This is a genomic window from Paraburkholderia fungorum, assembly GCF_900099835.1.
Lineage (GTDB): Bacteria > Pseudomonadota > Gammaproteobacteria > Burkholderiales > Burkholderiaceae > Paraburkholderia > Paraburkholderia fungorum_A.
On sequence record NZ_FNKP01000001.1, the window covers coordinates 2,709,132 to 2,766,802 of the forward strand.

46 protein-coding genes and 5 pseudogenes (2 of these 51 cut by a window edge) are annotated in these 57,671 nt (G+C 62.3%); 34 read left to right on the forward strand and 17 right to left on the reverse strand.

Annotated elements, in window-relative coordinates; all coding sequences use genetic code 11:
- Both BLS41_RS11885 and BLS41_RS11890 read right to left on the reverse strand, forming a co-directional pair.
- Positions 1 to 1,763 carry the 5' portion of an MFS transporter gene (locus tag BLS41_RS11885; RefSeq protein WP_074764695.1) on the reverse strand. It extends 175 nt beyond the left edge of the window, so the window shows 1,763 of its 1,938 coding nt (coding positions 1-1,763); the start codon lies at positions 1,761 to 1,763; its stop codon lies off the left edge, out of view.
- Positions 1,764 to 2,015: 252 nt separating this feature from the next.
- The gene (locus BLS41_RS11890) at positions 2,016 to 2,477 is read right to left on the reverse strand and encodes a CBS domain-containing protein (protein WP_074764697.1); all 462 of its coding nucleotides are present in this window, start codon (positions 2,475 to 2,477) and stop codon (positions 2,016 to 2,018) included.
- A 239-nt stretch (positions 2,478 to 2,716) separates the two neighbouring features.
- On the opposite strand from BLS41_RS11890, the gene BLS41_RS11895 reads away from it, so the two are divergent.
- From BLS41_RS11895 to BLS41_RS11905, 3 genes are all read left to right on the forward strand, one after another.
- Entirely contained in the window at positions 2,717 to 4,051 is a 1,335-nt protein-coding gene (locus BLS41_RS11895; protein ID WP_074766481.1) for an O-acetylhomoserine aminocarboxypropyltransferase, read from the forward strand.
- Positions 4,048 to 4,881 (forward strand): alpha/beta fold hydrolase, encoded by an 834-nt coding sequence (locus BLS41_RS11900; protein ID WP_074764699.1) that lies wholly within the window; start codon positions 4,048 to 4,050, stop codon positions 4,879 to 4,881. Before BLS41_RS11895 ends, BLS41_RS11900 begins: the two co-directional genes overlap by 4 nt.
- A 200-nt stretch (positions 4,882 to 5,081) precedes the next feature.
- Complete coding sequence (locus tag BLS41_RS11905; RefSeq protein WP_074764701.1) at positions 5,082 to 5,402, forward strand: Mpo1-like protein; 321 nt, start codon at positions 5,082 to 5,084, stop codon at positions 5,400 to 5,402.
- Between the two features lie 96 nt (positions 5,403 to 5,498).
- Here the strand turns inward: BLS41_RS11905 and BLS41_RS11910 are convergent, their stop codons facing one another.
- Positions 5,499 to 6,812, reverse strand: coding sequence for a YihY family inner membrane protein (locus BLS41_RS11910; protein ID WP_083379959.1), 1,314 nt, complete (start codon positions 6,810 to 6,812; stop codon positions 5,499 to 5,501).
- 141 nt (positions 6,813 to 6,953) lie between these two features.
- On the opposite strand from BLS41_RS11910, the gene wrbA reads away from it, so the two are divergent.
- The 5 genes and pseudogenes from wrbA (at position 6,954) to BLS41_RS11935 (ending at position 11,401) form a co-directional block, all read left to right on the forward strand.
- Entirely contained in the window at positions 6,954 to 7,556 is a 603-nt protein-coding gene (gene wrbA / locus BLS41_RS11915) for an NAD(P)H:quinone oxidoreductase (RefSeq protein WP_074764703.1), read from the forward strand.
- 50 nt (positions 7,557 to 7,606) lie between these two features.
- Positions 7,607 to 8,020, forward strand: a pseudogene (locus BLS41_RS39575) (DUF2069 domain-containing protein); the annotation flags it as partial.
- A 296-nt stretch (positions 8,021 to 8,316) separates the two neighbouring features.
- Positions 8,317 to 9,735, forward strand: a complete 1,419-nt coding sequence (locus BLS41_RS11925) for an FAD-binding oxidoreductase (protein WP_074764705.1) — start codon at positions 8,317 to 8,319, stop codon at positions 9,733 to 9,735.
- 54 nt (positions 9,736 to 9,789) lie between these two features.
- Positions 9,790 to 10,596, forward strand: a complete 807-nt coding sequence (locus BLS41_RS11930; RefSeq protein ID WP_074764707.1) for a metallophosphoesterase — start codon at positions 9,790 to 9,792, stop codon at positions 10,594 to 10,596.
- An 82-nt stretch (positions 10,597 to 10,678) separates the two neighbouring features.
- Positions 10,679 to 11,401 (forward strand): SOS response-associated peptidase, encoded by a 723-nt coding sequence (locus tag BLS41_RS11935; RefSeq protein WP_074764709.1) that lies wholly within the window; start codon positions 10,679 to 10,681, stop codon positions 11,399 to 11,401.
- Between the two features lie 122 nt (positions 11,402 to 11,523).
- Here BLS41_RS11935 and BLS41_RS39005 read toward each other — a convergent pair whose 3' ends face one another.
- Both BLS41_RS39005 and BLS41_RS11945 read right to left on the reverse strand, forming a co-directional pair.
- Entirely contained in the window at positions 11,524 to 11,682 is a 159-nt protein-coding gene (locus tag BLS41_RS39005) for a hypothetical protein (RefSeq protein ID WP_171910225.1), read from the reverse strand.
- 210 nt (positions 11,683 to 11,892) lie between these two features.
- The gene (locus BLS41_RS11945; protein WP_074764713.1) at positions 11,893 to 12,831 is read right to left on the reverse strand and encodes a LysR family transcriptional regulator; all 939 of its coding nucleotides are present in this window, start codon (positions 12,829 to 12,831) and stop codon (positions 11,893 to 11,895) included.
- Between the two features lie 463 nt (positions 12,832 to 13,294).
- Between BLS41_RS11945 and BLS41_RS11950 the strand changes: the two genes are divergently transcribed.
- From BLS41_RS11950 to BLS41_RS11965, 4 genes are read left to right on the forward strand one after another with little or no spacing between them, the layout of a single operon-like run.
- Complete coding sequence (locus BLS41_RS11950) at positions 13,295 to 15,052, forward strand: efflux transporter outer membrane subunit (protein WP_083379960.1); 1,758 nt, start codon at positions 13,295 to 13,297, stop codon at positions 15,050 to 15,052.
- 11 nt (positions 15,053 to 15,063) lie between these two features.
- Positions 15,064 to 17,274 carry an FUSC family protein gene (locus BLS41_RS11955; protein ID WP_074764715.1) on the forward strand — a complete coding sequence of 737 codons (2,211 nt, stop codon included), beginning with the start codon at positions 15,064 to 15,066 and terminating at the stop codon, positions 17,272 to 17,274.
- On the forward strand, positions 17,264 to 17,464 hold the full coding sequence (locus tag BLS41_RS11960; RefSeq protein ID WP_063496755.1) for a DUF1656 domain-containing protein: 201 nt from the start codon (positions 17,264 to 17,266) through the stop codon (positions 17,462 to 17,464). The genes BLS41_RS11955 and BLS41_RS11960 overlap by 11 nt, the downstream gene beginning before the upstream one ends.
- A 13-nt stretch (positions 17,465 to 17,477) precedes the next feature.
- Positions 17,478 to 18,338: an efflux RND transporter periplasmic adaptor subunit gene (locus BLS41_RS11965; protein WP_074764717.1), complete on the forward strand. Its 861-nt coding sequence runs from the start codon at positions 17,478 to 17,480 to the stop codon at positions 18,336 to 18,338.
- A gap of 366 nt (positions 18,339 to 18,704) precedes the next feature.
- On the opposite strand, the gene tssJ is transcribed toward BLS41_RS11965, so the two are convergent.
- The 3 genes and pseudogenes from tssJ to tssF all read right to left on the reverse strand — a co-directional run.
- The gene (gene tssJ / locus BLS41_RS11970) at positions 18,705 to 19,244 is read right to left on the reverse strand and encodes a type VI secretion system lipoprotein TssJ (RefSeq protein ID WP_074764719.1); all 540 of its coding nucleotides are present in this window, start codon (positions 19,242 to 19,244) and stop codon (positions 18,705 to 18,707) included.
- Positions 19,245 to 19,259: 15 nt separating this feature from the next.
- Positions 19,260 to 20,363: a type VI secretion system baseplate subunit TssG gene (gene tssG, locus BLS41_RS11975; protein ID WP_143026252.1), complete on the reverse strand. Its 1,104-nt coding sequence runs from the start codon at positions 20,361 to 20,363 to the stop codon at positions 19,260 to 19,262.
- Positions 20,360 to 21,412, reverse strand: a pseudogene (gene tssF / locus BLS41_RS11980) (type VI secretion system baseplate subunit TssF); the annotation flags it as partial. The pseudogene tssF and the gene tssG, both read right to left, overlap by 4 nt.
- Here tssF and tssD point away from each other — a divergent pair.
- The 3 genes and pseudogenes from tssD to tssE all read left to right on the forward strand — a co-directional run.
- Positions 21,396 to 21,683, forward strand: a pseudogene (tssD, locus tag BLS41_RS11985) (type VI secretion system tube protein TssD); the annotation flags it as partial. The pseudogenes tssF and tssD sit on opposite strands and share 17 nt — an antisense overlap.
- A gap of 146 nt (positions 21,684 to 21,829) precedes the next feature.
- A complete protein-coding gene (tssH, locus tag BLS41_RS11990) occupies positions 21,830 to 24,586 on the forward strand; it encodes a type VI secretion system ATPase TssH (protein WP_074764725.1) in 2,757 nt (918 codons plus the stop codon).
- Positions 24,587 to 24,597: 11 nt separating this feature from the next.
- Positions 24,598 to 25,020 carry a type VI secretion system baseplate subunit TssE gene (tssE, locus tag BLS41_RS11995; RefSeq protein ID WP_074764727.1) on the forward strand — a complete coding sequence of 141 codons (423 nt, stop codon included), beginning with the start codon at positions 24,598 to 24,600 and terminating at the stop codon, positions 25,018 to 25,020.
- 52 nt (positions 25,021 to 25,072) lie between these two features.
- Here the strand turns inward: tssE and BLS41_RS12000 are convergent, their stop codons facing one another.
- On the reverse strand, positions 25,073 to 26,737 hold the full coding sequence (locus BLS41_RS12000) for a methyl-accepting chemotaxis protein (protein WP_074766486.1): 1,665 nt from the start codon (positions 26,735 to 26,737) through the stop codon (positions 25,073 to 25,075).
- A gap of 487 nt (positions 26,738 to 27,224) precedes the next feature.
- Between BLS41_RS12000 and BLS41_RS12005 the strand changes: the two genes are divergently transcribed.
- Both BLS41_RS12005 and BLS41_RS12010 read left to right on the forward strand, forming a co-directional pair.
- Positions 27,225 to 28,493 (forward strand): MFS transporter, encoded by a 1,269-nt coding sequence (locus BLS41_RS12005; protein ID WP_074764729.1) that lies wholly within the window; start codon positions 27,225 to 27,227, stop codon positions 28,491 to 28,493.
- A 383-nt stretch (positions 28,494 to 28,876) separates the two neighbouring features.
- Positions 28,877 to 30,781 carry a propionate--CoA ligase gene (locus tag BLS41_RS12010; RefSeq protein WP_074764731.1) on the forward strand — a complete coding sequence of 635 codons (1,905 nt, stop codon included), beginning with the start codon at positions 28,877 to 28,879 and terminating at the stop codon, positions 30,779 to 30,781.
- Between the two features lie 138 nt (positions 30,782 to 30,919).
- On the opposite strand, the gene BLS41_RS12015 is transcribed toward BLS41_RS12010, so the two are convergent.
- Positions 30,920 to 31,867 carry a 5'-methylthioadenosine/adenosylhomocysteine nucleosidase gene (locus BLS41_RS12015; RefSeq protein WP_074764733.1) on the reverse strand — a complete coding sequence of 316 codons (948 nt, stop codon included), beginning with the start codon at positions 31,865 to 31,867 and terminating at the stop codon, positions 30,920 to 30,922.
- A gap of 26 nt (positions 31,868 to 31,893) precedes the next feature.
- The gene (locus BLS41_RS12020; RefSeq protein WP_074764735.1) at positions 31,894 to 34,245 is read right to left on the reverse strand and encodes a UvrD-helicase domain-containing protein; all 2,352 of its coding nucleotides are present in this window, start codon (positions 34,243 to 34,245) and stop codon (positions 31,894 to 31,896) included.
- 941 nt (positions 34,246 to 35,186) lie between these two features.
- Between BLS41_RS12020 and BLS41_RS40075 the strand changes: the two are divergent.
- The 8 genes and pseudogenes from BLS41_RS40075 to BLS41_RS12040 all read left to right on the forward strand — a co-directional run.
- Positions 35,187 to 35,357: pseudogene (locus BLS41_RS40075) on the forward strand (hypothetical protein); the annotation flags it as partial.
- A 76-nt stretch (positions 35,358 to 35,433) separates the two neighbouring features.
- Entirely contained in the window at positions 35,434 to 35,811 is a 378-nt protein-coding gene (locus BLS41_RS39580; protein ID WP_253189645.1) for a hypothetical protein, read from the forward strand.
- Positions 35,812 to 35,816: 5 nt separating this feature from the next.
- A complete protein-coding gene (locus tag BLS41_RS38360; RefSeq protein WP_074764737.1) occupies positions 35,817 to 36,368 on the forward strand; it encodes a PAAR domain-containing protein in 552 nt (183 codons plus the stop codon).
- Entirely contained in the window at positions 36,365 to 36,658 is a 294-nt protein-coding gene (locus BLS41_RS39585) for a hypothetical protein (RefSeq protein ID WP_253189646.1), read from the forward strand. Before BLS41_RS38360 ends, BLS41_RS39585 begins: the two co-directional genes overlap by 4 nt.
- On the forward strand, positions 36,643 to 37,152 hold the full coding sequence (locus tag BLS41_RS39590; RefSeq protein ID WP_253189647.1) for a hypothetical protein: 510 nt from the start codon (positions 36,643 to 36,645) through the stop codon (positions 37,150 to 37,152). The genes BLS41_RS39585 and BLS41_RS39590 overlap by 16 nt, the downstream gene beginning before the upstream one ends.
- Before the next feature lie 8 nt (positions 37,153 to 37,160).
- Positions 37,161 to 37,301 (forward strand): hypothetical protein, encoded by a 141-nt coding sequence (locus tag BLS41_RS39595; protein WP_253189648.1) that lies wholly within the window; start codon positions 37,161 to 37,163, stop codon positions 37,299 to 37,301.
- Positions 37,302 to 37,309: 8 nt separating this feature from the next.
- Positions 37,310 to 37,576 (forward strand): hypothetical protein, encoded by a 267-nt coding sequence (locus BLS41_RS38365; RefSeq protein WP_143026253.1) that lies wholly within the window; start codon positions 37,310 to 37,312, stop codon positions 37,574 to 37,576.
- Positions 37,560 to 37,973, forward strand: coding sequence for a hypothetical protein (locus tag BLS41_RS12040; RefSeq protein ID WP_143026254.1), 414 nt, complete (start codon positions 37,560 to 37,562; stop codon positions 37,971 to 37,973). Before BLS41_RS38365 ends, BLS41_RS12040 begins: the two co-directional genes overlap by 17 nt.
- A gap of 160 nt (positions 37,974 to 38,133) precedes the next feature.
- Here the strand turns inward: BLS41_RS12040 and BLS41_RS12045 are convergent.
- Positions 38,134 to 39,308, reverse strand: a pseudogene (locus BLS41_RS12045) (IS3 family transposase).
- Between the two features lie 149 nt (positions 39,309 to 39,457).
- On the opposite strand from BLS41_RS12045, the gene BLS41_RS12055 reads away from it, so the two are divergent.
- A complete protein-coding gene (locus BLS41_RS12055) occupies positions 39,458 to 42,337 on the forward strand; it encodes a valine--tRNA ligase (protein WP_074764745.1) in 2,880 nt (959 codons plus the stop codon).
- Between the two features lie 74 nt (positions 42,338 to 42,411).
- Positions 42,412 to 43,293, forward strand: coding sequence for a UTP--glucose-1-phosphate uridylyltransferase GalU (gene galU, locus BLS41_RS12060; RefSeq protein WP_074764747.1), 882 nt, complete (start codon positions 42,412 to 42,414; stop codon positions 43,291 to 43,293).
- Positions 43,294 to 43,512: 219 nt separating this feature from the next.
- Here the strand turns inward: galU and BLS41_RS12065 are convergent, their stop codons facing one another.
- The 4 genes from BLS41_RS12065 to BLS41_RS12080 form a co-directional block, all read right to left on the reverse strand.
- Positions 43,513 to 43,740, reverse strand: a complete 228-nt coding sequence (locus tag BLS41_RS12065) for a sulfurtransferase TusA family protein (protein ID WP_041746333.1) — start codon at positions 43,738 to 43,740, stop codon at positions 43,513 to 43,515.
- A 130-nt stretch (positions 43,741 to 43,870) separates the two neighbouring features.
- Positions 43,871 to 44,938 carry a Gfo/Idh/MocA family oxidoreductase gene (locus BLS41_RS12070; RefSeq protein WP_074764749.1) on the reverse strand — a complete coding sequence of 356 codons (1,068 nt, stop codon included), beginning with the start codon at positions 44,936 to 44,938 and terminating at the stop codon, positions 43,871 to 43,873.
- Complete coding sequence (gene iolG / locus BLS41_RS12075) at positions 44,938 to 45,954, reverse strand: inositol 2-dehydrogenase (protein ID WP_074764751.1); 1,017 nt, start codon at positions 45,952 to 45,954, stop codon at positions 44,938 to 44,940. Before iolG ends, BLS41_RS12070 begins: the two co-directional genes overlap by 1 nt.
- Positions 45,947 to 46,828: a MurR/RpiR family transcriptional regulator gene (locus BLS41_RS12080; RefSeq protein WP_074764753.1), complete on the reverse strand. Its 882-nt coding sequence runs from the start codon at positions 46,826 to 46,828 to the stop codon at positions 45,947 to 45,949. The genes iolG and BLS41_RS12080 overlap by 8 nt, the downstream gene beginning before the upstream one ends.
- A gap of 291 nt (positions 46,829 to 47,119) precedes the next feature.
- Here BLS41_RS12080 and BLS41_RS12085 point away from each other — a divergent pair, with 291 nt between their 5' ends.
- The 7 genes from BLS41_RS12085 to iolB all read left to right on the forward strand — a co-directional run bounded on the left by BLS41_RS12085 (position 47,120) and on the right by iolB (position 56,176).
- The gene (locus BLS41_RS12085) at positions 47,120 to 48,166 is read left to right on the forward strand and encodes a sugar ABC transporter substrate-binding protein (RefSeq protein ID WP_074764755.1); all 1,047 of its coding nucleotides are present in this window, start codon (positions 47,120 to 47,122) and stop codon (positions 48,164 to 48,166) included.
- A 159-nt stretch (positions 48,167 to 48,325) separates the two neighbouring features.
- Positions 48,326 to 49,495, forward strand: coding sequence for an ABC transporter permease (locus BLS41_RS12090; RefSeq protein ID WP_074764757.1), 1,170 nt, complete (start codon positions 48,326 to 48,328; stop codon positions 49,493 to 49,495).
- A gap of 13 nt (positions 49,496 to 49,508) precedes the next feature.
- Entirely contained in the window at positions 49,509 to 50,345 is an 837-nt protein-coding gene (locus BLS41_RS12095) for an ATP-binding cassette domain-containing protein (RefSeq protein WP_074766488.1), read from the forward strand.
- A 66-nt stretch (positions 50,346 to 50,411) separates the two neighbouring features.
- Positions 50,412 to 52,451: a bifunctional 5-dehydro-2-deoxygluconokinase/5-dehydro-2-deoxyphosphogluconate aldolase gene (locus BLS41_RS12100; protein WP_074766490.1), complete on the forward strand. Its 2,040-nt coding sequence runs from the start codon at positions 50,412 to 50,414 to the stop codon at positions 52,449 to 52,451.
- Positions 52,448 to 54,430: a 3D-(3,5/4)-trihydroxycyclohexane-1,2-dione acylhydrolase (decyclizing) gene (gene iolD / locus BLS41_RS12105; protein ID WP_074764759.1), complete on the forward strand. Its 1,983-nt coding sequence runs from the start codon at positions 52,448 to 52,450 to the stop codon at positions 54,428 to 54,430. The genes BLS41_RS12100 and iolD overlap by 4 nt, the downstream gene beginning before the upstream one ends.
- Before the next feature lie 10 nt (positions 54,431 to 54,440).
- The gene (gene iolE / locus BLS41_RS12110; RefSeq protein ID WP_074764762.1) at positions 54,441 to 55,379 is read left to right on the forward strand and encodes a myo-inosose-2 dehydratase; all 939 of its coding nucleotides are present in this window, start codon (positions 54,441 to 54,443) and stop codon (positions 55,377 to 55,379) included.
- On the forward strand, positions 55,376 to 56,176 hold the full coding sequence (gene iolB, locus BLS41_RS12115; RefSeq protein ID WP_074764764.1) for a 5-deoxy-glucuronate isomerase: 801 nt from the start codon (positions 55,376 to 55,378) through the stop codon (positions 56,174 to 56,176). The genes iolE and iolB overlap by 4 nt, the downstream gene beginning before the upstream one ends.
- 54 nt (positions 56,177 to 56,230) lie before the next feature.
- On the opposite strand, the gene BLS41_RS12120 is transcribed toward iolB, so the two are convergent.
- A protein-coding gene (locus tag BLS41_RS12120) for a hypothetical protein (protein WP_143026291.1) crosses the window boundary here: on the reverse strand, positions 56,231 to 57,671 show its 3' portion. It continues 752 nt past the right edge of the window; 1,441 of the gene's 2,193 nt are visible here — the last part of the coding sequence; its start codon lies beyond the right edge, outside the window — the gene reads right to left on this strand; the stop codon is at positions 56,231 to 56,233.

A 57,671-nucleotide genomic window follows, 5' to 3' on the forward strand; every position in this document is an offset into this window, starting at 1 on the left:
CGCAGCGCCATCGGAATGACCGGCGCCGGCGTCCGTTTGATAATCTCAGTCACGCCGTGACGGAACGGGTTCATTTCGCCCGTCCGCGTGAGCTTGCCTTCCGGGAAAATGCAAACCAGCTCACCCTCGGCGAGCGCCTGCGCGCAGCGCTCATAGGCCTGCGCGAGCAGCGCCGCGTCCTGATGCGCCGGGGCGATCGGAATCGCCTTCGCGTGACGGAACACCCAGCCCGCGAACGGCGATTTAAAAATCTGGTGATCCATCACGAAACGGATCGGTCGCGGGCTCTCGGCCATGATGACGATGGCATCGACGAAACTCACGTGGTTGCACACGAGCACGGCCGCGCCCTCCTCGGGAATCCGCTCTGCATGCACCAGCCGGATCCGGTAAAACGTGTGCACCAGCATCCACGCGATAAAGCGCAGCAGAAACTCCGGCACCAGCGAATAGATATAGGTCGCCACGACGATGTTCAGCAACGCGGTGACGAGAAAAATCGCCGGAATGCTAAAGCCCGCCGCCGTCAGGCCGATCGCCATCAGCGACGAAACGATCATGAACAGCGAATTCAGAATATTGTTCGCGGCGATGATGCGCGCCCGGTGGCTCGGCTGGCTGCGGCTCTGGATCAACGCGTAAAGCGGCACGCTGTAAAAGCCGCCGAACATCGCGAGCAGAAACAGGTCGGCCAGCACACGCCAATGCGCGGGCCGCGCCATAAATTCGCCGACGCTCAGCAGATGCCCTCCCGGCGGCAATGCGTGGCTCGCGAAAAACAGGTCGATCGCGAATACGCTCATGCCGATCGAGCCGAGCGGCACGAGACCGATTTCGATGCGCCGCTTGGAGAGCTTTTCGCACAGCAGCGACCCCAGCCCGATGCCGAACGAGAACGTGCCGAGCAGGACGGTCACGACATCCGGATTCGCCGACAGCACGTTCTTCGCGAAACTGAAAAACGACGACAAAAACGTCGCGCCGATAAACCACAGCCACGAAATGCCGAGCAGGCTCAGGAACACGGTACGGTTTTCGCGCGCGAGCTTCAGATTGCGCCACGTCTCGCTGAACGGATTCCAGTTGATGCGCAGATCGGGCTGCGGCGCGGGCGTGACCGGCACGAAGTTCGATGCGACACGGCCGATCAGCGCAATCGCGACGCACGCGCAGGCCAGCACGACCGCGCCGTGCTCGACCAGCCCCGCCCCCGCACCGCCGATGATGGTGCCGACCAGAATCGCGACGAACGTGCCCATCTCGACCAGCCCGTTGCCGCCCACCAGCTCCGGTTTCGACAGATGCTGCGGCAGATACGAGTACTTGACCGGGCCGAATACGGTCGAGTGGACGCCCATCAGAAACGTGCACAAGTACAGCAGCGGTGCGCTATGCAGCCAGAAACCCGCGCCGCCGATCAGCATCACCGCAATTTCGAAGGTCTTGACGAAGCGCGTGAGCATCGCCTTGTCGTACTTGTCGGCGATCTGGCCGGAAGTGGCCGACAGCAGCACGAACGGCAGGATGAAAATCGCCGAAATCAGGAACGCGGCAGTGGCCGGATCGACGCCCGAAAAGCGTGCCGCCTGATACGTGACGAGCGACGTGAAGCCGATCTTGAACACGTTGTCGTTCATCGCGCCGAGAAACTGGGTCCAGAAAAACGGCGCGAAACGGCGCTGACCGAGCAGCCGGAACTGCGATTCGTGCGCCTCTTGCGCGTGGGTGGCGCGACGGGCGGCGGGTAACGGGCGATCGCTCATGAAGTGGAAAGTTAGACCAGAAGAACAACGCGGACGTAAGCGGTAGAAGCGCAGTGGCCGACGCCACGTAAACGCGATTTACCCTGAACGGGTGACGGCCGATTCGCGAGGCAAACTCGCGCGTCGCGCATCGATGCTTTCATACCGCGCGCCGTGCGAGCGGACACAAAAAAGCGCGCGCTTTCGCGCACGCCCTGGCTGCATTTTCGCGCTCACGGCCATGGCCCGAGCGCGCCGGTAAGTGACCGGACATTAACGCGCCGGTTGCTGTTCCTGCTGCTCTTCCGGCCAATCGCGGATATATGCCTTGAGCATGCGGTTTTCGAAACCCTGCTCCTCGACCACCGCCTTCGCAACGTCGTAGAACGAGATCACGCCCATCAGCGTGCGGCTTTCGAGCACCGGCAGATAACGCACGTGATGCTCGAGCATCATGCGGCGCACTTCGTTGACGTCCGTTTCCGGCGTGCAGGTGAGCGGGTGGTCGTCCATGACCTTGCGAATCGTGGAAGTGCCGACGCTGCCGCCGTTCTTGCTGAGCGTCTGAATGATTTCGCGGAACGTCAGCATGCCGACCAGATCGCCGTATTCCATCACCACCAGCGAGCCGATGTCGTGCTCGGCCATCGCATTGACGGCTTCGTGCAGCGTGGTATCCGGTGTGACCGTGAAAAGGGTGTTGCCTTTGACTTTAAGAATGTCGCTGACTCGCATGATCTGTCTCCGTGATACCCGCTAGCTGGCAATGCAATGAATGATTTTCGATCCTAGCGGAAAGGCCCGTAAAAGGAAAGCGGCCCGCCCACCAAGGCGCAGCGGGCATCCGCGGGCGGCAAACCGCATTGTTTCGCGCCCGTGCCTCGGGAAAACCGCGCTTGAAGCCGCCGATGCCGGTGATAGCATGGCCGCCACTTTCACCCTTCGCGAGGCCGCTCGTGGCCCCGCCGTCCACGATGTCCGCCAACCGTTTCGATACGCTTGCGCTGCATGCCGGCGCCGCCCCCGACCCCGCCACCGGCGCACGCGCCACGCCGATTTACCAGACCACATCGTTCTCGTTTCGCGATTCGGATCACGCCGCCGCGCTCTTCAACATGGAGCGCGCCGGTCACGTTTATTCGCGGATCTCGAACCCGACCGTCGCCGTATTCGAGGAACGCGTCGCCGCACTCGAAAACGGCGCGGGTGCAATCGGTACGGCCAGCGGCCAGGCGGCCTTGCATCTGGCCATCGTGACGCTGATGGGCGCTGGCTCGCACATCGTCGCGTCCAGCGCGTTGTACGGCGGCTCGCATAACCTGCTGCACTACACACTGCGACGCTTTGGCATCGAGACGACCTTTGTCAAACCCGGCGACCACGACGCATGGCGTGCCGCGCTGCGTCCCAATACGCGACTGCTGTTCGGCGAGACGCTAGGCAACCCGGGCCTCGATGTGCTCGACATCGCCGCCGTCGCCCAGATCGCGCACGAGCACCGCGTGCCGTTACTGGTCGACTCGACTTTCACGACGCCGTGGCTGCTCAAACCGTTCGAACACGGTGCCGATTTCGTTTATCACTCGGCGACCAAATTCCTCGGCGGACACGGGACGACGATCGGCGGCGTGCTGGTGGACGGCGGTACGTTCGACTTCGACGCGTCGGGGCGCTTCCCCGAATTCACCGAGCCCTACGACGGCTTTCACGGCATGGTGTTCACCGAGGAAAGCACCGTCGCGCCGTTCCTGCTGCGCGCGCGCCGCGAGGGTCTGCGCGACTTCGGTGCCTGCCTGCATCCACAGGCCGCATGGCAATTGCTGCAAGGCATCGAGACGTTGCCGTTGCGGATGGAGCGGCACGTCGCGAACACACGTCGTGTGGTCGAATTTCTGGCCGCTCACACCGCGGTCGAAAGCGTTGCGTACCCGGAATTGCCGACGCACCCCGACCACGCACTCGCGCAACGACTGCTGCCGCGCGGCGCCGGGGCCGTGTTCAGCTTCAATCTGCGCGGCGACCGTGCGGCCGGACGCAGCTTCATCGAAGCGTTGTCGCTGTTCTCGCACCTGGCGAATGTCGGCGACGCGCGCTCGCTCGTGATTCACCCCGCATCGACGACGCACTTCCGGATGGACGCCGCCGCGCTCTCCGCCGCGGGCATTGCCGAAGGCACGATCCGTCTGTCGATCGGCCTCGAAGACCCGGACGATCTGATCGACGACCTCAAGCGCGCGCTGAAGGTGGCGCAGAAGGCGACACAAAAACCCGCTGGCGCCGCGCCCCAGACCCGCCCGGAGTCTGCATGATCCTCACCGTTCAACACAAAGCCACGTACGCCTACACCGGCGGCAAACCGTTCGATGCAAGCCTGCCGACGGCGGTATTCATCCACGGCGCCGAGCACGATCACAGCGTGTGGGCGCTGCAAAGCCGCTATTTCGCGCACCACGGCTTCAGCGTGCTCGCCGTCGACCTGCCTGGCCATTGCCGCAGCGACGGCCCGGCGCTAACCACCGTGGCAGACATGGCCGACTGGCTGGCCGCGCTACTCGATGCCGCCGGCGTGAAACGCGCGTTCGTCGCCGGACACAGCATGGGTTCGCTGATCGCGCTCGACTTCGCCGGCCGCTATCCGCAGCGCGTTACGCACCTCGCGCTGCTAGCGACCGCAGTGCCGATGGCCGTTTCCGATGCATTGCTCGACGCCGCGCTGAATCGTGAAGCGGATGCGATCGGCATGGTCAACCAATGGTCGCATTCGACGCTCGCCGCCAAGCCCTCCTCTCCCGGTCCCGGCTTCTGGCTGCACGGCATGAACCAGCGCCTGATGGAACGTGTGTCGGCAAGCGGCGAACCGCACCTGTTCCATATCGACTTCACTGCCTGCAACACCTACGCGGACGGCCTCGCCCGCGCCGCTCAGGTGCGCTGCGCCACGCGGCTGATCGTCGGAAGGCGCGACGCGATGACTCCGCCACGCGCCGCCAAAGCAGTCGCCGACACGCTTGCCCAGGCCGGCGTTGCGGTCGACACGCTCACACTCGACGCGGGCCACGCGTTGATGACCGAGCAACCCGACGCCACGCTCGACGCCCTCTTCAGCCTGGCTTCCCGCCCGTTCAGGGAAGCGAAATAAAGGGCCGGCGAGTGCTCAGGATATCTACGTTGAATGAGCCGCGCCATTAGCCGGATGGCCAGGTTGCGCACCTGGCCCGATAGCCGCACAATGGCTCAAACCCGTTCTGTTTCAACCAGATGCGTCACGCATCCGACATGTGTTGAAGCAACTGGGAGCGACGGGTAACAGCGTAGAAAAGCGTCCATACGGAGGCCGTCATGGCTCAAACCGCACATACCGATCACTTCGCAAGTTTCGCGGAGTTCTATCCGTACTACCTGAGCGAGCATCGCAACCTCGTGTCGCGGCGGCTGCATTTCGTCGGGTCGCTCGGCGTGATCGGCTGTCTCGCGATGGCGCTCGCCACCGGCGACTGGCTGTGGCTACCGGCGGCCGTTATCTGCGGATACGGCTTTGCGTGGGTCGGCCATTTCTTCTTCGAGAAAAACCGGCCGGCCACCTTCCGTCATCCGCTTTACAGCCTGATGGGCGACTGGGTAATGTTCAAGGACATTTGCGTCGGCAGGATTTCGTTGTAGTTTTGCGGCGGCTTGTGGACAGGCCGCCTGTTTTGCCTGGTCCGACTGTTTTGCAGTCGAGCGTTGCGTAGCGCCCCTGGCAAATCTCAAATCGCATCACGCCGTTTGATGCGGCATCGTAGTTTCAGCGGGTTCACTTTCGCCAGTGCGTGCCGCGCGAGCCGTCGCGCGCGCCGCCAGTAACGCGGCCAGCGTCACCTTCAACCTGTCGTTGTCGAGCGCGGTTAAAAGCGTCCCGCTATCCACCCGTGTCGATTCGAGTTCGAGCTGATACTGAAGCTCTGCGCGATCGACGATGAACAGGTCGAACAACTGTTCCACCGTGATCTGCGCCGGATTCGCCAGCAACAGAAAATGCGGACGTGCGCCGTCTTCTTCCAGACGCGCGATCCATTCGATCTCCTCGAGTTTCTGCAGCAGATTCACCGTGATGTCCATATCGCGGCGAAGCATGCGCGCAAGCTCGGGCATCGTGTAGCCGCGCTTGCCGGCGTCGCGCGCTTCCGAGAGCCGCGCGAGCAATTCGAGCGAATCGAACAGATTGCTGCCCTCGAACGTGGGCCGATGAAACTGACCGATGCGAATAGCCGGCAATGCCGATGCGATCATCGCGCCCGCCAGCGTAATGAACCAGCACAGATACATCCACAACAGGAACAACGGGACGGCGGCGAACGCACCGTACACCGCCGTATAAGTCGGAATACGCCGCACGTAATAGCCGAAACCGCGCTTCGCCAACTCGAAAGCGATCGCTGCGGTAACGCCGCCGATTACCGCATCACGCCACTGCACCCGGCAGTTCGGCAGATACACATAAAGAATCGTGAAAGCCACCGCGGTAAGCGGAAGCGCCGCGCCTGTGAGCGCCCACTCGATGACCGGCGTCATGCGCTGCGCCGCCGTGAACGTCATGGATTGCGTGAACACGTACGAGGAAATCGACAGACTCACGCCGATCAGCAGCGGACCCAGCGTGATGATTGCCCAGTACACGAGAATGCGCTGCGCGATGGGCCGCGCCTTGCGCACCCGCCAGATCACATTGAACGCGGACTCGACGGTCATCATGGTCATCACTGCCGTGAGAAACAGCAGGATCATGCCGATCGTGGTCAGCCCTTTCGCCTTCGACGCAAACTGGTTCAGATATTTGAAAATCTGACTGTTCAGCTGCTCCGGCATCAGATGGTCGGCGAGAAAAAACTGCAGCGACTGTTGGAAGGAGCTGAAAATCGGGAAGGCGGTGAACAGCGCGAACGCCACCGTGGCAAGTGGCACGAGCGCGAGCATTGCTGTGAACGTGAGACTGCCGGCCACCTGCGGAATGCGGTCTTCGCTAATACGCTGCGCAGCAAACCGCGCGAGCCGTTTGAGCGTGTCAAGATCAAAACGCACCCTGGACAACAAACCCACCTCCTTGCTTTCTGAACCGGTGTTTCAGGACTTATTTCACGACCCCGGCCGGACCTGGCCGAATGGCTACGAATGGCTTGCAGTGGCCTCTCGCGCGGACCCAGCCCCTATAATACCCGTTCACCGATGAGGCCTATGAAAGACATTCTCGTGCTCTATTACAGCCGTCACGGCGCCACGCGCGAGCTTGCGCTGGCGATCGCGCACGGCGTCGACAGCGTCCCCGGCATGCAGGCGCGCGTGCGCACGGTGCCGCCGGTTTCCACCGTCTGCGAAGCGACCCAGCCGGACATTCCGGCCGAAGGGCCGCCCTACGTCGAGTTGCGCGATCTGGAAGAGTGCGCGGGTCTCGCGCTCGGCTCGCCCACCCGCTTCGGCAACATGGCGGCGTCGCTCAAATACTTTCTCGACGGCACCACGCCGCAATGGCTTTCGGGCGCACTGTCCGGCAAGCCTGGTTGCGTGTTCACGTCCACGGGCAGTCTGCACGGCGGCCAGGAATCCACCTTGCTCTCGATGATGCTGCCGCTTCTGCATCACGGCATGCTGATTGTCGGCATCCCGTACACGGAGAGCGCGTTGAGCACCACGCAAACCGGCGGCACACCATACGGCGCGTCACATTTCGCGCGTGCGGGCACGGCTGGCCAGGGCATTTCCGCGGACGAAAAAAACCTCGCCATCGCACTCGGCGCACGCGTCGCGCGCACGGCAGCGTCCATGAGCGAAAGGCCGTGAGCACCGGGCCGGACGTCGAATCAACCAGCACGCCGGATGCGAATTCCGCGATGAAGGCGTCGCTGCGCGCCGCCGCTGTGCCGGTTCGGGCCAACCCGGTTGCCGCGCTCGGGGCGAGCGCTGCGTTGATTGCGCTGATCGTTCTGTCCGTAGCGTGGGAATGGTGGCTCGCGCCGTTGCGTCCGGGAGGGTCGGCGCTCGTGCTCAAGGCCGTGCCGCTCGTGCTCGCATTGCCGGGCGTCTGGCGGCGGCGGCTTTACACGCTGCAATGGGCGTCGATGCTGATCCTGCTGTATTTCGCCGAGGGCGTCGTGCGCGGCTGGAGCGATCGTGGCCTGAGTGCGCGTCTGGGCTGGTTGCAGGCGGCGCTTGCGGTGGTGTTTTTCGTCTGCACGCTGGCATATGTCGGGCCGTTCAAGCGAGCAGCCAAACGGGCTACGAAACGGAAGGCTTCAGACACGGCTTTGCCGAATACGTCACAGGCGACCTCACAGGCCGACGGGCAATCGGCTTCGCAGGCCAGCGGACACCCGGCGGAAGAGGATGCGCAACAAGCCGGAGCACATACCACGGCGCGCGCTGCATCTCACGCAACAAGCGCCGAAACAACGCTGGCAGCATCTCGCCCGACCGCCGACAACGACAACGGCAACGCCCCCGGCGCATCGCCCGCTCGACCGTCAGACGCAGCCCGATGACAGCCGCGCGCCCCACCCAACCATTCGCCAGATCCGCAGCCCCTATCCGCTGACCGACCATCATGACCCAGACCGCTTTCCTCGACACCTGCCGCGACACCATCGGTGCAGCCCAGGTGCTGACCGATCCGCACGACACCGCCCCGTATCTCACCGACTGGCGCCGCCGCTACACCGGCGCGGCCTGTGCGGTGCTCTGCCCCGGCACGCCCGCTGAAGTCGCGGCGCTCGTCAAACTCGCGGCCGGGCATCGCGTCGCACTGGTGCCGCAAGGCGGCAACACGGGTCTCGCCGGCGGCGCCACTCCCGACGCGAGCGGCGCGCAGGCGGTCGTCAGCTTGCGGCGCCTGAATCGCGTGCGTGACATCGATCCGCATAACAACACGATCACCGTCGAAGCCGGCGTGATTCTCGCCGACGTGCAAAGGCACGCGGAGGAAGCCGGCCGGCTGTTCCCGTTGAGCCTCGCCGCCGAAGGCAGCTGCACGATCGGCGGCAATCTCGCGACCAACGCGGGAGGCACCGGTGTGCTGCGCTACGGCAACACACGCGAACTGTGTCTGGGCCTCGAAGTGGTCACGCCGCAAGGCGAGTTGTGGGACGGGCTGCGCGGACTGCGCAAGGACAACACGGGCTACGATCTGCGCGACCTGTTCATCGGCGCGGAAGGCACGCTCGGCATCATCACCGCAGCCGTGCTCAAGCTGCATCCGCAACCTGCCGCGCGTGTTACGGCGCTCGCCGCGCTGGCGTCGCCCCACGCGGCGCTCGATTTTCTGTCGCTCACGCAAAGTGTCGCCGGGCCGCTGCTCACTGGCTTCGAACTGATGTCGGATTTCTGTCTACGGCTGGTCGGCCGGCATTTCGAGCAGATGCGTTATCCATTCGCCGGATCGCATGCGCAGGTCGTGCTGCTCGAATTGTCGGACAGCGAAAGCGAGGAACACGCACGCGCGCTGTTTGAGCGTCTGATGGAAACGGCGCTCGAAAAAGGGCTCGTGGAAGACGCGGTGGTCGCGGAAAACCTTACGCAGTCGCAGGCGTTCTGGAATTTGCGCGAGCATATTCCGCTCGCGCAAGCCGAGGAAGGTTTGAACATCAAGCACGATATCTCGGTGCCGATCTCGCGCATCGGTCACTTTATCGAGGCCACTGACGCGGCGGTCGCGCAAGCCGCGCCGGGCGCGCGCATGGTGACGTTCGGGCATCTGGGCGACGGCAATCTGCACTACAACGTGCAGGCGCCCGAAGGCGTCGACGCGAAGACGTTCCTCAAGCAGTACCAGAGCCCGATCAACAAGATCGTCTACGACAACGTGCATGCGCATCGCGGCAGCATCAGCGCCGAGCACGGGCTGGGTCAGTTGAAGATCGACGAGGCCGCGCATTACAAGCAGGACGTCGAGGTGCAAATGATGCGCGCCGTCAAACACGCGCTCGATCCGCTAAACCTGATGAACCCGGGCAAGGTGCTACGCTAGGTATCTGAAGAGCCTCCGCTGCCCCGCGCGGAGGCCGTTGCAGGAGCCGTCTTCGTGAAGATTCGAGTGCTGTCCGATCTGCATCTGGAAAACGACGAACCCGAGCTGGTGCCGCACGCGCACGCCGATCTGATCGTGCTGGCCGGCGACATCCACAATCACGCGGCCGGGCCGCGTTGGGCGGCGCAAACCTTCGACGGCGCCGTGCCGGTGGTCTACGTGCCGGGCAATCACGAGTATTACGACGGCGAATTCGGCGCGCTCGAAACGGCGCTCTACGACGCGGGGGCGCAGGTCGACAACGTTCATGTGCTGAATAACGCGGCGCTGGTCGATCCGCACGGCGAATGGCGCGTGCTCGGCACGACTTTGTGGACCGACTTCGCGCTATATGGATCGAACCCGCAGGCTCTGGCCGGATCGATCGACGCATCGCGGCGGGTCATGCTCGATTTCAAAGGGCTGATCCAGATGAACTGGCCGCACGATACCCGCGACGCCACCCGCGATTTCTCCCCCGACGATTCGCTCGCGCTGCACCGCCACGCGCGCGCTTGGCTGGAAGGCGAACTGGCGAAGCCGTTCGGCGGCAAGACCATCGTCGTCACGCATCACGCGCCGCATCGGCTGAGTCTCGCTGAACGGTATGCCGAAGACCGCGTGTCAGCCGGTTTCGTCAGTCATTTGCCGGAACTGGTGCACGAGCCGGTCGCGCTGTGGATTCACGGCCACACCCATACTTCGTTCGACTACACCGTGAACGGCACGCGCGTGGTGTGCAATCCGCGCGGCTATCTCGACCGGCGCACCGGGCAGCCGGAGAATCCGCTGTTCGCGTGGGATAAGGTCGTCGAAATCTAGCGCCGGCCTGGTGCCGGTCCGGGTAGCGCGACGCGGGCGAGCGGATTAGGCTGGCGTCGTCGGTCATCCACGGAGGTCGCGCATGTGTGGTCGAATCAGCCAGTACCGCGATCCGCGTCTTTACGCCGACCACCTCGGCCTCGCCGATCCGCTGATGCTGTTCGATGCCGCCGATCGCCGCCCCGGCTATAACCTCGCGCCTGGCACGCATCCGCTCGCGATCTATCCGGATCAGACGCTCCATGCCATCCACTGGGGATATTGCCCCGACTGGGCGCGCGAGCAGCATCTGCCGCAAACCATCAACGCGCGCGCCGACGCCGCGCCGACTGCGCGTTACTTCGAGCAATTGTGGAAAACGGGCCGGGTATTGGTGCCGGCGGATGGCTGGTTCGAATGGCGCGTGGAATCCACGTTCAACGACAGCGACGTGGATGGGGATCGATCGCAACAGGAAGCGTCGGAACGACAGCCCTACTTCGTGCATCTGAAAAACGATGCGCCGATGTATCTGGCGGCGTTGTCGAGCGTGCGCGGCACGGAACCGCAAACGGAGGGGATGGGACTGGTGATCGTGACAGCCAGCGCCGACGCGGGTCTGGTCGACGTGCATGGCCGCCGTCCGCTGGCATTTTCACCGGATGCGGCGCGCCGCTGGCTCGACCCGGCGTTATCGCCCGAAGAACTGGAGCAGCTGGCGCGCGATGCCTGTTTGCCCGCCAGCCGTTTTCGCTGGCACCGGGTAAGTCACGAGGTGGACCGGACGCTCAACGATGAGCCGGGATTGATCGAAGCGCTGCATTGAGAACATTGAGAAATGCGATGAACGCAGTTCTCGGCTTCGATCAGAAACTTCTCATATAGCGTGACGCATTTGCCTGTCTAGGCACCGGAGAAGGCGCCGCGACGGAGTAGACAAACCCAAACTCAACGATCGCGCCGCTGACCCTGGACATCCGGGCGCTCGACCTTGATCGGCACCAGTTGCGGCTGCTGTTCGCGCAGGCGGCGCAGCAGGTCGCGCGATGCGGCGATTCCGATCAATCCAAACATGACAGCCACGCCGATCATCAGATGCGTATCCATGTGTCCCTCGTCCTTCAGTTTGTTGCGGTATGCCGAACGGCAGCGATCTGGGCGCGTCCGGCTGAAGCGGCCGCGCATGAACGACACATTAGCAAATCGACCCTGCGCGAGAAGTAAGGAAATGTTGCGACGCGGCAGTTGTGTAACACGCTGTCATGCGACCTCGCGCTGCCGCGTCAACCTTGGCGGGACGTCCGTCGCGCCATCGGCTCAGGCACGCGCAAACTGGCGTAATTCTTCCTGATCCACGGCGAGCGTGGCCGGCAATTCATCGCGCAAAAACTCGACCCATGTGCGGATTTTCGCGTCCAGATACTGCCGGGACGGATACAACGCGTACAGATTCATCTCCTGCGACGTGTATTCGGGCAGCAGCCATACCAGCTCACCGCTACGCAAACCGCTGATCGCGGAGTAGATCGGGATCAGCCCGACGCCCATGCCGCTGCTCACCGCCACGGCCATCGCCTCGGCTACGTTCACCTGGAACGTGGCCGCTCCGAGCACGAAGGTTTCTTCGCCGTTCGGGCCGTCGAACACCCATTTGTCGGTCGGAAAAATCGGCGTGACCATTTGCAGGCACGTGTGATTCGTCAGATCCGCCGGGGTTTGCGGCACGCCGCGCCGCTCCAGATAAGCCGGCGACGCGCACGCGATGCTGAACGCGCTGCCCAGCCGCTGGGACACCAGACCCGAATCCGGCAGGCCGGTGGCGAGCGTGAGCGAGACGTCGAAACCTTCGTCGAGCAGATCGGGCATGCGCTGCGCGAGCGTCAACTCGACGTGCACATCCGGATAGCGCTCTTGATAACGGCCCACTGCCGGCACGACATAGTGCTGGCCGAAGCTCGTCATTGCGTGAACCTTGAGTTTGCCGGACGGACGCGCGTGCGCGTCGCTGGCCTCGGCTTCCGCCTGATCCACGTACGCGAGGATCTGCTCGCAGCGCTGCAGATAGCGCTCGCCGGCCTCGGTCAGCGCGATGCGGCGCGTGGTGCGGTTCAACAGACGCGTGCGCAAATGCGCTTCCAGATCGGAGACCGCGCGCGACGCGTACGCCGTCGTCGTATTCAGGTGCTGCGCGGCACCCGTGAAGCTGCCTGCTTCGACGACGCGGACAAATACGCGCATGTTTTGAAGCGTATCCATACCCATTCCTTTGTCGGTGTGAGTTGGCGCTTTAGCGCCTACTCACACCCCATGCAAAGCTGTCGACCGCAGTTAGCGCTTTAGCGCTTACTGCGGTCCCATGCAAAGCTGTCGGTGTGAGTTGGCGCTTTAGCGCTTACTCACACCCCATGCAAAGCTGTCGGCAAAAGTAAGCGCTTGAACGACGCTTCCCCCACCCCATTCAAACCTGCCGGCAGAAGTAGCGCTCTCAGCCCACTCCCGCCCCACACAACCCGCCACTTTCACCCCAAAACCAGTGCTTTAACGCCCACTTCGGCTCAATGCAGCGGAGTTGCGATTGATCGGTAGCGATTGTTACACGATTCGCAAAGGCAATTATCTCACATACTGTAAAAATGCCTTGCATCTTTACCAGTTATTCCCCAATCAATCAAAAAATATAATGACGCACTAGCATCTATAGCCAATTTTGGAGGAAATCGTGCAGTCTCCGGTACAAAAAGGGATCGCCGCAGCAGCGGTTCTTACGATCCTATTAACAATCGCCGGCTGTGCAAGTACCGGAGGCGTCGCGCCGCAAGACCACAGCGTCGAACCCTCCTCGCTCGACGCAGGCAAGGCCATCCGCGCGGCCAACCAGGACGCCCAGTGGCCCGCCACCGACTGGTGGCGCGCCTATAACGATCCGCAACTCGATCAGTGGATCGCCGACGCTCAGGCCGGCAGCCCCACCCTCGCCGCCGCCCAGGCGCGCGTGCGCGAAGCCATGTCGATGGCGGGTGTAGCGCGCTCGGCGCTGTCGCCGCAAGTCAACGGCAGTCTGTCGATCCAGCGTCAGAAGTGGGCCGACAATCTGTACTACGGCCCGGGTGAGCTTGCGGGCGAGCAGTCGTGGAACAACACCGGTACGCTGGGCCTGTCCTATAACCTCGATCTCTGGGGCAAGGACAAGAACGCCGCCGAACGCGCGCTCGACGCCGCGCACGCCAGCGCCGCCGATGCGCGCGCCGCCCAGCTCGAACTCGAAGGCAACGTGGTGCGTACGTACATCGGGATGTCGATGAACTACGCGCTGCTCGACATCGCCAAGGCCACGCTCGCGCAGCAGCAACAGATCGTCGATCTCGCGAACCGTCGTCTGAAAGGCGGGATCGGCACGCAGCTCGAAGTGAGTCAGGCCGAAACGCCGATGCCCGAGTACGAGCGTCAGATCGACGAAATCGAAGAAAAGATCGCGCTCGGCCGCAATCAGCTGGCCGCGCTGGCCGGCAAAGGTCCGGGCGCGGGCGATTCGATCCAGCGCCCGGCGCTGTCGCTGGCCGCGTCGCCCGGTTTGCCGAGCGCGTTGCCCGCCGACCTGATCGGCCACCGGCCGGACGTGGTCGCGGCACGCTGGACCGTCGCCGCGCAGGCGCGCGGCATCGACGTGGCGAAGGCCGATTTCTATCCGGACATCAACCTGCTGGCGTCGATCGGCGGTTATGCGGCGATGGGGCCGCTGTTCCAGTTCCTGAAGAATCCGTCGCATAGCTGGAGCGCGGGTCCGGCGCTGTCGTTGCCGATTCTCGACGGCGGGCGGCTGCGCTCGCAACTCGGTGCGGCATCGGCCGGCTATGACGAGGCGGTGGAGCGCTATAACCAGTCGATCGTCGGCGCGCTGAAGGATATTTCCGATCAGGTGATCCGCATCCGCTCGCTCGCGACTCAGGCCGACGACGCCGATCGCTCGGTCGCGGCGGCTCGCCGGAATTACGAACTGTCGCGCGAAGGATATCGGCGCGGTCTGACCGATTATCTGAACGTGCTGGTCGCGCAGAACCAGTTGCTGCGCGCGCAGGAAGGCGTCGCGAAGATTCAGGCCGAGCGGCTGGGCGCGCATGCTTCGCTGGTCACGGCGCTGGGCGGCGGGCTGGACGATCCGGCCAACGGTCCGAAGGACAACGAGACGCTGCCGCCGCATGGCAAGGGTAAGGCGAAGCCGGCGGTGGCCGGTGCGGCTTCTGACGCCTCGGCTGATGCATCCGCCAACGCGCAGGCAAAGCCGCAAACGGCGGCAGCCAGCGGCGCGGCCGGTTCCACGCCCGCTAGCGCTGCGACCGGCTCTAAAGCCGTGAACGGTGCGGGCGTACGTAGCTCGAAGACCAACGCCGCATCCAACGCCGCCAAAGCAGCAGGCGACGCAAGCCTCAACACCGCAGCAACCCAGCCGCGCGCCGCCGCCGCGCCTGCGACCGAGTAAGGACGCCGACCATGTCAGCCTCCCCTTCCTCCGTCACGCGCCCGAAGTCGCCCGGTGCGCTGTACGCAGCCGCCGCCGACTGGGCCCGCACCGACGGCCTCACGTGGGTCTATCTGTTCAAGGCGCTCGCCGCGTGCTTTCTCGCGCTCGGCATCGCGATGAAACTCGACCTGCCACAGCCGCGCACCGCGATGACCACCGTGTTCATCGTGATGCAGCCGCAAAGCGGCATGGTGTTCGCGAAGAGCTTCTACCGGATCTGCGGCACGCTCGTCGGCCTCGTCGTGATGCTCGCGCTGATCGGCCTGTTCGCGCAGACGCCCGAACTGTTCATCATCTCGACCGCGATCTGGGTCGGCATCTGCACGGCGGGCGCCGCGCGCAACCGCAACTTCCGCTCGTACGGTTTCGTGCTGGCGGGCTACACGGCCGCGCTGATCGGCATCCCCGCCGCGCAGCATCCGGACGGCGCGTTTCTGAGCGCGCTCACGCGGGTCGCCGAAGTGGTGCTCGGCATCGTCTGCGCGGGCGCGGTGAGCGGCCTCGTGTTTCCGCAATTCGCGGGCTTGCAGATGCGCAGCACCGTGCGTGCGCGTTTTTCGGCCTTCGTCGAATACGTGTCCGCGTCGCTGGCCGGCCGTAACGACCGCGCGCAGATCGAAGCGACCAACGCGCGCTTCGTCGCCGACATCGTCGGTTTCGAAGCGGCGCGCAGTGTCGCGGTGTTCGAAGGCCCCGATTCGCGGATGCGCGGCGGCCGCCTCGCGCGTCTGAACAGCGAGTTCATGACCGCTTCGACCCGCTTCCACGCGCTGCATCAGTTGATGAACCGGCTGCGCGCGACGAACACGGACGCGTCGACAGTCGCGGTCGATGCGCTCGAACCGTACTTCAAGGAAATCGCCCCGCTGCTCGCGAAATCCGGCGAACCGGTGTTGAGCGCCGCCGACGCCGCCCACGCCGCCGCCCAACTCGACGCGTACAAAGCCGCGCTGCCGGGCCGCGTGCGGGCGACGCGCGCCGAACTGGAAACGCAGCCGGACGCGCTGCTGCTCGACTTCGACACCGCCGCCGAACTGCTGTATCGCTTCATCGACGATCTTCATGCGTACGCGGCTACTTACGCATCGCTCGCCGTCGATACGCACGAGCGCGAACGCTGGATCGAGCGCTACGAGCCGAAGACCAACGCGATCGCCGCGGGCGTGTCGGGCGTGCGGGCCGCCATCGTGATGATGGTGCTCGGCGCGTTCTGGATCGCGACCGCGTGGCCGAGCGGCTCGACGTTGACGCTGAATGCCGCGGCCGTGTGCGCGCTGGCGTCGTCGTCGCCGAATCCGAAACGCACTGCGTTCCAGATGGCCGGCGGCACGCTCGCCGCGACGCTAATGGGCATGATCGTGGTGTTCGGCGTGTTTCCACACGTCGACGGTTTCCCGATGCTGTGCGTCGCGCTCACGCCGTTTCTGCTGCTCGGCGTGTTCATGACCACACGGCCCGCGCTCGCCGGTTACGGCATCGGCTATTGCATCTTCTTCTGCTTCCTGGCCGGCCCGGACAACGTGATCCACTACGACCCGACTTCGTTCATGAACGACGCGATGGCACTCGTGCTGTCGATGCTGGTGTCGTCGATCGCGTTCGCGGTGTTGTTGCCGCCGTCCACGCCGTGGTTGCGCAACCGGCTGCTGGTCGACCTACGCCGCCAGGTGGTGCTGGCGAGCCGCGCGGGCTTGCGCCGGGTGCGCTCGCGCTTCGAAAGCGGCGCGCGCGATCTGATGTCGCAGATCAACGCGCTCGCGCCGACCGAGCCCCAGCTCAAACGCGACACGTTGCGCTGGCTGTTCTCGGTGCTCGAAGTCGGCAATGCGGTGATCGATCTGCGCCGCGAAGTTGCCGCGCTACCCGCCGATGCGCGTTACGCGAAATCGATGCCGTGGCGCGTGTCGCTGCGGACCATGCGCGATTCGTTGAGCGCGCTGTTCGAGCATCCGCGCGAGGACCGCTTCGACCGCGCGCTCGCTACGACCGCCGACGCGATTGCCGCACTTCAGCAGATGCTGGCCACGTTCACGCCGCCGCGTGACGAGCGGCATCAGTTGCAGCGGATTTTGAGTCAACTGCATTTCATTCGTACCGCGCTGCTCGATCCGCAGTCGCCGCTTGCACCTTTGATGAGCGGACCGGCCAGTGTGTCAGAAGGAGTTCTCCATGCCGCGTGATATCGCCGTTTTCGACGCTTACGTGCCGGCCATCGTGCTGCTGTTTATCGCGGGCGCCGCGCTTACCTGGGTGTTGGACCGCGTGATCGCCTATACGGGCCTGTATCGCGTGGTGTGGCATCCGTCCTTGTTCCGGGCCAGCTTGCTCGTGTGTGTGTGCGGCGTGCTGGGTCTCGCCGTTTATCGTTGATCAGAGTCGAAACATGACCATCCGAAATCTTGTTGGCTTCGTCGCGACAGCCATTATTTTTATCGTCGCGATCCTGTTGGGCCGCGTGCTGTGGGTTCATTACATGGACGAACCGTGGACCCGCGACGGACGCGTGCGCGCCGAGATCGTGAACGTGGCGCCGGATGTGTCGGGCGCCGTGGTCGATCTGCCCGTGAAGGACAACCAGCTGGTGAAGAAAGGCGATCTGCTGATGCAGATCGATCCGTCGCATTATCAGATTGCTGTCGAGCAGGCGCAGGCTGCCGTGGCCGCCCGCAAGGCCGAATTGCAGATGAAGCGCGACGATGCGCAGCGGCGTGCGGATATGGATTCGCTGGTTGTGTCGAAGGAGAGCCGCGAGAATGCGACGCACACGGCTTCCGCTGCTGAGGCTTCGTATCAGCAGGCGCTGGCCGCGCTCGATGCCGCGAAGCTGAATCTCGAGCGTACGCGGGTGGTGTCGCCGGTTGACGGCTATGTGACGAACCTCAGCGTGTTTCGCGGCGACTATGCGACTGCTGGGGCGGCGAAGCTCGCGATTGTCGATAGTCACTCGTTCTGGGTTTATGGGTACTTCGAGGAAACCAAGCTTCCGCATGTGCGGGTCGGCGATAAGGCCGAGGTTAGGTTGATGAGCGGCGGCACTTTGCAGGGGCATGTCGAAAGCATCTCTCGCGGGATTTACGATCGCGATAATCCCGAGAGCCGGGAGCTGCTCGCGGATGTGAATCCGACTTTCAACTGGGTCAGGTTGGCGCAGCGCGTGCCGGTGCGGGTGAGGATTGATTCGGTGCCCGATGGGGTTGTGCTGGCGGCGGGGATTACCTGTACGGTTGTTGTTACGCCAGGCTGAAGTGTTGTGCCGTGTGGCTTGGTTGTGGTCTTTGGGGTGTTGGCCTTTCCTTGTTTTCACGGTGGTCTATTAGCACTGCCCCTGTGCGGGGCGGCACTCACTTTCTTTGCCGCCGCAAAGAAAGTAAGCAAAGAAAGCGGGCTCACACCGCTAGCTTTGAAGCGGAGCCCCTGGCTTGGAGGGGGCAGTGGTTCATCTGGAATCCGTGCCCCCGCACACTCCGCGTTCGTGACAAGGCAGTCATTCTTCCGGCGGCGCTTCGCGCGCCCCTGCGGTCGTTCTGATGCGGTCGTTCTTTTTATCGACCGTCTCCTTTCTTCAGTGATTCGGCACCCAGGCTGAAGGCCTCATTCAAAGCCCGGTTTATCACTCCGGTCTTGCTTTCACGGGGTCTGTCGTTGCCACTAACTCCCGGTCTATCAGTTCCAGTTTCAACGGCTCGTCTGCCGAAAGCTTTTTCTTCGGCACTACTCTGCGCCAGCTTCCGGTCGAATCCGGGTCACGATAGAACGCGACAATGCCCACGTATTCCGTGTCGGCGTGCATCGGCTGCGTCACGCTCGCGGACGCGCCGGGGTTGACCACCGTCCCCATGCTGTCCTGCAGATCCCGTGCAAGCACGGTCTTGTCGTTCTTCAGCAGATCGTCATAGGACGCCTTGTCGAAGAGCTTGCGATCCTTCAACTGGTACACACGTACGGCGACCGACGTCGAACGCTTCGCTTCGTCGGGATTGATCGACGCGCGCGCGGTGAGGTCGACGTTCAACACCTTCACCTGTTTGTAGAAGACGGCGTGATACGCACCCGACGTCGAGTCCGATACGGATTGCCACGCGCCGCAGGCACTGAGCAGCAGGCTGGCGGCAACGAAGGTCGTGGTTAATGTGGCCAGGCGGGTGAACATACAGCTACTCCAGAATCAGGCAGATGGTGCAAGGAACGGATTCGGACCCGGCGTCGGAAACGCTTCGTAAGAGCCGAGCGGAATGGTAATCATGCGTTCGTCGCCGGAAGGCAGGACCGTGGTCCACGCAAGACGCGGCGCCGGACCTTCGTGCGTCGCGCCGATTTTCGGTGCGGGCGCGATTCGTGACGAGACCTCCATGCGCAGGAACACATCGGCCTTCGTCCCGGCGTAGAGGCGGATAAACGCCATCAATTCGCGGTGTAGCCACGCGCCCGGCAACAGGTCGTGCGCCTGTTCCGCAGATACAGGCCGCAACGTCACGCGTGCAGCCCGGCTGCGATAAGTCAACCGCGTGCCGAGCACGTAGCCGCAACCGAGGCCCCGCCGGCGTCTGCTATCGGTGCTGCCCGCAGACGTGAGCGGTTGCGGCTCGCCGGCCCCTTTGACAGTCGGGAAGAACTCGTCGACGCGAACCTCGACACCCGGCGCGGCAAGAGCGACGACACCGGCCAGTCCTTCAGACGTGCGCGTTCGCTGGATCAGCAGACCCAGCACCGCGAGCACCCGCGAATCCGGCAACCCTGCCCGCGCGGGCTTCTCGCCCCAGCCAAAGCCGGCCAGAGACAGCAGCTTGCGCGAATGCGGATCGGTGCCGCCAGCACGGAAGCCGACCGGATAGCGGTACTTCTTCCACGCGCGGTACAGCAGCGTGACGATCCGGTGATTGAACTGATCGAGAAACGCTTCGAGCGCCTCATGCCCTTCGGTGCGCAGCACGATGTCGTCGATCATGTGCGACGGCATGGTCGCATCCACGCCATACAGGCCCATGAACGTCGTACGGACGGTCGGCGGGGCGTTGGGTCCGTAGATGGCGCCCTCCTCGTCGAATTCGACCGACGCGATTTCACCCGCCGGAAAACCGACCCGCGCTCGCGGACGGAATCGCACCGGTTCGTGTTCGGGCGTGTCGCGCGTACCGAAGCCTGGGCGCTCGGGAACGCGCACTTCGAGCAACTGGCAGAGCTGCATGAAGTTCATTGTCGGCGCGCGGCGAAGCAGCGACGCGACCAGCGGCTCAAGGTTGGGAGGGTTGGGGATATCGCGGTGCTTCATAGCGGGGAGCGCTCCGCCTTGCTGCGCGGCCATTCAGTGCGTTGCTGCGACGGCAGGCTAACGATCGCGAGCTTCGTGAACAGATTGATTTCCGCGTACAGCGCGAAGAACCGGTGCAGCAGTTCACCGAATAGCATCACATCGCCGACGCCCGCGAATGCGTGACTGTCGAGCGTGACTTCGATCAGCACGCCTCGTTCGACTGCCCCACCCGACACTTCCTCGAGCAATTCCTCCGATACATGCAGAATGCCCGCGAGACGCCGCCGGTTCAGTTCGTCGTTGGTCCAGTCGTAGAGCGCCAATGCGCCGCGCAACACTTCCGCGTCCATCATCGACAGGAAATTCGGCGCGAGATGCGACAGTACGCGCCACTGGAAGCGGTCGCCGGTCGGCGGATAAAGCGGCAGCGTCGGCGCGGCCAGATTGCGCACAGCCGACACATTCGGCGTGCTCTCCGCCAGTTCGTTGAGGCTCGCTTCGCGCAGCCCTTTTCTTGGCAACAGACCGTTGGTGCCGGTCACGCGCAGCGACAGGTTTTCCGCCGGCAGGTCGGTCATCGACTCCCACGCGTGGCCGCCGAGAATGACCCAGGTGTCGTGCAGACCCGTCACGCCCTGCCTGACGCGAGTGTGGAAATACCGCTCCGGCGCCTCGTGCCGCAACATCCCGCCACGATGACGGAACGTCGCGAACGGCACGTATTCGTAACGTTGAGCGTTGGCATGATCGAACGATTCGATTGCGTCGACCGAATAGGTTTCGATGTTGGCCCCCTGATGACCCGCTGCCACCACACGGTATTCCGCTTCGTGATGGTTCACGTCGATCGGCTCGGCGTCGAGCGGAAACAGGTTGATGACCGGCGTGCAGAAGAGCCGCACGTTCTCCGCCGTGAAGCGCTGGTCGGACGGATAAGCGTGTTCGAGCGCGATCTCAAGTTCGAAGCTGGATGCGTTGGCGGGCAGCTTCGCGATATCGAGACCGCACAGGTCGACGAACAGAAACTTCTCGCGGAAGGTGAAATATTCGAGCAGTAACTGGTACTTGTACAAAGCGGTCACGAGCGGCCAGACGCTGAAGTCGATCGAGATCAAGTGGTACAAGATCGACGATGCGGGCAAGGAGAAGGAGTACTTCAACACCAAGCTCGACAACGTGAAGGTCGTCGCGGTCAAACCGAAAATGCTCGACATCAAGAATCCGTCGTTCGAAAAGCACAACCACCTCGAAGACGTCGAACTGCGTTACGAAAAGATCACGTGGTCGTACAAGGACGGCAACATCATCCACGCCGACAGCTGGAACGAACGCTCGTAAGGCTCTCCGGGAGGCCGGCGCCCATTTGATCCAGAAGATCGAATAGTTGCCGCCTCCATTCGCCAGCGCGTCCTGCGCGCGCTGGCGCTTTCTATTCATATCCTGCGACGCCGGATCGGTCGCAGGCTCTCATTTTCGTGACGATCATGACGCTGCGCGACGACCGAAGGGGGTCCCTGCGGGACTCAACGCATCTGCTTCGCAAGCTCGGGGCGCATTGCGCGAACGCGCTCGCCGATGCAGCCAGCCTGTGCAACGCTCGCCTGCATGGCGAGATTACGCCCGAACACTGGCTGCTGAAACTGATCGAACATGACGATGGCGATATCCCCGCGATCCTTCGCCACTACGGGATCGACATCGATACGGTGTGGGATCCGCTACTCGCGTCGCTTGAGCGGCTGCCGCGCGATCTGCGCGGCAAACCTGCGCTGTCACGAACGCTCGCAGAAATTCTGGAAGGGGCGTGGTTTCACGCATCCGTCGCCGACGTGGCCGCCATACGTTCGAGTCACGTGTTGCAGGCGCTGATCGACGCGCCGCATTGTCTGCGTGCCACCGACGCATGGCCGCTGCTGTCCGTCAGTGCGGTGCAGATCCAGCGGCTCGCGGCCGTGATCGACCGTCATTCGGTCGAAGCCGACGTCAGCGCAAATGCCAATGCAGCCGACAACAATCCATCCGCGCGCCCGACCGCGACGGAAGACGGCTCACGTCCTGACGCATCGGCGAAACCGCAACCCAGCAAGCGTGCGGGACAACCTGAAGGTGAAGCCCTCGCCCGCTTCGCCGTCGACCTGACGGCACGAGCGCAACGCGGTGAAATCGATCCGGTTTTCGGCCGTGATCGCGAAATCCAGCAGGTTATCGACGTGCTCGCGCGGCGCCGCAAGAACAACCCGATCCTGGTCGGCGAACCGGGCGTGGGCAAAACCGCCCTCGTCGAAGGCCTGGCGTTGCGAGTCGCTGAAGGAACCGTGCCGACCGTGATCCGCGATGTACGCATCCTGACACTCGATCTGGGATTGCTGCAGGCCGGGGCCGGCGTGAAAGGCGAATTCGAGCAGCGCCTGAAAAATGTGATCGATGAAGTCCAGCAATCGGAAATGCCGGTGCTGCTGTTTATCGACGAGGCGCACACACTGATTGGCGCCGGCAACGCAACCGGCGGAGCCGATGCCGCGAACCTCCTGAAACCGGCCCTCGCCCGTGGCGAATTGCGCACGATCGCCGCGACCACCTGGTCCGAGTACAAAGAGTATTTCGAGCGCGACGCGGCGCTCGAGCGACGCTTCCAGGCGATCAAGGTCGACGAGCCTGATGACGCCGCCGCGTGCCTGATGTTGCGCGGCCTGGCGAGCCGCTATGCGAAACACCACGGCGTACACATCCTCGACGAGGCCATCACGGCGGCGGTCAGGCTGTCGCGCCGCTATATTCCAGCCCGCCAGTTACCGGACAAGGCGGTCGATCTGATCGACACGGCGGCCGCGCGCGTGCGCATGGGACTGGAGTCACCGCCGGCCGAACTTCAGCGGGCGGGCGCTGCGGTGGCCGCACTCGAACTCGAAATCAACACGCTCGTCGCCGATCAGAAGGCGGGGGCACAAAACCTGCACGAACGTCATGACGCACTGCAGACCGCACTCGCCGAAGCGCGCGCGCAGCGGGATACGCTGCAACAGCGCTACACCCACGAGCTTGAACTGGTCAACGCTGTGCACTCGCAGCGCGATTCGAATCGGGACGCAGCAGTTCAGAACAACGAGGCGCTCTCCATCGCGAGGCGAGCCGTGCTCGACGCGCAAGGCAAAATGCCATTGGTCTTCGTCGACGTGGACGCGCAGGCAATTGCCCGCGTAGTTGCCGAATGGACCGGCGTGCCGGTAGGCAATCTGCTCGACGACGAACTGACCGGACTGCTCACGCTCGAACAGCATCTCGCCACCCGTGTGGTCTCTCAGGACGACGCGCTCGGTGCACTCGCCGAAAGTCTGCGCACGGCGAAAGCGGGTCTGAAAAACGAGCACTCACCGCTTGGCGTGTTTCTGCTGGCGGGACCTTCCGGGGTCGGCAAGACCGAAACGGCGCTCGCGCTTGCCGACCTGCTTTTCGGCGGCGAAGCCGCGCTGACGACCATCAACATGTCGGAGTACCAGGAGGCTCACACGGTGTCGCAGTTGAAGGGCTCGCCTCCCGGCTATGTCGGATACGGCCGTGGCGGCATTCTCACCGAAGCGGTCCGGCAACGGCCCTACAGCGTCGTGCTGCTCGACGAAGTGGAGAAAGCGCATCGGGACGTGCTCGATATGTTTTACCAGGTATTCGATCGCGGCACGATGCGCGACGGCGAAGGACGCGAGATCGACTTTCGCCACTGCGTGATCCTGATGACGTCCAATCTCGGCAGCGCGCAGATCGACGAGGTCACGGCGGAGAACCCCGCTATTTCGCAGGGCGAACTGCTCGACGCAATTCATCCTCCGCTCGTCGCACACTTTCAACCCGCGCTACTCGCGCGCTTCCAGACGCTGGTCTACCGGCCGCTCGATGCCAATGCGCTTGCGTCGATCGTGCGCATGAAAGTCGCGAAGGTGGCAGAACGTCTGCATCGTCTTTACGACGTCGCGCTCACCTGCGACGACGCGCTGACCGCGTCGCTTGCCCAGCTTTGCCTCACGCGCGAGTCGGGCGCACGCAATGTCGACGCGTTTCTCAACCAGCGCATTCTTCCCGCCGTATCGCGCGAGCTTCTGGCGCGGGTGGCCGGAGGTAAGCTGCCCGCGGAAATCCATCTGTCGATGTCTGAAGACGAGAGCCTCGTGATCGACTTCATCGACCACCGCGACACGCCCTCTGCGACGGGCGTGTCGCTGGACGATCCGGTTGCAGTCGCTGTCTGACGGAGCCCGTGATGCCGGTCGGCCCTTCGCTGTATGACAAGCTACTCGGCCAGATCGGCGGAGAGCCTCTGGACGCCCATGACGACAGGACGCTCGAAATTCTGAGCGTCCAGCAGAATATCCGCCGCATCCTCAATGCACGGGCAGGCGCGCTCAAGCATCTGCCCGACTATGGGCTGCCGGATCTCACGAACATCTACAAGGCGTTGCCCGCGTCGGCGCATCTACTCAGGCAGCAGATGGAAGCGACCTTGCTGGTGTACGAACCGCGTATCCGTTCAATCGATGTGGAGTACATCGACAATCTCGATCCCGGCGTCCTGGTGAGCTATGAGATGACGTGTCATCTGAAGAAGGCTGGACTGGTGCGGTTCGGGACGTACTTCGAACCGCCGGGCCGCATGCGTGTGCAGCGGATCGAGCGTGAGCGTTGACGAAACCGGCATCGGGGAACGCGCATACCGCATGCGCTTCCCCATCCACCGTCTACACCCGGAACTTCCCCACCACGACTTTCAACCCCTTCGCCTGGTCGTCCAGCGAACGCGCCGCCGCCGTCGCCTGCTCGACCAGAGCCGCATTCTGCTGCGTCCCGGAATCCATCTGCGTCACCGCGAGGTTGATCTCCTCGATCCCCGCGCTCTGCTCGGAAGACGCCGCGGAAATCTCGCCCATGATGTCGGTCACACGCTTAACCGCCTTCACGATTTCATCCATCGTCTGGCCTGCATGCTGCGCGAGCGTCGAACCGTTGCCGACGCGCTCGACGGACGTGTCGATCAAACCTTTGATCTCCTTCGCCGCCGACGCACTGCGCTGAGCCAGATTCCGCACTTCGGCGGCGACCACCGAAAAGCCGCGCCCTTCCTCACCCGCGCGCGCGGCTTCGACCGCCGCATTTAGCGCCAGAATATTCGTCTGAAACGCGATCCCCTCGATCACGCCGATGATGTCGCCGATACTGCGCGCGCTCTCGTTGATCTCGTTCATCGTCGCGACCACGCGGTTCACGACCACACCGCCCTTCTCCGCGATCTCCGACGCGTTGTCGGCCAGCGTGCGCGCCTGCTTCGCGTTGTCGGCGTTCTGGCGGACTGTGGAGGTCAGCTGCTCCATGCTGCTGGCGGTGCGTTCGAGCGCCATCGCCTGCTGCTCGGTACGCTGCGACAGGTCCAGATTGCCCGTCGAAATCTCACCCGACGCGGTCGCAATCGCATCCGCGCTGGACGCAATATCGGCGACCGTGGCCGCCAGGCCGCTCTGCATGTCGTGCAGCGCGTACAGCATGCTCGATCGATCCTTGCGCGCCAGCACGATCCGGTTCGACAGATCCCCCGCCGCGATCCGGCTGGCGATTTCCTTCGCGTACGCCGGCTCGCCGCCAAGCTGCCCGGCAAGACGACGCACCACCCATTCGCTGATACCGAACGCGAGCACGATCAGCCCGACCGTCATCAGCGCGATCATCACGAACGACGAGTGGTAGATGAATCCGGACGCGTCGATGGTCGCCTTCGCCGCCGTCCCGCGTTGCGCGACGAGTTCGTCGACGAGCTTTTCAAGCTTGCCGGTTTCGACCAGCAACGAGATGTCCTGGGTGCCGACCTGCCAGTTCATCTGCGTGAGATCGAGCGGTTGCGTTTTGACGAGTGTGACGAAGTCCCGCAGATGCCCGCTCCATACGGTAACCGCTGCGGCGAACGCCTTCTGTTGCGCGAGCCCTTTGGCGTCGGAGGTGTCGACGTACTGCTGCAGCGTGCCGAGTTGCGCGGACAGACCGGCGAGCGCCTGATCGACGTCCGCACCAAGTTCGTCGCGCTCCTTCGCGGTGGTCGCGGTCAGCAGCATTTTTTGCGCGCGGCTTGCACGCAACATGTGGCCGCGCGCCTCTTCGGCCGCGCGGCTGGCGATATGCCCCTGATCGTAGATGGATTGCGCGGACGCGTTCAGCCGGCTGATCTGCGCAAGCGAAAACACGCCGACGAGCAGCGTGCCGACGAGCAACACCGCGAACGCGAGCCGCAATGTGGTCTTGACCGACATGCCCTTGAACCTTGCCGCGCGCGGCGTCGCGTGCACCGCCTGTGACTGCGGCCCGGACGCCGCACCGAACCCCGCGCCGCGCCGGCTGCCCTGCGAAACTGCTTTCATCATCCCCGTCCCCACTTTTAGCCTGTTCAGACCTGCCGGAAAGGTCGGTTCCGGCATTACCGCCTATCAGTCCGGGTCTGCGTCGGGGAGATCTGCGATCTTCGATGCCGCTCACGTCCGCCGACCGCTTGCTGCCCGGTCCCTGACGCGCCGCTTTGTAAGCTTCGCGCCCGCGACACGTTTTATACACGGCCAAAAATCGCCCGAACCGTATTTATCAGACGACTTGCCGCGAACCCGGTGCTGCGCAACGCAGGTTGGCGGCGAGACCCAACGCATTTCGCCCGCTCCCGCCGATGTCCGATTCGCGACAAAACTTGTCCTTACAATTCGCTCAAGCCACATTAAACTTCGCTAAATAACGAAATGCACCAGAAGTCGCGTCGAATTGCCGCACCAGACGGGCGTATTCCCACGCGACACCCCGGTCGGCGCTGAACAACTTTCGCCACCTAATCCGCCACCACCCATCTCTTATATCCAGCATATGGAAACGAGTCTCGAAAAAAGCGCCCTCGCTGGCGCATCAGCCGGAAGCGGCGCTTCCAACCCTGCATCCGGGGCCGCGCAACCGGCGGCCAAGGTCCAGCGCACGGTCTATTCCGTGCTCGGTGCAATCAGCTTCTCGCACCTGCTCAACGACATGATCCAGTCGTTGATCCTCGCCATTTACCCGATGCTGAAAGACAACTTTTCGTTGTCGTTCGGACAGATCGGCCTGATCACGCTGACCTACCAGATCACGGCATCGCTGCTGCAACCGTTGATCGGCATTTACACCGACAAGCATCCAAAGCCCTATTCGCTGCCCGTCGGCATGGGCTTCACGCTGTCGGGTCTGCTGCTGATGTCGGTGGCGTCCAGTTTCGGCGTGCTGCTGATCGCGGCGGCGCTGGTCGGCTGCGGTTCGTCGGTGTTCCATCCGGAATCGTCGCGGGTCGCGCGGATGGCGTCGGGCGGCCGCCACGGCCTCGCTCAGTCGCTGTTCCAGGTCGGCGGCAATGCGGGTTCGTCGCTCGGACCGCTGCTCGCCGCACTGATCGTGATTCCGCACGGCCAGCGCAGCATTGCGTGGTTCTCGGTGGCGGCGCTGGTCGCGATCGTCGTGCTGACGCAGATCGGCCGCTGGTACAAGCGTCATCCGTCGGTGAAGAAGGCACGCAATCAGGCCGGACACGCCACGCTGCCGCGCAACAAGGTCATGTTCGCGATGAGCGTGCTGGTGCTGCTGGTGTTCTCGAAATATTTCTACCTCGCGAGCATCAACAGTTATTTCACGTTCTATCTGATCGACAAGTTCCATCTGCCGGTGCAGGCAGCTCAGGTCCACCTGTTCGTGTTCCTCGCGGCGGTGGCGGCGGGCACGGTGATCGGCGGTCCGATCGGCGACAAGATTGGCCGCAAGTACGTGATCTGGGTGTCGATCCTCGGCGTCGCGCCGTTCACGCTGCTGCTGCCGTACGCGAACCTGTTCTGGACCGGCGTGCTGACGGTGATCATCGGCGTGGTGCTGGCGTCGGCGTTCTCGGCGATCCTCGTGTATGCGCAGGAACTGATCCCCGGCAAGGTCGGCATGGTCGCGGGTCTGTTCTTCGGCTTTGCGTTCGGTTTGGGCGGCGTCGGTGCGGCGGTGCTCGGGCAACTGGCGGATGCCACCAGCATCGCGTTTGTCTACAAGGTCTGTTCGTTCCTGCCGCTGATCGGCGTGCTGACCGTGTTGCTGCCGGATATCGAAGGCAAGCGCGCGAAGGCGTGAGTGAGTCTTCGGTTGGTTGCATTGTGGAAAAAGGCGCTGCGGCGCCTTTTTCTTTTTGTGCGAGCGATGATGGCGACGAGTGTGACGACCGAGGCTCGGAGTCGCCGGTTGAAAATACCGATCGCCGAGCGAGGTACGCGTGCGAGGCAAAAGCGCCGGAGTAAAGCTGACCGGAATGCACAGGCTGGCCGCCCGCCGCGTCTTCACACCCCAGCAAATCAGCCGCGTCGGCACGCACTGCGCTCATGGTGAACCCGCGTTGTCCGCCGCGTCGCGCGTGCTCTATCCTTGAGCGGACATCGCTGCCGCTTTCGCGCCGCGCAACACGGCGACATGGCTGCCTGACCCGACTGTTCCCTCCCGCCGCACAAGGATCGCCGCAGATGACAAGCTATCGCGACTTCCACCGCCGTTCGATCGAGAATCCCGAGGATTTCTGGCGCGAACAGGCGCAGCGGATTCACTGGCACACGCCGTTCGATGACGTGCTCGACCGCTCGAATCCGCCGTTCGCGCGCTGGTTTGTCGGCGGGCGGACCAATCTCTGTCACAACGCGGTCGACCGTCATCTCGCCGAACGCGCGCAGCAGAACGCGCTGGTGTACGTGTCGACGGAAACCGGGATCGAACGGCGCTACACGTATGCCGAGCTATACGGGGAAATCAACCGGATGGCCGCGGTGATGCGTTCACTCGGCGTGAAGCGCGGCGATGTCGTGCTGCTCTATCTGCCGATGATCCCCGAGGCGCTGTTCGCGATGCTCGCGTGCGCGCGCCTGGGCGCGATTCACTCGGTAGTGTTCGGCGGTTTCGCCGCGCCGAATCTCGCGGCCCGCATCGACGACGCAAAGCCCGTGCTGATCGTGACCGCCGACGCCGGTGCGCGCGGCGGCAAGGTGATCGACTACACGCCTCTGATCGACGAGGCGCTCGTGCGCGCGATGCACAAGACGCCGCACGTGTTGCTGATCGACCGGCAACTCGCGCCCGAGCGCCTGAACGCGCAATATCTCGTCGCCTACGAGCCGCTGCGCGAACAGTTCTTCAACGTGCATGTGCCGTGCGAATGGCTCGAATCGAACGAACCTTCGTACGTGCTGTACACGTCGGGCACGACCGGCAAACCGAAGGGCGTGCAGCGCGACGTGGGCGGCTACGCGGTGGCGCTGGCGGCGTCGATGGACCATATTTTCGAGGGCAAGCCCGGCGACACGATGTTCACGGCGTCGGACGTGGGCTGGGTGGTCGGCCACAGCTACATCGTCTACGCGCCGCTGATCGCGGGCCTGACCACGGTGATGTACGAAGGCACGCCGATTCGCCCGGACGGCGGCATCTGGTGGCGCCTCGTCGAGCAGCACAAGATCAATCTGATGTTCACCGCGCCGACCGCGCTACGCGTGCTGAAAAAACAGGACCCCGCGCTGCTGAAGAAGTCCGATCTGTCGAGTCTGCGCACGCTGTTTCTGGCCGGCGAGCCACTCGACGAACCGACCGCGGCATGGATCGCCGATGCGCTCGGCAAGCCCGTGATCGACAACTACTGGCAGACCGAAACCGGCTGGCCGATGCTGGCGATTCCGCGCGGCGTCGAAGGATTGCCGTCGAAGCTCGGTTCGCCGGGCGTGCCGTCTGCCGGGTTCAATCTGACCTTGCGCAACGAACTCAGCGGCGACGCGTGCGCGCCCGGCGAGAAAGGCGTGCTGACGCTGGACTATCCGTTGCCGCCCGGGTGCATGTCGACGGTATGGGGCGACGACAACCGTTTCGTCAGCACGTACTGGTCGAGCATTCCGAACCAGCAGGTTTATTCGACCTTCGACTGGGGTGTGCAGGACGAAGACGGCTACGTGACGATCCTCGGCCGCACGGATGATGTGATCAACGTCGCCGGCCACCGGCTGGGCACGCGCGAAATCGAGGAAGCGTTGTCGAGCCACGCGGCCGTCGCCGAGGTAGCCGTGGTCGGCGTGACGGACGCGCTGAAGGGTCAGGTGGCGATGGCGTTCGTGGTGCTGCGCGGTGCGCAGATTTCCGCGGACAGCAGCGAGCGCGCAAGGCTGGAGGCGGAACTCACGGCGACGGTCGAGCGCCAGCTCGGCGCGATCGCGCGGCCTGCGCGCGTGGTGGTGGTGTCGATGTTGCCGAAGACGCGCTCGGGCAAGATGTTGCGGCGTGCAATCGCGGCGCTCGCCGAAGGGCGCGATCCGGGTGACCTGCCGACGATCGAAGATCCGGCCGCGTTGCAGCAGGTTCGGGAAGCGCTGGGCGGGATTCAGGCGGGCTGATGGAAAGCGGTGATGCGCGGGAAAGGGATTGGTCGTTGAAATCCGGAAAGTTCGGCTGCAAAACACCCGCTAGTTACGAAACGCGTGGCGGCGGATAAATCCGCCGCCACGCGTTTCATCCGCGAAATTTTCTAGAGATCAAACCGCTCCGCGCGCGCCGAGAAAGCGCGTCAGGATCGCGTTCGAATACGTCCCGGCAATTTCCGTCAAAAACGAGACGAACGATTGGGTCGCGTGATCGTCGGCGGTATCGGAGATCGTGCGCACCACCGCGCACGGCACGCCATATTCATGACAGACCTGGGCGATCGCCGCGCCTTCCATCTCAACCGCGAGCGCGTCCGGCAACGCGTCGCGCAACGCCTGCACGCCGACGGCGCTGGCTACGAACTGATCGCCGCTGATGATCAACCCGCGATGCACGCGCGGCTCGCGCGTGCCGAAACGCGCCGCCGACGCCGCGCCCTCTTCCGCGACAAAACGCTCGCAGGCGGCGGCGAGCCGGTCGGCGAGCGTTGAGTCGGTGGCGAATCGCGACATGCCCAGCAAAGGTACTTCGAAACGCGGAAATAGCGGCGACGCGTCGAGATCGTGCTGAAGCAGTGTATCGGCGACCACGATATCGCCGACTCGCACCTCCGCTCCTACTCCGCCCGCGACGCCGGTGAACACGACCGCTTCGACATCGAATGCATGGATCAGCGCGCTGACGGTTGCCGCTGCCGCGACCTTGCCGACGCGCGCCAGCGTCACGACGCACGGCGTGCCGTGGACGGTGCCGAGGTGATAGTCGCGGCGGCCGTGCGTGATGGTGCGCACGCCGGATTCGGCGCGCATGGCGTCGATCAGGTCGCCGAGTTCTTGCGGCAAGGCCGCCAGAATCCCCAGCGGACGATGCGAGACGGGCGCGCCGTTCCGGCTCGGATCGGGTTCGGGCGAAGCTGCCGCGGCGGTGTTGTGTCCTTCGGCCGGGACCGCATTTCCGATGCCTGTAGCGCCGGCGCCAACGCTGACGCCACCGGCGGTTTCCACGCCAGCCGCCGCGCCTGAAGCCGACGAACCCGAAGCTGCATCACCCTGACTCATACAATCCGCTCCCTCGCCACGCGCGCTCACTCGACCGCCTGCAATTTGGCGACCGCGAGCGCCAGCCACTTCTCGCCGTGCCGCTTGAATTTGACCTGCGCTTTCGCGTCGGTCCCGCCACCTTCGAGCGCCGTAATCGTGCCCTCGCCGAACTTCGTGTGAAACACCTGCTGGCCGACGCGGAATCCCGTTTCCGCTGCGCGCTGCTCATTCGCGAAAGCGGGCAACTGCGCGGGCGTCGACGAAGCCGGGCCCGTGTAACCCGGCCGCGCAAACCAGTCGCGCCCATAACCCGCGTTGTCTGAGCGGCCACCCCAGCGCGCGCCCGCCTCGATCTTCGGCGTGAGCCACTTGAGCGTTTCCTGCGGCAATTCCTCCAGGAAACGCGAACGGATGTTGTAACGCGTCTGACCGTGCAGCATCCGGCTTTGCGCGAACGACAGATACAGCCGCTCCTTCGCCCGCGTAATCGCCACGTACATCAGACGACGCTCCTCCTCCAGCCCATCCGATTCCATCGCGCTGTTCTCGTGCGGAAACAGTCCCTCTTCCAGACCGGTGATGAACACCGCCGTGAATTCCAGACCCTTGGCCGCGTGCACGGTCATCAGCTGGACGGCTTCCTGGCCGGCTTGCGCCTGGTTGTCGCCCGCTTCGAGCGACGCGTGCGACAGGAAACCGGCGAGCGGCGTCATGGTGTCCGGGTTCTGCGCCGGGTCGGCGACGCCAGGCGCGTCGAGCACGACGGTGTTCGGGTCGTCGGTCGCGACGACCAGTTCAGGCGCGGCAGTTGCGCCCGGGCGCAGCGGAATCGACCGCGCCGGCGTGTCCATCCCGTAGCCTTCCTCGCTGACGAAAGCCGCCGCCGCATTGACCAGTTCCTGCAAGTTTTCCAGCCGGTCCTGGCCTTCGCGTTCGTTCTTGTAAAACTCCGACAGACCGCTCGTGCCGACCACGTACTCGACGGTTTCCGGCAGGCTCATCTGCTGCGTTTCCGCGCGCATCTTGCCGACCAGGTTCGCGAAATTCGCGAGGCTCGACCCAGCTTTGCCCGCAACGTACGGAATCGCCGCAGCCATCGAGCAGTTATACAGACGCGCGGCGTCCGCGAGTTGCTCGATCGAACGCGCGCCGATGCCGCGCGTCGGGAAATTGACGACACGCGCGAACGCGGTGTCGTCGTTCGGGTTGTCGATCAGACGCAAATACGCGAGCGCGTGCTTGACTTCCTGGCGCTCGAAAAAGCGCAAGCCGCCGTACACGCGATACGCGATGCCCGCGTTGACCAGCGTGTGTTCGATCGTGCGCGACTGCGCGTTGCTGCGGTACAGGATCGCAATTTCGCTGCGCGACGTGCCCGTGCTGATCAACGCCTTGATTTCCTCGACGATCCAGCCCGCTTCCTGCGTATCGGTCGCGGATTCATACACGCGCACCGGTTCGCCGTGACCCGCGTCGGTGCGCAGATTCTTGCCGAGACGGCGCGAGTTGTTCGCGATCAGCTGATTGGCTGCATCGAGAATATGACCGTGCGAGCGGTAATTCTGCTCGAGCTTGATCAGATGACGAACCTTGAACTCGGTTTCGAAGTCGCGCATGTTGCCGACGTTCGCGCCGCGGAATGCATAGATCGACTGGTCGTCGTCGCCGACGGCGAAGATCGAGTTGGTCTGACCCGCCAGCATTTTCAGCCACGCGTATTGCAGCTTGTTGGTGTCCTGGAACTCGTCGACCAGGATATGCCGGAAGCGCGCCTGGTAGTGCGCGCGCAGCGGCGGATTATGCGCGAGCAGTTCGAAACAGCGCAGCAGCAGTTCCGGGAAATCGACTACGCCTTCGCGCTGGCACTGCTGGTCGTACGCTTCGTAGAGTTCGACGAATTTGCGGTTGAAGTTGTCGGTCGCGTCGACGTCTTTCGGTCGCAGGCCCTGCTCTTTCGCGTTGTTGATGAAGTACTGGAGATTTTTCGCCGGGTACTTTTCGTCGTCGATGTTGAGGCCCTTCATCAGACGCTTGATCGCGGAAAGCTGGTCGGCGGTGTCGAGAATCTGGAAAGTGGCGGGCAGGCCGGCGTCACGGTGATGCGCACGCAGCATGCGGTTGCACAGGCCGTGGAAGGTGCCGATCCACATGCCGCGCGTGTCGATCGGCAGCAGCGCCGAAAGCCGCGACATCATTTCGCGCGCGGCCTTGTTGGTGAAGGTGACCGCCAGGATCGTGGCCGGCGACGCCAGGCCTTGCTGGATGAGCCACGCGATACGCGTGATCAGAACGCGGGTCTTGCCGCTGCCCGCGCCGGCGAGGATGAGCGCGGGCTCGTTGGGGAGCGTGACGGCGGCGTGTTGTTCGGGGTTTAGATTGGCTAGCAGATCGGGCATTTTTTCTGGAGGGACGGGGCGGCGGTTCGTGCGACATTATATGCCCCGGCGGGGGTTGGGCCTTTTTGCGGGCTGCGCCATTTGGCGGCGTTCTTCGGGGTGTTGGCCTTTCCTTGTGATCGCGGTGGTCTATTGGCGTTGCCGCTGTGCCGGGGGGAGCTTTTTTGAGCTGCGCCCTTTGGCGGTGTTCTTCGGGGTGTTGGCCTTTCCTTGAAGTCACGGTGGTCTATTGGCGTTGCCCCTGTGCGGGGCGGCACTTACTTTCTTTGCCGCCGCAAAGAAAGTAAGTAAAGAAAGCGGGCTCACACCGCTAACCTTGAAGTGAGCCCCCTGGCTTGGAGGGGAAAGTGGTGCGATCAACGAATGATCCCTCGCGCAGTAAACGCCAGTGACCAGGCAGTCATTCGCTCCCACTCCGCACTACGTGCATCGCGGACGGGACTGCACGGGAAGCCAGCGGGTTTGTTATATGCGGCGAGCAGCGGCTTCGCGTCGTTGTCAAAACGACGAAGCATGTATAGGTTAATAACCTATACGGGGCTTGAGCCTTCTCACCCTGAAAAAACGGGGAGCGGACATTCCCCGCCACGCCTCGCTGCGGGCGAACGACCGGGGGCGCGCGCAGCGCCGCCGGAAGAATGACTGCTTTGTCACGAACGCGGATCTGCCCGATACCGTCCACTAGCAGTAGCAACCTCAAACTGCCTCGATTCTTTGCGCTCGTTGATAAGGATGTCTTAATTCATTTCGCATATCACTATTCATATTTATAACCCCTCAGCTAACTTTGACGATATTTGACAGAAGCCCTATAGAACTTGCCGTAAAACGGTTTGCATACTAGAGCGGGGTCAATTCAGAGACGTGTCGTAAATTGCGCCGACGACGCATTTTTTTATGGGAAATTTAAAATGTTGGAGCAAGAAAAAGTTAGAGGCACGATGTACGCATTCGCGACGCTTGGCGCACGAACCGAGCGCAGCGGCTATGTGACGAATGCAACGTCCAAGCTGTCTATATGTGGCTTACGGGCTGCTCTCGTAGGCGATGTCGTGACGTACGGTGATGCGAGCGAAGCGACGATTGTTGATGGGTCCGGCGCGCGGGCGCACGAACGCAACAAATGCTTTGCACTTGTCGGCAGTCACCTAAGCAACGGAGATCGCATCGTCTTCACGCCTTGGGAGAATGGTAGATCTGGCCTGTTCGTACCCGAAGGCACAAATTCTGAAGGGGTTGTTCGAGCCGAACTATGTGCCGCCTGCGGTAGAGCCAATCTATCGCTTTGCAATATACGGCGCGACCACTTCGCGCGGTGGTATCTTGCGCGAGCCCAGTCGAGATTGGCAGATTGACGGTCGTGCCGCAAAGGTAGGCGGCATTGGCGATGTCGTGGAGTACCCGGACGGCACGTCCGCAACGATTGTCTCCGCATTGAGCCTCGAAGATTCACCACATTTTGTACCACTTGCCTTCGTCGGTAGCGAACTGGACAACGGCGACATCATCACCGATAGCCCTGAGCGAAAAGGCGAAGCGTCAAGTCGTTTCATTATTATTAGGTAAGCGAAGTGAAACGTTACATTCTCAGGAAAGGCGATAAATCGACCAATGGCGGCATGGTGACGCAAGGCGTAGACAATTGCACCGTTTCCGGAGTACCGGTTACCTATATCGGGGCTGAGGTCTGGTGTAACGGGTGCAAGTCTGTAGGCCATATTGGGTCGAGAGGCCCGCACCATAACGCCACAATGCCCGAGAAACAGCAGGCACTAGACGGCGACATCTGTATCTGCCAATGCCATCCGGCACCTGTACTTCGCGCGTCACAGGATCATTCCTCGCATAGCTTCGATACCGGCGAACTCGCCGCAATGGGCTATAACGCACACGGCGCACCGTTGCCGGTCGAACAGACCGGCAACTATGACGAACGCGTGCGCGTACTTGATGCCAACAGCAGGCCAATTGCTGGCATGCCGTACCACATACGAACGTCGAGCGGCACGGTTTGTAAGGGGCTAACAGACGCATCCGGCTATTGTCCGCGTGTCTATACGAATGACCAGAAGGCGCTCGATATAGCTGTTGGACTGAAAGCACTGGAGCGGTGGAAAGAATGAGCGATTACGTCTACCAAACCACAACAAACACAAATAAAAATTCAAAATATGACGTTCTTGGTCATCTGATGCCCGCAAGGGCGTTTTTCTTCGTGACTGTCGATGAAGTCGGTCCGGAAGGTTTTTTGGTTCGCAGGACCTATTCGACCGTTAATGATCCATATCTGAAGTCCATGGAACTAACCGAGCTTCAGAAAATTCAGGCGGCTTACCCGGAAAAACCGGTCTTTGGGCCAGAAACCCTGATTCGTTGGCAAGTATTACGGAGCATGTTTTGGGAAAAGATGTAGTTACGTCCTACGTTTCTACGAGTGGTAATTTCCCCGACGGTTCGCCTCGTTTTAATGGCGCTGAAGGCGCATCAAAGACTGTATATATCGATATCGCAAAAGCAAAGCGAGCCGGGGCAAAACTCGTAACGCCGGAAGAAATTGGGCAGTCGGTAAATGAATATCTTAAATCGGTTCCATCGAAAGAGCGACGCGAAGGCCTAAACGCATTAAAGAAAGCCCTTGGCGTCGATAACGAATATCTGGTGCAGCCTAGCCCTGTTGTTCCTGCTGACGGCATTTTTACCAAAAGCGGATTAGCCATTGCAACGGGATGGGTTAAGTATGCGCGCGTCGTTCAGGTCTTTGGTATATTCATGACCGGCTATGATCTTTCGATGGCAACTAGCGAATCAATCAGGATCAAAAGCATTTGGCCGCTAGAAAGGTCCGCTCTCACTGCGATGGCAGGATGGGGAGGCAGCATGGCAGGACGTTGGGCGGGCACTGTGTAGGCATGCGAATGGGAGCCGCTACAGGCGCTATCGTTGGTATTGAAACTGGCCCCGGCGCTGTTATTACTGGATTGGTTGGCGGCCTGATTGGTGGTGCAATTGGATTTTTTGGCGAATCTTATTTGCTCGATCAAGCTGGCGTTAACTAGGGAAATATATGTCGTTCTTCAGCAAATTTCGCGACCGATTTAAGCCAGAATGGGAAAAACCGGTTGACCATGAAAAAACCCTGTCAGAACGATTTGGTCGAACTGTCGAAGAACTGCGTGAAGCATTTAAAAATCCGGCCGCACTTTCGCGAACGGACAACATGCCACAATATCCGACCATTACATATTTGGCCGATGCTGGCTTTTCACGCGTTCGTATGGGCTCAGAATATGGAGCTGCGGGGATTTGCACGATTCTTGAACATTGTTCGTGAAGGGCGCGAAGATGCAGATTTTTTACACTTCAAGAGCGGTACGCTATCGTCATTTGTGGCTTTTGATACGGAGTTTTCTAGTCGCAATGTCTGGCTTCTGACCAACGACGTTGCTCTAATCGACAGTCTTTCTCATTTTCAATTCAGCCCGACGCCTCCGTGGCTTTTATATCCGCAACTTGGTCCGTTTGCGGCATATAGCCAGGGGGAACCTGAATACTGGGAATTAAATGTATGGATGCCGTTCTGGAAAAGCCTGCTCCCTGCTGAACGCGATCTGTATATAGAACGGCGCTCAGTTGACGCGCTTTCCTATATGTCTCAAGAAGAATGGGACGATTGGGTCTATAAAGTCCGGAAAAATGATCCAGAATACAAAGAGCGCCACGACCGGTAGGTGCCATTTAATTGGCGCAGATGCCCACGACGTGACACTCAAAATGCTTTACTAAGGTGCAGCGATAGCCACGCTTCCGTAAAGTATTACGCATCTATGCGAAAGAAGGCCCGCCCCGTAGTGGGCCTGAGGTCGGTCGGAATCGGTGGAGGCCAACGCGTCAAGCAGCGGTACGATCCAGATAGAATCGCTGCGTAAATGCGGCAGGCGACAGGTAGTCCAGACGGGCCTGCGTGCGCTGCCGGTTGTAAAACATTTCGATGTATTCGCTGATTGCGAGTCTGGCCTGCTCGCGCGTAGCGAATCGCCGATGGTAGATCAGCTCGCTCTTCAGAGAGCCCCGGAACGATTCGATCGGCGCGTTATCGTAGCAGTTGCCGCGGCGGCTCATTGACGCGCGCATTCCGAACTGCCTGACGATTTCCTGGTAAGCCGCTGAACAATATTGAGAGCCGCGATCGGTATGCTGAATCAGGCCGGACTTCGGACGTCGGCTCGAGACGGCGCAATACAGCGCCTGCATCACCAGGTCCTTAGTCATGCGTTCGCTCATCGCATAGCCAACGATTTCGCCGCTGTACAAATCCTTCAGGCCGGCAAGATACAACCATCCTTCGTCGGTCGTAATGTACGTGATATCGCCACACCAGGCCTGATCGGGCGCCGAGACGGCGAAGTCCTGCTGCAGAAGGTTCGGTGCGATGGGCAAATCGTGCCTTGAATTGGTGGTGGCCTTGAACTTGCGCTTCTGCCTGCACCGCAGGCCCAGTTTCCTGCGTAACCGTTTTATCCGGCATACGCCCACATGAACACCATGCCGCTCAAGATGTTTCTGCAGGCGATCGGGGCCAAAGCTTTCGCGCGTGCGTTGATGGGCCGCGAGAATTTCCGTTTCGAGCCGGGCCTCCTGCCTCGCCCGTTTCGAGGGCGAGCGTTTGCGCCAGGCGTAATAGCCGCTGACCGAAACACCCAGTATTCTGCACATCGGTGGCACCGGATAGTCCTGTCGCATCTATTCAATCACGCCGTACCTCACCGCGACTCCCTCGCGAAGTACTTCGCGAATTTTTTTAACAGATCGCGCTCCATCTTCACTTCCGCCAGTTCCCGCTGGACGCGTGCCAGCTCGGCTTCAAGCTCGGTCTGCGGCCTCTGCTCCTTGCCGACCTCCCGAAGCTTGCCCGCTTTAGCCGAACGGACCCAGTTCGCCAACGTCTTGAGAGGAACCGACAGCCGCCGTGCAGCCTCCGAAATACAGACACCTTCACTGAACGCCAGCTTGACTGCCTGCTCACGAAATTCGCTCGTGTAGACCGCCTTGGGAATCCGATTCATCCATGCCTCCGTTTCACGATTGTACGAAACGTTGGCCTCTACTTTTTTCGACCGACCTCACCCATCGCACCGCATGGCAAAAAATCCCCCACCGCCACGCGCCGCTTATAATCAACCATTCCTTGCATTCACCAGCCGAATCGATACAAATGAGCGAGACCCCGAGCGACATCACCTCCACGCTTGCCAAAAGCTTCGAGCCACACACCATCGAAGCCCACTGGGGCCCCGAATGGGAAAAGCGCGCGTACGCCGCGCCGTCCTTCGACGAGAACAAAAAAGACTTCTCGATCCAGCTGCCGCCGCCGAACGTCACGGGCACCCTGCACATGGGCCACGCGTTCAACCAGACCATCATGGACGGCCTCACCCGCTATCACCGCATGCTCGGCGAAAACACGCTGTGGGTGCCGGGCACCGACCACGCGGGTATCGCCACGCAAATCGTCGTCGAACGTCAACTGGACGCCAAAGGCGTCTCGCGCCATGACCTCGGCCGCGAAAAGTTCGTCGAACGTGTGTGGGAATGGAAACAGCAGTCGGGCTCGACCATTACGAATCAGGTGCGCCGTCTGGGCGCGTCGATCGACTGGTCGCGCGAATACTTCACGATGGACGACAAGATGTCGGCCGCCGTGCGCGACGTCTTCGTGCGCCTGTATGAACAGGGCCTGATCTATCGCGGCAAGCGCCTCGTGAACTGGGATCCGGTGCTGCTCACCGCCGTGTCCGATCTCGAAGTGGTCAGCGAGGAAGAAAACGGCTCGCTGTGGCACATCCAGTACCCGCTCACCGACGGCTCCGGCCACCTCACGGTCGCCACCACGCGCCCGGAAACCATGCTCGGCGACACCGCCGTGATGGTCCATCCGGAAGACGAGCGTTACGCGCATCTGATCGGCAAGACGGTCACGCTGCCGCTGTCGGGCCGCGAAGTGCCGATCATCGCCGACGACTACGTCGACCGCGAATTCGGCACGGGCGTTGTCAAGGTCACGCCCGCGCACGATTTCAACGACTACCAGGTCGGCCTGCGCCACAAGCTGCCGATGATCGAAATCCTCACGCTCGACGCGAAGATCAACGACAACGCGCCGGAAAAATATCGCGGCCTCGACCGTTTCGAAGCCCGCAAGCAGGTGGTCGCCGACCTCGAAGCGCTCGGCGCGCTCGAATCGGTCAAGCCGCACAAGCTGATGGTGCCGCGCGGCGACCGTACGGGTGTCGTGATCGAGCCGATGCTGACGGACCAGTGGTTCGTCGCGATGAGCAAGCCGGCGCCGGAAGGCACCTTCAATCCGGGTAAATCGATCGCCGAAACCGCGCTCGACGTGGTCCGCAGCGGCGAAATCAAATTCGTGCCGGAAAACTGGTCGACCACGTATTACCAGTGGCTCGAAAACATCCAGGACTGGTGTATCTCGCGCCAGCTCTGGTGGGGCCACCAGATTCCGGCGTGGTACGGCGAAAACGGCGAAATTTTCGTCGCTAAGACCGAAGAAGATGCGCGCGCCAAGGCTGTCGCCGCTGGCTACACGGGCGCCCTGAAGCGCGATGAAGACGTGCTCGACACGTGGTTCTCGTCCGCGCTGGTGCCGTTCTCGTCGCTCGGCTGGCCCAACGAAACGCCGGAACTGAAGCATTTCATGCCGTCGTCGGTGCTCGTCACCGGCTTCGACATCATTTTCTTCTGGGTCGCGCGCATGGTCATGATGACCACGCATTTCACCGGTAAAGTGCCGTTCGACACCGTTTATGTGCACGGTCTGGTGCGCGACGCCGAAGGCCAGAAGATGTCGAAGAGCAAGGGCAATACGCTCGACCCGATCGATATCGTCGACGGCATCGACCTCGACACGCTGGTCGCCAAGCGCACCACCGGCCTGATGAATCCGAAGCAGGCTGCGTCGATCGAAAAGAAAACCCGCAAGGAATTCCCGGAAGGCATCCCGGCATTCGGCACGGACGCACTGCGCTTCACGATGGCGTCGATGGCCACGCTCGGGCGCAACGTCAACTTCGATCTGGCACGCTGCGAAGGCTATCGCAACTTCTGCAACAAGCTGTGGAACGCCACCCGCTTCGTGCTGATGAACTGCGAAGGCCACGATTGCGGCTTTGGCAAGCCAGAACAGTGCGGCGAATGCGGCCCGGACGGACACCTGAATTTCTCGGCGGCCGACCGCTGGATCGTGTCGCGTCTGCAACGTGTGGAGGCAGAAATCGGTAAGGGTTTTGCCGACTATCGCTTTGACAATGTGGCCAACGCCCTATACAAGTTCGTATGGGACGAATACTGTGACTGGTATCTCGAACTCGCGAAAGTGCAGATCCAGACGGGTCAGCCGAACCAGCAGCGCGCTACACGCCGCACGCTGCTGCGCGTACTCGAGACGGTGCTGCGCCTCGCGCATCCGGTGATTCCGTTCATTACCGAAGCGCTGTGGCAGAAAGTGGCACCGTTGGCCGGACGTTATCCTGAAGGCAAGGCCGAAGGCGAAGCGTCCATCATGGTGCAGCCGTACCCCATCGCCGAGCCGTCGAAAATCGACGAAGACGCGGAGCAATGGGCGGCCGACCTGAAGGCGGTGATCGATGCGTGCCGGAATCTGCGTGGCGAAATGAATCTGTCGCCGGCGGTCAAGGTGCCGTTGCTCGCCACCGGCAACGCGGAGCGCCTGCGCACCTTCGCTCCGTACGCTCAGGCGCTGGCCCGTTTGTCCGAGGTGCAGATCATTGCCGACGAGGCAACGCTTGACGCGCAGGCAGATGGCGCGCCAATTGCTATCGTTGGGAATGACAAGCTCGTGCTGAAGGTGGAAATCGACGTTGCCGTCGAGCGCGAGCGGTTGTCGAAGGAAATTACGCGGTTGAGTAATGAGATCACCAAATGCAATGCCAAATTGCAAAATGAAAGTTTCGTTGCAAAGGCGCCGCCGGCAGTCGTTGAGCAGGAACAGAAAAGGCTGGCCGAATTCGAGGCGACAGTAGGCAAACTGAAGGCGCAGCTTGCGCGCTTGCCGGTCTGACCAACGCTACGTGCTCGCCCGTTTTACCGGGCGAGCAGGACTGAAAGCTAATCCAGAGGACTCAGGGTAATCACATGCTAAAAGTTACAAAAGCGGTTTTTCCGGTCGCAGGTCTTGGCACCCGATTCCTCCCTGCCACGAAGGCAAGCCCGAAAGAGATGCTGCCGATCGTCGACAAGCCGCTGATTCAATACGCGGTGGAAGAGGCCATGGCAGCTGGCATCACCGAAATGATCTTCGTCACGGGCCGCAGCAAGCGCGCGATCGAAGACCACTTCGACAAATCGTATGAGATCGAGCACGAGCTGGAAGCGCGTGGCAAAGACAAGTTGCTGGAGCTGGTGCGCAGCATCAAGCCCAGCCACGTCGACTGCTTCTACGTGCGTCAGCCGGAAGCGCTGGGCCTCGGCCACGCGGTGCTGTGCGCGGAAAAGCTGGTGGGCGACAACCCGTTCGCCGTGATCCTCGCGGACGACTTGCTGTACGGCAAACCGCCCGTCATGACGCAGATGATCGAGGTGTTCGACCACTATCACAGCTCGGTGATCGGCGTCGAAGAAATCCCGCACTCCGAAACCAAGTCGTACGGGATCGTCGACGGCAAGGAGTGGGAAGATTCGATCATCAAGATGTCGGGCATCGTCGAAAAGCCGGAGCCGAACGTGGCGCCGTCGAACCTCGGCGTGGTAGGCCGCTATGTGCTCAAGCCGCGCATTTTCGACCACATCCGTTCGATCAAGCCGGGCGCAGGCGGCGAATTGCAACTGACTGACGCAATCCAGTCGCTGCTCGCCGACGAACAGGTTCTCGCGTACAAGTACCACGGCACGCGTTTCGACTGCGGCAGCAAGCTCGGATATCTGAAGGCGACGGTCGAGTTCGCTCTGCGTCACCCCGAAGTGGCCGCCGATTTCGAAGAATATCTGCGCACCCGCTCGCCGGTGCTGGAAGGCTGAAGCGCCTCTCGTTGCAGCCCTCGATTAACGTGGGGCTGAAATAAAAAATCGCTGTGACCCGCATCTGCGGGCACAGCGATTTTTCTTTTAGCGCGACGTGCGGGCGGCTTACACATCCGACCCGACACTAAACCGGGCGGAACCCGGAGAGTGTCCCGGCGCGCGGCCGGTTACGTAACATTCGGCCCGTGCTCCGGGACAATGCTCCCCCACACGCGCCTAGCGCCGCTTCATCAGAAACGTGAAAACCTTGTCTTGCGCCGAGCTTTCGACGATTTCATTGCCGGTTTGCTTCGCAAACGCCGCGAAATCGCGCTGTGAGCCGGGGTCGGTGGCCAGCACCTTGAGAATCTGGCCGCTTTCCATGTCGGCGAGCGCCTTCTTGGCGCGCAAAATGGGCAGCGGGCACATCAGCCCGCGCGCATCGACTTCTTTGTGAATCTGAATTTGCATCGACGATGACCTTCGGGACGAGGCGTCGTCAGCGACGCCGGATAGAGGCCAAATTCTACCGCAGCCGCCGTTTAGCCGCCCGTCGTGACGCTGTGATGTCGGCGTTTATGCTGCGTCAGCGCCGCTACAGCGTCACCGCCTCGCCGGTTTGCAGCGACTGCCGCAACGCCATGCCGATGCGCGTCGCTTCGAGCGCGTCGGCGAGCGTCGCGCCTGCCTGCACGCCGGACCCAGCCCCTGATCCGGCCGCACCCGGCCCGCCCTGCACCGCCGCCACGAACGCCCGCGCCTCGTGCAGAAACGCCTCTTCGAACCGGTCGAAAAAATTCGGCGTACATTCGTTGCGGATACCGTTCGCGTCGTATATCTCAACGCGATTCGCTCGCGGATTGTGGCCGATTGCCAGCGCCCCCGCTGTGCCGATCACCTCGCTGTGTGTGTCGTTGCCGTGCGCCTGCGTGCGGGACGCGTAGAACATCGCCAGCTTGCCGTCTTCGAATTCGCAGATCGCCACGCCGTTGTCGACATCGCCGGATTCGCGCAAGCCCTCGTGCAACGCGATCGCGCCCGCCGCAAACACGCGTTTGGCGCGCGGCTTGCCGAGCAGCCAGCGCGCGACGTCGATATCGTGCACCGTGCAATCGAGAAAAATCCCGCCCGACGTGCCCGCGAAGCGCACGAAGAAACCTTCGGTGTCGTTCTTGTCGGTGGTCTGCGAGCGCACAAGGAACGGCCGGCCGATTTTGCCCGCCTCGATCTTGTCGAACGCGTCCTTGTAGCTCGGATCGAAGCGCCGCATGAAGCCGATGGTCGCCTGCAGATGCGGATAGCGCTCGGCCTCGGCCAGCACGCGCTCGCATTCGGCCAGATCGAGTGACAACGGCTTCTCGCAGAACACATGCTTGCCCGCGCGCAACGCGTCGACAATCTGCTGCGCGTGCAGCGACGACGGCGTGACGAGCCACACGGCGTCCACCTCGGAATCGGCGAGCAGGTCCGCGTAATTCTCGTAAAGCCGCGGCGCGGGCAACGCTTCACGCGCCCATGCGCGCTCTTCTTCGACCGGGCTGCACGCTGCCACCAGCGATGCGCCCGGCACGCGAAACGCGAGATTTTCCGCGTGCCGCTTACCGAGCCGCCCAAGCCCGACCACGCCGACACGCACCTTCCCGGAAGCTGGAGCCGCCGTCATCACAATGCCTCGCCGAGTTTGACCGCGCGGCCTTCGCGCCACGAACGGGTCGCCGCGTCGGCGAGTTCGAGCGCCTTCAAACCGTCGGCGACGGTGGTGCGAACCGGCTTGCCGTGCGTGACCGCATCGAAGAAATGCGCGATTTCGAGCGCGTACGCCGCACGATAACGTTCGAGGAAAAACGCTTCCGGCACATCGCTCGACACTTCGGTTTTCGAATACGCCGTGACCTCGGTGGGCCGCACGTTGCCTGCCTGCAGCATGCCGGTGCTGCCGAGCACTTCGAACCGCTGGTCATAACCGTAAGCCGCGCGCCGCGTCGTGTTGATCTGGCACAGCCGGCCGCGCTTCGTGCGGATTGTCACTGCAGTCGAATCGATATCGCCCGCATCGGCAATCGCCGGATCGCTCAGACAACTGCCGGTCGCGTGCAGCGTGTCGGCTTCGTCGTCGAGAATCCAGCGAAAAATATCGAAGTCGTGAATCAGCATGTCCTTGAAGATGCCGCCCGAGTGCTTGATGTACTCGACCGGCGGTGCGCCGGGATCGCGGCTCGTGACCACCAGCATTTCCGGCGTGCCGATTTCGCCCGCGTCGATACGCGCCTTCAGCGCGGAGAAAGTCGGATCGAAGCGCCGCTGAAAACCGATCATGCACACCACGCCCGCGCGCGCCACCGCGTCGGCGCACGTGCGCGCGCGCTCGAGCGTGAGATCGACGGGCTTCTCGCAGAACACGTGCTTCTTCTGCGCGGCCGATTTGACGATCAGGTCCGCGTGCGTATCCGTGCTCGAGCAGATCACCGTTGCGCCGATTGCCGCGTCGCCCATCGCGCCGTCGATATCCGCAACCTGCGCGCCGTGTTCGGCCGCAAGCGCCGCAGCGGCCTCACGGTTCACGTCGACCACGTACTTGAGCCGCACGCCCTTCTGCCGCGCGAGATTCGCCGCATGAATCCTGCCGATGCGCCCCGCGCCGAATACCGCTACGTCGATCGTCTGTACCGCGTCAGTCATCGTATCCTCCTGTGTCCTGGGATTCTTCAACGTTCAATTCGAGCTTGTACGCGAGCGCGATGAATAACGCCTGGCACAAACAGATCGTGCTGGTCAGCGAGCGGAACGCGAACGCGCTGCCCTCTTTCACATACAGTTGCGTGGTTGCGTAACGGGCTAGCGGAGATAGTTGGCTATCCGTAATAACCAGGGTTTTCGCCTGGTGATGATGCGCGACGCGCAGGCAATATTGCGTTTCTTTCCCATAAGGCGCGAAGCTGATCGCAATCACCACGTCGCCCTTTTTCACGCTGCGAATCTGTTCGCGATACATGCCGCCGAAGCCCGACACGAGATGCACGCGCTTGGGCGTGTGCTGCAACGCATAGACGATGTAGCTCGCTACCGGAAACGACCGCCGCACGCCGATCACGTAAATGTTGTCGGCCTGCTGGAGCATCTTCACGGCGGCGTCGAACTGCTTGTCGTCGAGCCCCGCTTCGAGTTCTTCCAGACCGCCGCGCGACGCCGCGATGAATTCGCGCGCCACCGAGCCGCCCGACAACGCGCCTGGTTTCTCATCGATCAGCTTGCGAATCCTCTGCTGATAACTCGGTGACGAACTGCCCTGTCCCGTGTACGCCTGCTTGAACACCGCCTGCAAATCCGAGAAGCCGGAAAAGCCGAAGCGTTGCGCAAAACGCACGACGGCCGACGGATGCACGCCGCAACTCGCGGCGATATCGCTGGTGCGATCCACCATCACGCTGGAGCGGTTCTGTTCGATATAAGTCGCGACGTTCTTCAACTGACGCGGCAACGCGTCGTAGTTCTCCGCGATGCGCTGCATCAATTCTTCGACGCTCGGCAATTCTTCCGTGCTCTGTTCCGCCATGACTCTCTCTCGCTTGCTTTATTGCAGTGCGGCAACCGAAGTTGCAAACACCTGCAACGCCCGCCGCACAGGCTTCCGACGCTGCCGATTATAGGCAGCCTCCCCGTCAAATGGAACGTATTTTCCATTTTTCTTTGTCATGAAATTTTCATTGCACCGGCTTGGAAGATGACCTACTCTTGGTCGTGAGCGATGGTGCTTCGGCGAATATGCGCCCTCCCCTGTGCGCGGAAAAAGCGCCGTCCGCCATACGCTCCCTTTAATAACGACAGACCGAGAAAGGTGGAGACAATGAGACTTTGCAAGGGCAAGGCTACGCTCAGGGTTCTGGTGACGGCATTGACGTTGGCGACGGGATTCGGCGCGGCATCGGCCGCCCGCGCGGCTGACGCCCACTTCGTGCTGATCAGCCACGCGCCGGATTCGGACTCGTGGTGGAACACCATCAAGAACGCCATCAAACAGGCCGACGAGGACTTCAACGTCGAGACCGATTACCGCAATCCGCCGAACGGCGACATCGCCGATATGGCGCGTCTGGTCGAACAGGCTGCCGCGCGCAATTACGACGGCGTGATCGTCACCATCGCCGATTTCGACGTGCTGAAAAGCTCGATCAACAAGGTGACCGCGAAGAAGATTCCGCTCGTCACGATCAACTCCGGCACCGAGGAACAGAGCGCGCAACTGGGCGCGATCATGCATGTGGGTCAACCCGAATATGTCGCTGGCAAAGCGGCTGGCGAGAAAGCGAAAGCGGCTGGCGTGAAGTCGTTTCTGTGCGTGAACCACCTCGCCACCAACACCGTTTCGTTCGACCGCTGCCGTGGTTTCGCAGAGGCAATCGGCGTCGACTACAAGAGTTCGACGATCGACTCCGGCCAGGACCCGACCGAGATTCAATCGAAGGTCAGCGCGTATCTGCGCAATCATCCGAACACCGGCGCGATCCTGACACTCGGACCGACCCCGGCTTCGGCCACGCTGAAAGCGGTTGAACAGATGGGCCTCGCGGGCAAGATCTATTTCTGCACGTTCGACTTCTCCGACGACATCGCCAAAGCCATTCAAAGCGGCACGATCCAGTTCGCGATCGATCAGCAGCCCTATTTGCAGGGCTATATTCCGGTCGCTGTGCTGGCCATCGTGAAGAAAGAGCACACGATGGACCCCGTGAAAATCCGCCAGATTCTCGAAGCGAATCCGAAGTTCAAGGCGCGTCTTGCGACTTACGGTCTTGCACCTTCGTATGGACCGAAGAACATCCGTTCGGGTCCGGGTTTCATCACCAAGGAAAACCTCGACAAGGTGATCAAGTACGCAGGGCAGTACCGCTGATTCTTTTCTCTAGCTAGTAGTCACGCGCCCGGCGGGCCGCGCTGCGAGTCAACACGATTCGCAGCGGGACGCCTGCCGCCCGCGCGCTTTTCACCGGCTGTGGTTCCCGCAACGCATCCCCGCTTAGCTACGAACACGGTCCGGCACCAAGGAGACATCATGGGTGTAGCCGGCAAACACTTCCCACCGCACGTCAAAACGAATCCCGCTGCGCCGCGCGACAACGATGCGCCGTCGCTGCCGGACGCCGACGAGCGCGTGCGCAAGGAATCCCGATTCGGTCATTTGCTGAATCGCCCCGAATTCGCCGCGATTTCCGGCGCGGTACTGGTGTTTCTCGTCTTTGCATTGGGCGCCGGCGGCTCCGGCATGTTCAATCTCGACGGCGTGATGAACTGGTCTCAGGTGTCGGCATATCTCGGCATTCTGTCGGTCGGCGCGTGTCTGCTGATGATCGCGGGCGAGTTCGATCTTTCCATTGGTTCGATGATCGGCTTCGCCGGGATGATGGTCGCGATTCCGTCGGTCTATTTCCACTGGCCGATCTCGCTAGCGATCCTGTTCGCGTTTGCAGGCTCGACGCTGCTCGGCGCGTTGAACGGCTACCTGGTGATGCGCACGCGCCTGCCGTCGTTCATCGTCACGCTCGCGTTCCTGTTCATTTTGCGCGGCCTCACGCTGGCGCTGTCGATCATGTTCGCGGACCGCACCATCGTCTCCGGTGTCGGCGATCTCGCACAACAGGACTGGTTCGCCAACACGCTGTTTCACGGCGTCGCGCTGAGCGGCCTGTTCCTGACGCTTGCGCATCACGGCATCGGCACGCTGCTCGATAACGGCCACGCGCTCGTGCCCGGCATTCCGAAGGTGATTTTGTGGTGGCTCGGACTCGCGGCCGTGTGTGCGTTCGTGCTCGCAAAAACGCGCGCTGGCAACTGGATTCTCGCTGTCGGCGGCGACGCGAACGCGGCCAAGAATGTCGGCGTGCCGGTGCGTCGCGTGAAGATTTCGCTGTTCGTGTTGACCGCATTCTGCTCGTGCCTGTTCGCGGTGCTGCAGGTGTGCGATATCGGTTCGGCTGCGGCCGACCGTGGTCTGCAAAAGGAATTCGAAGCGATCATTGCCGCGGTGATCGGCGGCACGTTGCTGACGGGTGGATATGGCTCGGTGATCGGTGCCTGTTTCGGCGCGCTGATCTTCGGCGTCGTGCAAATCGGCATTACGTACACCAATGTCAGCTCGGACTGGTTCCGCGTGTTCCTCGGCGTGATGCTGCTGATCGCCGTGCTGTTCAATCACTATGTGCGCCGCCGCGTCGCGCAATCGTAACGAGGAGACGACCATGTCCGATACGAACTCAGTACACTATAGCGCCGCAGACAACGATGCTTCCGGCGACGACGTGATCCTCGCGCTGGAAAACGTCTACAAATATTTCGGCAAAGTGATCGCGTTGAGCGGCGTGACGTTGCGCCTGAAACGCGGCGAAGTGCATTGCCTGCTCGGCGACAACGGCGCGGGCAAATCGACGTTGATCAAGACGCTGGCCGGCGTGCATCAGCCCTCTTCCGGCCAGTATCTGGTGGACGGCCAACCCGTCCTGTTCGATTCACCGAAAGACGCGCTCGATCTCGGCATCGCCACCGTTTATCAGGATCTCGCACTCGTACCGCTGCTTTCAGTCGCCCGCAACTTTTTCATGGGACGCGAGCCGGAGAAGAAACTGTTCGGTTTCCTCAAGGTAATGGACCTCGAAACCAGCGCGATCACCGCGCGCGACAAGCTCGCGGAAATGGGCATCAACGTGCGCGACCCGCATCAGCCTATTGGCACGATGTCGGGCGGCGAGAAGCAATGCCTCGCGATTGCCCGCGCGATTCACTTCGGCGCGCGCGTGCTGATTCTCGACGAACCGACCGCCGCGCTCGGCGTGAAGCAGAGTTTCAATGTATTGAAGCTGATTCACAAGGCGCGCGCGAAAGGCATCTCGGTGATCTTCATCACGCACAACGTACACCACGCGTATCCGATCGGCGATTCGTTCACGATTCTGAATCGTGGCCGCTCGCTCGGCACGTTCACGAAGGAAACCATCAGCAAAGACGAAGTGCTCGACATGATGGCCGGCGGCGCCGAAATGCAGAAGATGATCGGCGAACTCGAAGGCGCGACGATCTGATCGATTCGCGTGGATCGCCCGGTGCTCGTGTCGCCGGCGGTCGCGCTCAGCTACTCAGGACTATTCATGGATCACTCCAGCACATCCAGCGGCGCCGCGACCGGTTCGACGTCCGCCAGCCGCTTCGCGCCGGGACGCAGCCGCGACGTCGTCTGCCTCGGCCGCCTTGCCGTCGATCTGTACGCGCAGCAGGTCGGCGCGCGGCTCGAAGACGTGTCGAGTTTCGCGAAGTATCTCGGCGGGTCGTCGGCGAATATTGCGTTCGGTTGCGCGCGACTCGGGCTTGCGTCGGCGATGCTCGCGCGCGTCGGCAACGATCATATGGGCCGCTTTCTCACCGAGACGCTCAGCAAGGAAGGTTGCGACGTCAGCCATGTACGTGTCGATCAGGAACGTCTGACTGCGCTAGTGCTGCTCGGCCTGAAAGACCGCGATACGTTCCCGCTGATCTTCTATCGCGAGAACTGCGCGGACATGGCCGTCGACGAAGCCGATTTCGACGAGGCGTACATTGCGTCGTCGAAAGCGCTACTGATTACCGGCACGCACTTCTCGACCGAGCAGGTGAATCGCACCAGCCGCCGCGCACTCGATTACGCGCGCCGCAACCAGGTGCGCACTGTGCTCGATATCGACTATAGACCGGTGCTGTGGGGCCTCACGGGCAAAGCGGATGGTGAGACCCGCTTTGTCGCGAGCGAAGGCGTGACGGCGCATTTGCAGCGCATTCTGCCGCTATTCGATCTGGTGATCGGCACCGAAGAGGAATTCCGTATTGCCGGCGGCAAGCCTGAACTCGTGGACGCGCTCGCCGCCGTGCGCGCCGTCACACCCGCCACGCTCGTGCTCAAGCGCGGGCCGCTGGGTTGCCAGATTATCGACGGCGAGGTGCCCGCCTCACTCGACGATGCGCCGATTCATGGCGGCGTCGAAGTCGAAGTGCTGAACGTGCTCGGCGCGGGCGATGCCTTCGCTTCAGGTTTTCTGTCCGGCTGGCTGCGCGATCAACCGCTCGAAGCGTGCGCGCGCGCCGCGAATGCGAGCGGCGCGCTGGTCGTGTCGCGTCACGGCTGCGCGCCCGCGATGCCGACCCCTGCCGAACTCGACTATTTCCTGCGCGAAGCGAAAACAGACCCTCCACGTATGAGGCGCCCGGATCGCGACGCCACGCTGGCCCGTCTGCATCGCGTTTCACCAGCACGCAAACAGTGGAGCGAAGTGCTGGGCTTCGCGTTCGATCATCGCAACCAGTTCTTCGAACTCGCACAGCAGACCGGCGCCGACGAAGCACGCATCGCGCGTCTGAAGGGGCTGTTCGTCGAAGCCGTGTCGCAGACCGAAAGCGCGCTGGAACTGCGCGGCAAGATCGGCGTGCTGATCGACGACCGTTATGGTCAGGATGCGTTGAATGCAGCAACCGGACGCGGCTGGTGGATCGGCCGTCCGGTTGAACTGCCTGGCTCCGTGCCGCTCGTGTTCGATCATGGACGCTCGATCGGCACGACGTTGATCGCGTGGCCGCAGGAGCATATCGCCAAGTGCCTCGTGCAATTCCATCCCGACGAACCGATCGAACAGCGGCTCGAACAGGAAGCGCAATTGCGCGCGCTTTACGACGCGACGCAGGCGAGCGGACACGAGTTGCTGCTCGAAGTCATTCCGCCGAAACATGCGCATTTGCCGCAGGCGCCTGACATCGTGTATCGCGCGTTGAAGCGGCTGTACAACATCGGCATCTATCCCGAGTGGTGGAAGCTCGAACCAATGGAAGCCGCGCAGTGGAAAGCGGTCGATGCGCTTATCGCCGAACGTGATCCGTATTGCCGGGGCGTGGTGCTGCTGGGTTTGTCGGCAGGCGTGGAGCAGTTGAACGAGGGCTTTCGCGCAGCGGCGCAATCGGCGACATGCCGTGGCTTTACCGTGGGGCGCACGATCTTTCACGAGGCGAGTCATGCGTGGCTTGCCAATGAAATCGACGACAACGAACTGATTGCTCGCGTGCGGCGCACGTTCGAAACGCTGATCGCGTCATGGCGTGCGACGCGTGGCGAGAACGCCGCGCAGACTGGCGCAACGAGTCATGTTCATCAGGAGCAGGCGGCATGAACGAGCACGTAATGCACCATGAGCATCACGAAACGGCATCCGCCAACGACGCGAGCGACACTCTTGCGACCGCCAGCGGCACCGTCCGCCTGAACACGGCGCAGGCGCTCGTGCGCTACCTCGCCGCCCAACGCGTGACCACCGAAAACGGCAAAGGCACCGAGCCGCTATTCGGCGGCGTGTTCGCCATCTTCGGACACGGCAACGTCGCGGGCATGGGTGAAGCGCTGTATCAGCATCGCGACGAACTGCCCACGCTGCGCGCCCACAACGAACAGGCGATGGCGCACAGCGCGATTGCGTACGCAAAGGCGCATTTCCGCCGACGCATGATGGCGGTGACCACGTCGATCGGACCCGGCGCGACCAACCTGCTGACCGCAGCCGCGCTCGCGCATGTGAACCGTTTGCCGGTATTGCTGCTGCCCGGCGATATTTTCGTATCGCGCGCGCCGGATCCGGTGTTGCAGCAAGTCGAGGATTTCAACGACGGCGGCGTATCCGCGAACGATGCGTTCAAGCCGGTATCGCGCTACTTCGACCGCATCGTGCATCCCGCGCAATTGCTGAGTGCGCTGCCGCGCGCGTTGCGCATTCTCACCGATGCCGCGATGTGCGGCCCGGTCACGCTCGCGTTACCGCAAGACGTGCAGGCGCAGGCGTACGATTTTCCCGTCGACTTCTTTGCGCCGCGCGTCGTCCGCTTTCATGCGCCCGCGCCGCGTGCCGACGATATCGACGCTGCGTTCGCGCGTTTGCGTCGCGCGAAGCGGCCGCTGATCGTTGCGGGCGGCGGCGTTCTCTATGGCCGTGCAACCGATGCACTGCATCGCTTCGCGACCTCGCATGGCGTGCCGGTCGCCGAGACGCAGGCAGGCAAAGGTTCGCTCGCATGGAACGACCCGTTGAACGCGGGCGCGCTGGGCGTCACGGGCTCTCCTGCCGCGAATGCGCTCGCAAGCGAAGCCGATTGCGTGCTCGCCATCGGCACGCGCTTGCAGGACTTCACCACCGGCTCGAATACGCTGTTCACGCAGGCCGATGTGATCGCGATCAATGCAAACGCGTTCGATGGCCTCAAGCATCGCGCGCTAGTCGTCGAAGCGGATGCGCGGCTCGCGCTCGACGCGCTCGCCGATCCGCTGCAAGGATGGCATGCCGAGCGCACGTGGACCGCGCGCGCGCAGAAACTCGCGGCCGGTTGGCGCGATACGGTGAGCACGCTCACGCACGCGCCGCAGCGCGATGCCGTGCTGCCGTACGAAGGCGATGTAATCGGCGCAATACAGCGTTCGAGCGCCCGCTCCACGACCGACGACATCGTCGTGTGTGCGGCGGGTACGTTGCCCGCCGAATTGCACAAGCTCTGGCGAGCGGGAAAACCGGGCGCGTATCACGTCGAATACGGCTATTCGTGCATGGGCTACGAGATCGCGGGCGGACTCGGCGCGAAGCTCGCGCGACCTTTGCGTGAAGTCATCGTGATGCTCGGCGACGGCAGCTATCTGATGATGAACAGCGAAATCGCGACCTCGGTGATGCTCGGCGCGAAGCTGATTGTCGTGGTGCTCGACAATCGCGGTTACGGTTGCATCAACCGTTTGCAGCAGGCTTGCGGCGGTGCGCCGTTCAACAATCTGCTGGACGACTGCATGCAGGGTCCGCTCGGCGCACCGAAGATCGACTTCGCCGCGCACGCGCGAGCGTTGGGCGCTCAAGCCGAGCACGTCGAAAATATCGCCGGACTCGAAGCCGCGATGCAACGCGCGCGCGCGGCGGATCGCACCTACGTGATCAGCATCGACATCGATCCCGCCCGCACCACCGACGACGGCGGCTGGTGGTGGGAAGTCGCCGTGCCCGAAGTGTCGTCGCGCGATACGGTGCGCAAGGCCCGCGCGAAGTACGACGCGCAAATCGCGACGCGCGCCGACCCGGCCGCCTTGAACGACAGCGCCAATCCCACCGATCATGAATGAGGACGCTCGCATGACTGCTTTCGACGTACGTATCGGCATCAATCCGTTATCGTGGATGAACGACGACCTGCCCTCGCTCGGTGGCGAAACACCGCTCGATGTCGCGTTGACGGAAGGCCGCAAGATTGGCTATCAGGGCTTCGAACTCGGCAACAAATTTCCGCGCGAACCGCAGGCATTGAAGACACTGCTCGCGCAATACGATCTCGCGCTCGTGTCCGGCTGGTATTCGGGACGTCTCGCACGGCGCAGCGTCGAAGAGGAAATCGCGGAGGTCGGGCCGCATCTCGAACTGCTCGCGCAGAACGGCGCGACCGCGATGGTGTACGGCGAGGTTGCAGATTCGATTCAGGGTGCACCGCAGCCGCTTTATCAACGGCCGCGTTTTTTTAGCGACGCGCAGTGGGCCGCCTACGCTGCACGTGTCGACGAATTCGCGCGCTATACGTTGAGCCGCGGAGTGCGGCTTGCTTACCACCATCACATGGGCGCGTATGTGGAAACGCCCGCCGATGTCGATCAGTTGATGGCTCGCACGAGCGATGCCGTCGGCCTGCTGTTCGACGCCGGACATATCACGTTTGCCGGGGGCGATCCGCTGGCCGTGCTCGACAAACATATCGCACGGGTTTGTCACGTGCATTGCAAGGACGTGCGTTCTGCCGTGATGAAGCTCGCGCGTAACCGCAACTGGAGTTTTCTCGACGCGGTGATCGCAGGTGCATTCACGGTGCCGGGCGACGGCGCGGTGAATTTCCCCGCGATCATCGAGCGGCTCAAGCGGCATGGTTATCGCGGCTGGCTGGTGGTCGAAGCGGAACAGGACCCGGTCGTCGCGCCATCGTATGAATATGCGCAGAAGGGCTTCACGACTTTGCGGACTCTCGTCGATGCACCGCTCGGCGCAGCAGACGCCGACACAGACACTACGCGTCAGGAGGCAGCATGAGTTTATTGGTGAAGGCACAGCGCGAAGGCCAGACGATCGCGCGAGTCACGCCGCAATCGGCGTGCTGGCGATATGTGGGATTCGCCGCGTACCGGTTGGGGACCAGCGAAGTGGTGCACGTGCTCGATGCGTCGCGCGAAGTGTGCATTGTCGTGCTCACGGGCGCAGTGGATATCGAAACGCCCGACACGAAATGGACCTCGCTCGGTTCGCGCGACAGCGTGTTCGAAGACGCCGCGCCTTACGCAGTGTATTTTCCGCCGAACGTGCCGGTTACAGTGCGCGCGTGTCGCGACGCGGAGATTGGTGTCGCGAGTGCGCCCGCCAAAGGCGAGTTTCCGGCGAGGCTGATCGAACCCGCTTCAATGAAACGCTCGACTCGCGGCAAAGGCCTGAATACGCGATACGTATGCGATATTCTCCCGCAGACCGAACCTGCCGAATCGCTGCTGGTGGTCGAAGTCAGAACACCGGGCGGACATGCTTCGAGTTATCCGCCGCACAAGCACGACACCGACAATGTCCCGCACGAGAGTTCGCTCGAAGAAACCTATTATCACCGGCTCGATCCGCCGCAAGGGTTTGCGTTTCAGCGCGTGTACACCGATCTGCGCGATATCGACGAATCAATGGCCGTGGAAAATCACGACGTGGTGATGGTGCCGCGCGGCTATCATCCGGTAGTCGTTCCGTATGGGTACGACTCGTATTATCTGAACGTGATGGCCGGTGGCCAGCGGATCTGGCATTTCCATAACGACCCCGCGCATGAGTGGATCATTAATAAGGATGCTTGACAGTTTCTTTGAGCGCGGCGCATTCGGACAATCGAATGCGCCGCACAACGCGCCCTACTTCCTCGCGGCCAGATCCACATTCAGGCCACCATCGATACCCATTCTCACCGTCCCTTTAGACACGTCGCGACGATAGCCGTACAGGTCGAACTTCATCACGCCAGGATTCGAACTGTCCTTGATATAGGTGCGCGTATTCGTGACCAGCGAGTTGAACATCTTCACATCGCCCGATTCGATCCACACGAAACTCTTGCCTGCATTGGCAGGCGGCCGCGCGGCAGGAATCGCGGGATCACGCCTGAACTTCAGTACCAGTCCTTCGTCGGTCACGGTCGCGCTTGCGAGGCGGCCCTGCAACACCGGCGGCGGGAAAACCGTGTACTGATCGAATACCAACTCGTTGCCCTTCAGCGCCACGCCCTTGCGCGTGAACGGCGTCAGCGAGGCCAGCGGAATATCGAGCGCACGCAGCAGACCGGCCTGCGGCACGCCGAGCACTTTCACCGATGTCGGTTCATACACGAGATGGCGCTCGTCCGCTGCGACGATCGTGCCGCTCATCGTGGTCGGCAACCAGACGCCGGGGAAGTGATTCCACAACTTGATGCCGCCCGTCACTTCGAGCTTTCCGTCAACCGGTTTCAATTGCAGATCGTTCAGCGAGCGCGGCTCGTAATCCAGCAGATAGTCGTTGAACAGCGCCGCCATTGCGGGCCACGGCTCCACTACCTCGCCACCGATAATACGGATATCGAACTGATCGGGATCATCGAAATCGACCGGCTGACCGGCGTGCTTCGGTACCATCTGCGCATCCAGTGAACGCACGTGAAAGCCGATACGTCCCGCTACGTAGAAGTCCACGTTCTCGACGTGAATCAGCGGTGCAGTGCCGGACGAATGACGCTCGTCGGCGAGGACGGAACCTGGCGTGGCGGCGTTCTGCCCGGAAAACGCGGCGCGTGTGCCGACCGGAATCGCGTGCGCGACCGAGGCCGTGCGCAAAGTCTGCGGAACGTGTTGCCAGACGAGGCGCGCCTGCGCAAGCGCGGCCTGCTGCTCGCGGATAAAGCTGTCGTTATAGCGCGCGTTCGCACTGCCGGTTTGCGACTGTGCGTCTTTCTCTTTCGCGCCATTCGCTCCCGCGATCGCGCTGGCTAGCGTCGGATACGACGGCAGATGCACATCGAGCGCACCCGCTTCGTCGAACGTGAAATAACCGGCCGCCATCTGATCGCGATAGTGATATAGGTCCAAGACGAACGGCGCGTGGTTGTCGATCGGCGTCAGCGCCATGTCGATATTCATCGGCATCGAGCGCATGAATTTGACGTCGCCGCCCTGCACCAGCATGCCGCGTGCAGGCATCGTCGCGGGCCAGTCGATCTTCGATACCGTGTGGTCGTCGAGCGTGAAGCGCACGCCCGCCGCGCTCGTGTCGATCTTCGCGATGCTCATGCGCAACGCGGGCGGCGGCGTGAGTTTGGCAACC

Excerpts from the sequence above, each read along its gene's own strand:
- BLS41_RS11890 (WP_074764697.1), bottom strand. The coding sequence starts at position 2,477 with ATGCGAGTCAGCGACATTCTTAAAGTCAAAGGCAACACCCTTTTCACG.
- BLS41_RS11895 (WP_074766481.1), top strand. The coding sequence starts at position 2,717 with ATGTCCGCCAACCGTTTCGATACGCTTGCGCTGCATGCCGGCGCCGCC.
- BLS41_RS11900 (WP_074764699.1), top strand. The coding sequence starts at position 4,048 with ATGATCCTCACCGTTCAACACAAAGCCACGTACGCCTACACCGGCGGC.
- BLS41_RS11905 (WP_074764701.1), top strand. The coding sequence starts at position 5,082 with ATGGCTCAAACCGCACATACCGATCACTTCGCAAGTTTCGCGGAGTTC.
- wrbA (WP_074764703.1), top strand. The coding sequence starts at position 6,954 with ATGAAAGACATTCTCGTGCTCTATTACAGCCGTCACGGCGCCACGCGC.
- BLS41_RS11925 (WP_074764705.1), top strand. The coding sequence starts at position 8,317 with ATGACCCAGACCGCTTTCCTCGACACCTGCCGCGACACCATCGGTGCA.
- BLS41_RS11935 (WP_074764709.1), top strand. The coding sequence starts at position 10,679 with ATGTGTGGTCGAATCAGCCAGTACCGCGATCCGCGTCTTTACGCCGAC.
- BLS41_RS39005 (WP_171910225.1), bottom strand. The coding sequence starts at position 11,682 with ATGGATACGCATCTGATGATCGGCGTGGCTGTCATGTTTGGATTGATC.
- BLS41_RS11945 (WP_074764713.1), bottom strand. The coding sequence starts at position 12,831 with ATGGATACGCTTCAAAACATGCGCGTATTTGTCCGCGTCGTCGAAGCA.
- BLS41_RS11955 (WP_074764715.1), top strand. The coding sequence starts at position 15,064 with ATGTCAGCCTCCCCTTCCTCCGTCACGCGCCCGAAGTCGCCCGGTGCG.
- BLS41_RS11960 (WP_063496755.1), top strand. The coding sequence starts at position 17,264 with ATGCCGCGTGATATCGCCGTTTTCGACGCTTACGTGCCGGCCATCGTG.
- BLS41_RS11965 (WP_074764717.1), top strand. The coding sequence starts at position 17,478 with ATGACCATCCGAAATCTTGTTGGCTTCGTCGCGACAGCCATTATTTTT.
- tssJ (WP_074764719.1), bottom strand. The coding sequence starts at position 19,244 with ATGTTCACCCGCCTGGCCACATTAACCACGACCTTCGTTGCCGCCAGC.
- tssG (WP_143026252.1), bottom strand. The coding sequence starts at position 20,363 with ATGAAGCACCGCGATATCCCCAACCCTCCCAACCTTGAGCCGCTGGTC.
- tssH (WP_074764725.1), top strand. The coding sequence starts at position 21,830 with ATGACGCTGCGCGACGACCGAAGGGGGTCCCTGCGGGACTCAACGCAT.
- tssE (WP_074764727.1), top strand. The coding sequence starts at position 24,598 with ATGCCGGTCGGCCCTTCGCTGTATGACAAGCTACTCGGCCAGATCGGC.
- BLS41_RS12000 (WP_074766486.1), bottom strand. The coding sequence starts at position 26,737 with ATGAAAGCAGTTTCGCAGGGCAGCCGGCGCGGCGCGGGGTTCGGTGCG.
- BLS41_RS12005 (WP_074764729.1), top strand. The coding sequence starts at position 27,225 with ATGGAAACGAGTCTCGAAAAAAGCGCCCTCGCTGGCGCATCAGCCGGA.
- BLS41_RS12010 (WP_074764731.1), top strand. The coding sequence starts at position 28,877 with ATGACAAGCTATCGCGACTTCCACCGCCGTTCGATCGAGAATCCCGAG.
- BLS41_RS12015 (WP_074764733.1), bottom strand. The coding sequence starts at position 31,867 with ATGAGTCAGGGTGATGCAGCTTCGGGTTCGTCGGCTTCAGGCGCGGCG.
- BLS41_RS12020 (WP_074764735.1), bottom strand. The coding sequence starts at position 34,245 with ATGCCCGATCTGCTAGCCAATCTAAACCCCGAACAACACGCCGCCGTC.
- BLS41_RS39580 (WP_253189645.1), top strand. The coding sequence starts at position 35,434 with ATGGTAGATCTGGCCTGTTCGTACCCGAAGGCACAAATTCTGAAGGGG.
- BLS41_RS39585 (WP_253189646.1), top strand. The coding sequence starts at position 36,365 with ATGAGCGATTACGTCTACCAAACCACAACAAACACAAATAAAAATTCA.
- BLS41_RS39595 (WP_253189648.1), top strand. The coding sequence starts at position 37,161 with ATGGGAGCCGCTACAGGCGCTATCGTTGGTATTGAAACTGGCCCCGGC.
- BLS41_RS38365 (WP_143026253.1), top strand. The coding sequence starts at position 37,310 with ATGTCGTTCTTCAGCAAATTTCGCGACCGATTTAAGCCAGAATGGGAA.
- BLS41_RS12055 (WP_074764745.1), top strand. The coding sequence starts at position 39,458 with ATGAGCGAGACCCCGAGCGACATCACCTCCACGCTTGCCAAAAGCTTC.
- galU (WP_074764747.1), top strand. The coding sequence starts at position 42,412 with ATGCTAAAAGTTACAAAAGCGGTTTTTCCGGTCGCAGGTCTTGGCACC.
- BLS41_RS12070 (WP_074764749.1), bottom strand. The coding sequence starts at position 44,938 with ATGACGGCGGCTCCAGCTTCCGGGAAGGTGCGTGTCGGCGTGGTCGGG.
- iolG (WP_074764751.1), bottom strand. The coding sequence starts at position 45,954 with ATGACTGACGCGGTACAGACGATCGACGTAGCGGTATTCGGCGCGGGG.
- BLS41_RS12080 (WP_074764753.1), bottom strand. The coding sequence starts at position 46,828 with ATGGCGGAACAGAGCACGGAAGAATTGCCGAGCGTCGAAGAATTGATG.
- BLS41_RS12085 (WP_074764755.1), top strand. The coding sequence starts at position 47,120 with ATGAGACTTTGCAAGGGCAAGGCTACGCTCAGGGTTCTGGTGACGGCA.
- BLS41_RS12090 (WP_074764757.1), top strand. The coding sequence starts at position 48,326 with ATGGGTGTAGCCGGCAAACACTTCCCACCGCACGTCAAAACGAATCCC.
- BLS41_RS12095 (WP_074766488.1), top strand. The coding sequence starts at position 49,509 with ATGTCCGATACGAACTCAGTACACTATAGCGCCGCAGACAACGATGCT.
- BLS41_RS12100 (WP_074766490.1), top strand. The coding sequence starts at position 50,412 with ATGGATCACTCCAGCACATCCAGCGGCGCCGCGACCGGTTCGACGTCC.
- iolD (WP_074764759.1), top strand. The coding sequence starts at position 52,448 with ATGAACGAGCACGTAATGCACCATGAGCATCACGAAACGGCATCCGCC.
- iolE (WP_074764762.1), top strand. The coding sequence starts at position 54,441 with ATGACTGCTTTCGACGTACGTATCGGCATCAATCCGTTATCGTGGATG.
- iolB (WP_074764764.1), top strand. The coding sequence starts at position 55,376 with ATGAGTTTATTGGTGAAGGCACAGCGCGAAGGCCAGACGATCGCGCGA.